Annotated in this window: 52 protein-coding genes and 2 tRNA genes (1 of these 54 cut by a window edge); 21 read left to right on the top strand and 33 right to left on the bottom strand. The window is 47.1% G+C overall.

Translation table 11 applies throughout. From position 1 onward, the window contains the following. Window positions 1-119: 119 nt before the first annotated feature. Together Q1A23_RS09350 and murF are read right to left on the bottom strand one after the other, a co-directional pair. Window positions 120-800, bottom strand: a complete 681-nt coding sequence (locus Q1A23_RS09350) for a hypothetical protein (protein WP_299822317.1) — start codon at window positions 798-800, stop codon at window positions 120-122. Between the two features lie 176 nt (window positions 801-976). After that, window positions 977-2263, bottom strand: a complete 1287-nt coding sequence (gene murF / locus Q1A23_RS09355; protein ID WP_299822319.1) for a UDP-N-acetylmuramoyl-tripeptide--D-alanyl-D-alanine ligase — start codon at window positions 2261-2263, stop codon at window positions 977-979. A gap of 177 nt (window positions 2264-2440) precedes the next feature. Between murF and Q1A23_RS09360 the strand changes: the two genes are divergently transcribed. Beyond that, window positions 2441-4666 (top strand): T9SS type A sorting domain-containing protein, encoded by a 2226-nt coding sequence (locus Q1A23_RS09360; protein ID WP_299822321.1) that lies wholly within the window; start codon window positions 2441-2443, stop codon window positions 4664-4666. Further along, window positions 4666-5061 carry a hypothetical protein gene (locus tag Q1A23_RS09365; RefSeq protein ID WP_299822323.1) on the top strand — a complete coding sequence of 132 codons (396 nt, stop codon included), beginning with the start codon at window positions 4666-4668 and terminating at the stop codon, window positions 5059-5061. Before Q1A23_RS09360 ends, Q1A23_RS09365 begins: the two co-directional genes overlap by 1 nt. Before the next feature lie 36 nt (window positions 5062-5097). Here Q1A23_RS09365 and Q1A23_RS09370 read toward each other — a convergent pair whose 3' ends face one another. From Q1A23_RS09370 to Q1A23_RS09385, 4 genes are all read right to left on the bottom strand, one after another. Beyond that, window positions 5098-5868, bottom strand: coding sequence for an amidohydrolase (locus tag Q1A23_RS09370; RefSeq protein WP_299822325.1), 771 nt, complete (start codon window positions 5866-5868; stop codon window positions 5098-5100). 107 nt (window positions 5869-5975) lie between these two features. Continuing rightward, window positions 5976-7124, bottom strand: a complete 1149-nt coding sequence (locus Q1A23_RS09375) for a pyridoxal phosphate-dependent aminotransferase (protein WP_299822327.1) — start codon at window positions 7122-7124, stop codon at window positions 5976-5978. Between the two features lie 41 nt (window positions 7125-7165). Then, window positions 7166-7756 (bottom strand): uracil-DNA glycosylase family protein, encoded by a 591-nt coding sequence (locus Q1A23_RS09380; RefSeq protein WP_299822330.1) that lies wholly within the window; start codon window positions 7754-7756, stop codon window positions 7166-7168. A gap of 120 nt (window positions 7757-7876) precedes the next feature. After that, window positions 7877-8314, bottom strand: a complete 438-nt coding sequence (locus Q1A23_RS09385; RefSeq protein WP_299822333.1) for a hypothetical protein — start codon at window positions 8312-8314, stop codon at window positions 7877-7879. A gap of 243 nt (window positions 8315-8557) precedes the next feature. Between Q1A23_RS09385 and Q1A23_RS09390 the strand changes: the two genes are divergently transcribed. Then, window positions 8558-9379, top strand: a complete 822-nt coding sequence (locus Q1A23_RS09390; RefSeq protein WP_299822336.1) for a hypothetical protein — start codon at window positions 8558-8560, stop codon at window positions 9377-9379. 190 nt (window positions 9380-9569) lie between these two features. Here Q1A23_RS09390 and Q1A23_RS09395 read toward each other — a convergent pair whose 3' ends face one another. From Q1A23_RS09395 to mfd, 3 genes are all read right to left on the bottom strand, one after another. Beyond that, the gene (locus tag Q1A23_RS09395; RefSeq protein ID WP_299822339.1) at window positions 9570-9980 is read right to left on the bottom strand and encodes a response regulator; all 411 of its coding nucleotides are present in this window, start codon (window positions 9978-9980) and stop codon (window positions 9570-9572) included. Between the two features lie 338 nt (window positions 9981-10318). Beyond that, window positions 10319-11950: a PAS domain-containing protein gene (locus tag Q1A23_RS09400; RefSeq protein ID WP_299822342.1), complete on the bottom strand. Its 1632-nt coding sequence runs from the start codon at window positions 11948-11950 to the stop codon at window positions 10319-10321. 236 nt (window positions 11951-12186) lie between these two features. Then, window positions 12187-15558, bottom strand: coding sequence for a transcription-repair coupling factor (gene mfd, locus Q1A23_RS09405; protein WP_299822345.1), 3372 nt, complete (start codon window positions 15556-15558; stop codon window positions 12187-12189). A gap of 301 nt (window positions 15559-15859) precedes the next feature. Here mfd and Q1A23_RS09410 point away from each other — a divergent pair, with 301 nt between their 5' ends. Then, complete coding sequence (locus Q1A23_RS09410; protein ID WP_299822945.1) at window positions 15860-17302, top strand: DUF6056 family protein; 1443 nt, start codon at window positions 15860-15862, stop codon at window positions 17300-17302. Window positions 17303-17582: 280 nt separating this feature from the next. Here Q1A23_RS09410 and Q1A23_RS09415 read toward each other — a convergent pair whose 3' ends face one another. From Q1A23_RS09415 to Q1A23_RS09440, 6 genes are all read right to left on the bottom strand, one after another. Beyond that, window positions 17583-18635: a J domain-containing protein gene (locus Q1A23_RS09415; RefSeq protein ID WP_299822348.1), complete on the bottom strand. Its 1053-nt coding sequence runs from the start codon at window positions 18633-18635 to the stop codon at window positions 17583-17585. Between the two features lie 51 nt (window positions 18636-18686). Further along, a complete protein-coding gene (locus Q1A23_RS09420) occupies window positions 18687-20444 on the bottom strand; it encodes an ABC transporter ATP-binding protein (RefSeq protein WP_299822351.1) in 1758 nt (585 codons plus the stop codon). 27 nt (window positions 20445-20471) lie between these two features. Further along, on the bottom strand, window positions 20472-21443 hold the full coding sequence (locus Q1A23_RS09425; protein ID WP_299822354.1) for a glutamate--tRNA ligase family protein: 972 nt from the start codon (window positions 21441-21443) through the stop codon (window positions 20472-20474). A 127-nt stretch (window positions 21444-21570) separates the two neighbouring features. Then, on the bottom strand, window positions 21571-22227 hold the full coding sequence (locus Q1A23_RS09430) for an SHOCT domain-containing protein (protein WP_299822357.1): 657 nt from the start codon (window positions 22225-22227) through the stop codon (window positions 21571-21573). Between the two features lie 235 nt (window positions 22228-22462). Then, window positions 22463-22912, bottom strand: coding sequence for a PepSY-like domain-containing protein (locus tag Q1A23_RS09435; RefSeq protein WP_299822360.1), 450 nt, complete (start codon window positions 22910-22912; stop codon window positions 22463-22465). 115 nt (window positions 22913-23027) lie between these two features. After that, window positions 23028-24380: a mechanosensitive ion channel domain-containing protein gene (locus Q1A23_RS09440; RefSeq protein ID WP_299822363.1), complete on the bottom strand. Its 1353-nt coding sequence runs from the start codon at window positions 24378-24380 to the stop codon at window positions 23028-23030. 243 nt (window positions 24381-24623) lie between these two features. Between Q1A23_RS09440 and Q1A23_RS09445 the strand changes: the two genes are divergently transcribed. The 6 genes from Q1A23_RS09445 (at window position 24624) to Q1A23_RS09470 (ending at window position 29860) form a co-directional block, all read left to right on the top strand. Next, window positions 24624-25151 carry a DUF2911 domain-containing protein gene (locus tag Q1A23_RS09445; protein WP_299822366.1) on the top strand — a complete coding sequence of 176 codons (528 nt, stop codon included), beginning with the start codon at window positions 24624-24626 and terminating at the stop codon, window positions 25149-25151. A 145-nt stretch (window positions 25152-25296) separates the two neighbouring features. Beyond that, complete coding sequence (locus Q1A23_RS09450) at window positions 25297-26688, top strand: CPBP family intramembrane glutamic endopeptidase (RefSeq protein ID WP_299822368.1); 1392 nt, start codon at window positions 25297-25299, stop codon at window positions 26686-26688. A 137-nt stretch (window positions 26689-26825) separates the two neighbouring features. After that, entirely contained in the window at window positions 26826-27794 is a 969-nt protein-coding gene (locus Q1A23_RS09455; protein WP_299822371.1) for a DUF2157 domain-containing protein, read from the top strand. Further along, a complete protein-coding gene (locus tag Q1A23_RS09460; protein WP_299822373.1) occupies window positions 27781-28860 on the top strand; it encodes a DUF4401 domain-containing protein in 1080 nt (359 codons plus the stop codon). The genes Q1A23_RS09455 and Q1A23_RS09460 overlap by 14 nt, the downstream gene beginning before the upstream one ends. Continuing rightward, a complete protein-coding gene (locus tag Q1A23_RS09465) occupies window positions 28850-29350 on the top strand; it encodes a GDYXXLXY domain-containing protein (protein WP_299822376.1) in 501 nt (166 codons plus the stop codon). The genes Q1A23_RS09460 and Q1A23_RS09465 overlap by 11 nt, the downstream gene beginning before the upstream one ends. A gap of 24 nt (window positions 29351-29374) precedes the next feature. Then, window positions 29375-29860 carry a hypothetical protein gene (locus tag Q1A23_RS09470; protein WP_299822379.1) on the top strand — a complete coding sequence of 162 codons (486 nt, stop codon included), beginning with the start codon at window positions 29375-29377 and terminating at the stop codon, window positions 29858-29860. Window positions 29861-29887: 27 nt separating this feature from the next. Here the strand turns inward: Q1A23_RS09470 and Q1A23_RS09475 are convergent, their stop codons facing one another. Both Q1A23_RS09475 and Q1A23_RS09480 read right to left on the bottom strand, forming a co-directional pair. Further along, window positions 29888-30472: a YfiT family bacillithiol transferase gene (locus Q1A23_RS09475; RefSeq protein WP_299822382.1), complete on the bottom strand. Its 585-nt coding sequence runs from the start codon at window positions 30470-30472 to the stop codon at window positions 29888-29890. A gap of 111 nt (window positions 30473-30583) precedes the next feature. Continuing rightward, window positions 30584-31258, bottom strand: coding sequence for a hypothetical protein (locus Q1A23_RS09480; protein ID WP_299822384.1), 675 nt, complete (start codon window positions 31256-31258; stop codon window positions 30584-30586). Between the two features lie 214 nt (window positions 31259-31472). On the opposite strand from Q1A23_RS09480, the gene Q1A23_RS09485 reads away from it, so the two are divergent. Continuing rightward, window positions 31473-32276 carry an SDR family oxidoreductase gene (locus Q1A23_RS09485; RefSeq protein ID WP_299822387.1) on the top strand — a complete coding sequence of 268 codons (804 nt, stop codon included), beginning with the start codon at window positions 31473-31475 and terminating at the stop codon, window positions 32274-32276. A 23-nt stretch (window positions 32277-32299) separates the two neighbouring features. Here Q1A23_RS09485 and Q1A23_RS09490 read toward each other — a convergent pair whose 3' ends face one another. After that, entirely contained in the window at window positions 32300-32830 is a 531-nt protein-coding gene (locus Q1A23_RS09490; protein ID WP_299822389.1) for a hypothetical protein, read from the bottom strand. 92 nt (window positions 32831-32922) lie between these two features. Between Q1A23_RS09490 and Q1A23_RS09495 the strand changes: the two genes are divergently transcribed. Then, on the top strand, window positions 32923-34116 hold the full coding sequence (locus Q1A23_RS09495) for a carboxypeptidase-like regulatory domain-containing protein (protein WP_299822392.1): 1194 nt from the start codon (window positions 32923-32925) through the stop codon (window positions 34114-34116). A gap of 82 nt (window positions 34117-34198) precedes the next feature. Here the strand turns inward: Q1A23_RS09495 and Q1A23_RS09500 are convergent, their stop codons facing one another. The 9 genes from Q1A23_RS09500 to Q1A23_RS09540 form a co-directional block, all read right to left on the bottom strand. Next, window positions 34199-34591, bottom strand: a complete 393-nt coding sequence (locus Q1A23_RS09500) for a hypothetical protein (RefSeq protein ID WP_299822395.1) — start codon at window positions 34589-34591, stop codon at window positions 34199-34201. Between the two features lie 138 nt (window positions 34592-34729). Then, window positions 34730-34942, bottom strand: a complete 213-nt coding sequence (locus tag Q1A23_RS09505; protein ID WP_299822398.1) for a hypothetical protein — start codon at window positions 34940-34942, stop codon at window positions 34730-34732. Window positions 34943-35029: 87 nt separating this feature from the next. Beyond that, window positions 35030-35392 (bottom strand): DUF1801 domain-containing protein, encoded by a 363-nt coding sequence (locus tag Q1A23_RS09510; protein ID WP_299822401.1) that lies wholly within the window; start codon window positions 35390-35392, stop codon window positions 35030-35032. A 15-nt stretch (window positions 35393-35407) separates the two neighbouring features. Then, window positions 35408-36295 (bottom strand): dienelactone hydrolase family protein, encoded by an 888-nt coding sequence (locus tag Q1A23_RS09515; RefSeq protein WP_299822404.1) that lies wholly within the window; start codon window positions 36293-36295, stop codon window positions 35408-35410. A 105-nt stretch (window positions 36296-36400) separates the two neighbouring features. Continuing rightward, the gene (locus tag Q1A23_RS09520; protein WP_299822406.1) at window positions 36401-36802 is read right to left on the bottom strand and encodes a hypothetical protein; all 402 of its coding nucleotides are present in this window, start codon (window positions 36800-36802) and stop codon (window positions 36401-36403) included. 76 nt (window positions 36803-36878) lie between these two features. After that, entirely contained in the window at window positions 36879-37265 is a 387-nt protein-coding gene (locus Q1A23_RS09525; RefSeq protein WP_299822408.1) for a hypothetical protein, read from the bottom strand. Between the two features lie 92 nt (window positions 37266-37357). Next, window positions 37358-37783 carry a hypothetical protein gene (locus Q1A23_RS09530; RefSeq protein WP_299822411.1) on the bottom strand — a complete coding sequence of 142 codons (426 nt, stop codon included), beginning with the start codon at window positions 37781-37783 and terminating at the stop codon, window positions 37358-37360. Window positions 37784-38148: 365 nt separating this feature from the next. Then, a complete protein-coding gene (locus tag Q1A23_RS09535) occupies window positions 38149-38697 on the bottom strand; it encodes a lipocalin family protein (RefSeq protein ID WP_299822414.1) in 549 nt (182 codons plus the stop codon). A gap of 14 nt (window positions 38698-38711) precedes the next feature. Beyond that, complete coding sequence (locus Q1A23_RS09540) at window positions 38712-39143, bottom strand: GNAT family N-acetyltransferase (RefSeq protein ID WP_299822417.1); 432 nt, start codon at window positions 39141-39143, stop codon at window positions 38712-38714. Window positions 39144-39401: 258 nt separating this feature from the next. Here Q1A23_RS09540 and Q1A23_RS09545 point away from each other — a divergent pair, with 258 nt between their 5' ends. From Q1A23_RS09545 to Q1A23_RS09560, 4 genes are all read left to right on the top strand, one after another. Beyond that, complete coding sequence (locus tag Q1A23_RS09545) at window positions 39402-39899, top strand: YajQ family cyclic di-GMP-binding protein (protein WP_299822423.1); 498 nt, start codon at window positions 39402-39404, stop codon at window positions 39897-39899. Window positions 39900-40047: 148 nt separating this feature from the next. Further along, window positions 40048-40830, top strand: coding sequence for a TerC family protein (locus Q1A23_RS09550; RefSeq protein ID WP_299822426.1), 783 nt, complete (start codon window positions 40048-40050; stop codon window positions 40828-40830). 280 nt (window positions 40831-41110) lie between these two features. Next, window positions 41111-43417, top strand: coding sequence for a M20/M25/M40 family metallo-hydrolase (locus Q1A23_RS09555; protein ID WP_299822429.1), 2307 nt, complete (start codon window positions 41111-41113; stop codon window positions 43415-43417). A gap of 115 nt (window positions 43418-43532) precedes the next feature. Next, window positions 43533-44099, top strand: a complete 567-nt coding sequence (locus tag Q1A23_RS09560; protein WP_299822432.1) for a DUF4142 domain-containing protein — start codon at window positions 43533-43535, stop codon at window positions 44097-44099. Between the two features lie 16 nt (window positions 44100-44115). On the opposite strand, the gene Q1A23_RS09565 is transcribed toward Q1A23_RS09560, so the two are convergent. The 4 genes from Q1A23_RS09565 to Q1A23_RS09580 all read right to left on the bottom strand — a co-directional run bounded on the left by Q1A23_RS09565 (window position 44116) and on the right by Q1A23_RS09580 (window position 49773). Next, window positions 44116-44781 carry a hypothetical protein gene (locus Q1A23_RS09565; protein ID WP_299822434.1) on the bottom strand — a complete coding sequence of 222 codons (666 nt, stop codon included), beginning with the start codon at window positions 44779-44781 and terminating at the stop codon, window positions 44116-44118. Between the two features lie 406 nt (window positions 44782-45187). Beyond that, window positions 45188-46210, bottom strand: coding sequence for a membrane dipeptidase (locus Q1A23_RS09570; RefSeq protein WP_299822436.1), 1023 nt, complete (start codon window positions 46208-46210; stop codon window positions 45188-45190). A 244-nt stretch (window positions 46211-46454) separates the two neighbouring features. After that, window positions 46455-48929 (bottom strand): TonB-dependent receptor, encoded by a 2475-nt coding sequence (locus tag Q1A23_RS09575; protein WP_299822437.1) that lies wholly within the window; start codon window positions 48927-48929, stop codon window positions 46455-46457. Window positions 48930-49230: 301 nt separating this feature from the next. Then, a complete protein-coding gene (locus tag Q1A23_RS09580; protein WP_299822948.1) occupies window positions 49231-49773 on the bottom strand; it encodes an RNA methyltransferase in 543 nt (180 codons plus the stop codon). Between the two features lie 312 nt (window positions 49774-50085). On the opposite strand from Q1A23_RS09580, the gene mutS reads away from it, so the two are divergent. From mutS to Q1A23_RS09605, 5 genes are all read left to right on the top strand, one after another. Then, window positions 50086-52713 (top strand): DNA mismatch repair protein MutS, encoded by a 2628-nt coding sequence (gene mutS, locus Q1A23_RS09585; RefSeq protein WP_299822438.1) that lies wholly within the window; start codon window positions 50086-50088, stop codon window positions 52711-52713. Window positions 52714-52928: 215 nt separating this feature from the next. After that, window positions 52929-53001 (top strand) — tRNA-Gly (locus Q1A23_RS09590). 86 nt (window positions 53002-53087) lie between these two features. Then, window positions 53088-53171, top strand: a tRNA-Leu gene (locus Q1A23_RS09595). 275 nt (window positions 53172-53446) lie between these two features. Continuing rightward, complete coding sequence (locus Q1A23_RS09600; RefSeq protein WP_299822439.1) at window positions 53447-53881, top strand: hypothetical protein; 435 nt, start codon at window positions 53447-53449, stop codon at window positions 53879-53881. A gap of 374 nt (window positions 53882-54255) precedes the next feature. Further along, a complete protein-coding gene (locus Q1A23_RS09605) occupies window positions 54256-55323 on the top strand; it encodes an acyltransferase (protein ID WP_299822441.1) in 1068 nt (355 codons plus the stop codon). A gap of 3 nt (window positions 55324-55326) precedes the next feature. On the opposite strand, the gene rodA is transcribed toward Q1A23_RS09605, so the two are convergent. Together rodA and mrdA are read right to left on the bottom strand one after the other, a co-directional pair. Then, the gene (gene rodA, locus Q1A23_RS09610) at window positions 55327-56655 is read right to left on the bottom strand and encodes a rod shape-determining protein RodA (RefSeq protein ID WP_299822443.1); all 1329 of its coding nucleotides are present in this window, start codon (window positions 56653-56655) and stop codon (window positions 55327-55329) included. A 3-nt stretch (window positions 56656-56658) separates the two neighbouring features. After that, window positions 56659-57454, bottom strand: partial view of a penicillin-binding protein 2 gene (mrdA, locus tag Q1A23_RS09615; RefSeq protein WP_299822445.1) — the 3' portion only. Its footprint extends 1034 nt past the window's final position; the window shows 796 of its 1830 coding nt (coding positions 1035-1830); its start codon lies beyond the right edge, outside the window; it ends in the stop codon at window positions 56659-56661.

Here is a 57454-nt window from a genome sequence, read left to right on the forward strand (position 1 = left end):
CAACACAAACGTATTGGAGGTCTCAAATTAAAAAGTAATTTCGTCTCAAACCCGTCAACTTATATCAGGACGAGACACTTAAAACTAACCCATCTTTATTTAATTAATACTCTGAAACACTAGAACCTGACCTGAAGCGATATATTAGATAATGGCTTATATGTAATGTATGTTACGTCAGCATTAGTTGTTTGCCGATTGTTATCATCGAACACCAACTGTTTAGAGGTATTTTCTGAGTGTGAATAAACGCCAATAATTGCTGTTTCTGTGGCGATTACCAATTTCTTGCTTAATTGGAATGTAACACCAGCAAAAGGTCTGAGCAATACACCATAATTTGTGTAACTATACTCAGACGAATATTTAGAACTGTTATAGTAGTCAACTTGGTCGCTTTTAAATTCGTACGTTGACTTTCCGTATGATGGTCCGGCCTCTGCGCCATAGTACAGCTGCCAGCGGTTTCCTAAAGGCATTTGCCATTCATATCCTCCTGTTAGTTGTAGGTAACTGCCCCTATTCTCCGAGGCTTCTTTTCTTTTTAATGGTTGTTCGGTATCGTGAGCGCTTTGATCAAATCTTCCAGATAAGGTGGCTCTGATAGCAGTATTTGCTTTGTGCTGACGCTTGTATATCAAACCAATCGGTAAACTACTGTTATTTTCAAATAGCTTGTTCAACGTGGGGCTGGCAATAATACCAAGGCTGTGTTTGTAGGTTGAGGAATCGGCTGTTTGTGCGTGGGCAAACCGGCACAGGCATAAGGTTAAAACTAAAAGTGTAAGTTTTGTCTTCATACAATTATTGTTTAAAGTGAATTAATATATAGCAATAATTGCATGCAAATATGGTGCCTAGTTTTGGGTATCTGGTATTATATATTTGTTTTTTTAGATAAAAGTAAACTGCTGCGTGGGCTAAAAAAGTACCGACCTTTTGTGGGGTCAGTACAAAAGGCCGGTAATATTTGTTTTTACAGCACCTCTACCAACGTTTCCAGCCCCATACCTCTCGAGCCTTTAACCAGCACATAGCTCTCTGAAACGGGGTTCTCCTGTAGCCATTTTTGTAGCTCCGGCTTAGTCTCAAAGTATAAAAAGCTATTGTTTGATTCGGCTGCATATCTCATGTCTTTGCCGCAAAGCAACACCGTAGTAAATGGCTGCTGCGCAACTGCTTCGCCTAATATTTTGTGTTCTGCTGCGCTTTCTTCGCCCATCTCGAACATATCGCCAAGTATAACTACCTTCTTTGCAGCCTTCATAGCACCAAAGTTGCGCACAGCAGCGGCCATAGACGTGGGGTTGGCATTGTAAGCATCCAGTATGATGGTGTTGCTGCCTTTCTGAAGCACCTGCGAACGATTATTTACCGGGCTGTAGTTGGCGATGGCGTTGTTTGCCTGGGTTAGCGGCACGCCAAAATACTTGCCAATGCAGGCTGCGGCTGCCATGTTTTCGTAGTTGTAGCTGCCTACCAGCTGGGTATTTACCACGTTGCCCTCTTCATCTTTGTACACCACGTATGGCGATGCCTCCAGCAACTCAGATTGGTAAAAATCATTGGGGCCAGGGTAGGTAATCTTGGTCTGGATGCGGCGGCTCATGCGCATCAGGTGTTCGTTGCCGGTGTTAACGAACACGGTTCCAGCATGTGCATCCAGGTGTAGGTATAGTTCGCTCTTGCCTCGTGCCACGCCTTCCAGGCTTCCGAAACCCTCCAGGTGCGCCTTACCTATATTGGTAATCATGCCGTGTGTAGGCATAGCAATGCTACTAAGCAAAGCAATCTCCCCGATGTGGTTGGCACCCATTTCAATAATGGCCATTTCGTGTGCAGGTGTAATGCGCAGCAGCGTAAGCGGCACTCCGATATGGTTATTCAGGTTGCCCTGTGTATACAACGTATTGAATTTCTGGCTAAGCACCGCGTGTATCAGTTCTTTGGTAGTGGTTTTGCCATTGCTGCCGGTTATGCCTATCACAGGTATACTTAGCTGCTTGCGGTGGTGCCGGGCCAAATCCTGTAAGGCAACCAAGGTGTCTTCTACTACAAACACGTTATCTGCAGCCATACTTGGGTCGTCTACTACAGCATACTTTGCACCTTTTCCGAGGGCCATGGCTGCAAATTTGGCACCTTTAAAGTTGGGGCCGTTTAAGGCAAAAAACATACTCTCGTTCTGCTCTGCGCGCGAGTCGGTGCTTACTTGGCGGCACTCCAGGTACCTTTGGTACAGTAATTCGATGCTGTTCTGCATGAAATGCGTATTTTTAATCGTAAATAGATGCTGTAACAGGGGCTAATGCGTTATTGTAATGCCCGCTTGCTGGCAATATACACCCAAAACATCAAACACTAAAAAGAGTAAACAAAGACAGTTGCACCCCGGTTGAGGTTATACTTGTTAAAAGCCGGAAACTGTTTTTTATATAAGATGAAAAACTTTTACACCCTTCTGCTATTTCTGTTTATTGGTATCCAAAGTATAGCCCAGGAAAACGAAAAACTGCAGTTCCGGCTAAGGCAGGATGTGCCCGTAACAGTTGCCGGTGCGCAACTGCCCGACCCCTGGAGCGGAGGCATGAATACCCCGCAGTTTTCTACCATAGACCTGAATAAAGACGGGCAAGAGGATTTGTTTGTTTTTGACAGGCAGCTAAAAAAAGTATATACCTGGCTGGCTGTGCAGCAGAACGGCCAATGGAAGTATAAGTATGCACCGGAGTATGAGGTTTTCTTTCCGGCGGACCTGGAGAATTGGGTGCTGCTGCGCGATTACAACTGCGATGGCCTGAAAGATATCTTTACAAGCACTCCCTTAGGAATCAGGGTGTTTAAACAAGAGACTGCAGCAAACGGCACCCTTACATTTACGCTGGCCGAAAGCGCTTTATACTACAACAGCAACCGCGTGAACATGCAAATGATGGGTGCTGACATACCTGCCATTGCAGATATAGACGGCGACGGCGACCTGGATGTGCTGATTACGGAGTTCTCGGTAGGTAAAACGCTGGAGCTTTACCGTAACGTGCAGGTAGAGCTGGGCCTTGCCTGCGGCACGATGCAGTTTGTGCAGCAAACAGACTGGTGGGGCCGCATTACAGAGTGTGAAGGCTGCAACAGTTTTTTGTTTAGTGCCTACTGCCGCGTAGCTGCCCCCATGCACTCAGGCCACAACGGCTCATCTATGCTTTTAATTGATATGGATGCCGATGGCGACAAAGATTTGATAATGGGTGCGGTGCAATGCGATAACCTGGTGCTGATGGAAAATGAAGGCAATACGGGCAATGCAGTAATGAAAGGCTTTACACCAGCTTTCCCGGCAGCCAAGCCAGCTTCTTTTTCTGTTTTTCCGGCGGCCTTTTACGAAGATGTAACTTTTGATGGTATTCCTGACTTGCTGGTAACGCCACAGGTAACAGACGATATCTGGAACATGAATTTCCAGAGCTCCTCTTGGGTGTATACAAACAGCGGTGCCGCCAACAAACCTATATTCGACTATAAGCAAAACAATTTCCTGCAAAACCAGATGATAGACAGGAGCGAGGGCGCTTTCCCGGCATTTGCTGATTTGGATGGCGACGGAGACCTGGATATGCTGGTAGGGAATTATGCCTCTTTTAGCAACAGCTTCTACAGCGCTTCCATCAGCTTTTACCGCAACACCGGCACGGCTACAGCACCCGCCTTCGAGTTGGTTACAGACGATTACCTGAACCTGAAAAATCAGCAGTTGTTTTCTTTAAAACCTGCTTTTGCGGATGTAAACGGAGACAACCAGCCAGACCTCATACTTACTTACAAAGGCTTAAACGGAGGCACCAATCGCATTCACTACATCCTGAACAAAGCCGCTGCAGGACAGGCCGCTGTTTATAATTATGCTGATGCCAAAGTGCTGCAAAGTATACCCGATGGCTCAAGCCCAGCCTTGGCCGATGTAGACAACGACGGTGACCTTGATCTGCTATTAGGTATGAACGATGGCAGCCTCGCTTTTTACAGAAACACAGGTAGCGCAGCAAGCCCGGTTTATACTTTGGAAAACCGCAGTTTAGGCAATATTGAGTTTAACACAGGCAGAAGAATGCTGTACCCAACTGTAGCAGACATAGACGGCAACGGAACGCAAGATTTAATTACAGCAGACGACAGCGGAGTGTTAAGAATCTATCGTGACTTTACAAAAAACCTTACCGGGCCCTTAACTGCAGAAACGCAGGTGTTGGAAAACGAACTGACACAGGAGCTGCACGCTACAAAACTTGGCAAAGGCTTAAGTATGGCTATAGCTCCTTTAGGCGGTGAAAACAAATTATACATAGCTGTTGGCACACAGGGCGGCGGCTTATACTTACTCGAGCAAACAGCCGGCAACATAGCCACTACCCCTGACCCAGAGGCAGGCTTAACCTTAGAAGTATACCCCAACCCAAGCGACAAAACGCAGCGCGATGCCGTCACAGTTAAGGCATCAGAGGCAGTTGTACTGCAGGTGCATGATGTTATTGGCCGCAAAGTATATCAAGGCAATGCCACACATGCCCGTAACCATACTTTGCCGCTGCGCAACCTAAAAGCCGGCATGTACATTATCAGGGCAACGACTGTAGGCGGGGCTCATACTTCGGTTAAACTTGTGGTGCAGTAATGCAAGCGTTTTTATACTTTGATTTAACAGCCCCGGGCAATTACAGGTACAAGCAGCCGCTGTTGGAGCAGGTAAAAACTGCAATGCCCCAAGCTGCCATACTTGACATGGATGCGCAGTCGGGGGAGTTGGTGCAGCACTACGCCCTAAAGCTGCTGCACGAAGCAGCGCAGGCGGTAGTATGCATAAAGGCTGATGAAAGTATTACCGATATCAGCAGCTTAATGCCTATACTGGAGGAGCTTTTCCTGGAGAGGCCTGGCAGGCTTGTTTTGTTGCAGGGCCAGCATGCAAGGCTGCAGCGCATGTTTGATGCCCGTATAAGTATAAAGTATAAAGTTGCAGCAGCAGAGGAAGTGGTGCAGCAGGTGCAGTCGTTTTTCCAGGATGGTTGAGAGCATCCCTGCCAGGTTTATACTTTACGTAAGTTTCTATAAGCTAAAGTTATCAGCATCCAGGTGTGCCGGAAAAGCCTCTCTGAAATCCTCTAATTCTTTCTTGCTCAATGTCAGGGTATGGATGCCCTCTGTTTCGCTTGTCTCTAGCAGGTGATAACCTTTAGGGTGGATTATGGCTGAGTCGCCGGAGTAGGGGTGCTGGTTGCCATCGGTGCCTATTCTGTTCACGCCAATTACGTAGGCAATGTTTTCGATGGCGCGGGCCTGCAGTAAAATGCGCCAGGGCTGGCTGCGTACTTTAGGCCAGTTGGCTACATACAGCAGCAGATCGTAAGCATTATTGGTGTTGCGGCTCCATACCGGGAATCGCAGGTCGTAGCAAACAAGGGGGCAAATGTTCCAGCCGTTCAGTTCTACGAGCAAACGCTCCTGGCCAGGCGTATAGGTTTGGTGCTCTTTTGCCATCCGGAACAGGTGCTTTTTATCATACGTGGCGTAAGTGCCATCAGGGCGTACCCAGTACAGGCGGTTAAAGTATGCGCCTCCTTCTCTTACAATTATACTACCTGTAACTACTGCATGGTGTGTTCGGGCCTCCTTTCTCATCCAATCTAACGTGGGGCCATCTGCTTCTTCGGCCAGGGCTTCTGCGCTCATACTAAAACCTGTGGTAAACATTTCGGGCAGCACAATTAAGTCTGTGGCAGGAGCAGCGGCAGCCAGCTTTTCCGAAAACATACTTCTGTTATCCTCAGCGTTTTGCCAATGCAGCTCGGTTTGAACAATTGTTACGCGCAGGTCCATAAATTAAAATTATGATTGTGAAAGCATTAATTGCGAATAAAGGCTGATGATTAACAGGATCAAGTGTAGTAGCCTATTACCATCCACCGAATCTCTTTTATCAGCGCTTATAGTTTGACAAGTTTTTCTGCGGCAGCCTGTAAAGTTTCCTCGCTTTTGGCGAAGCAGAAACGCAGGTATTTGTTATCCGTTTTATCGTGGTAGAAAGCTGATACCGGTATGGCTGCTACTCCCGTTTCGATGGTCAGTTTTTTGGCAAAATCCAGGTCATACGCATCAGATATGCCGCTATACTTTGCCAGTTGAAAATATGTGCCTGCCGCAGGTATAAGCTCGAAACGGCTGTTCTTTAACTGTTCGCAAAAGAAATCGCGCTTGGCCTGGTAAAAGCCCGGCAGTTGCTGGTAATGTGCTTCATTATCCATAAAATCGGCGATGGCCAGCTGTAGCGGCGTAACAGTACAGAAAGTGATAAACTGGTGCATTTTGCGCAGCTCTGCTGTAAGCGGGGCAGGGGCGATTACGTAACCAATTTTCCAGCCGGTGGTATGGTATGTTTTGCCAAACGAGGAAATAACGAAGCTACGCTCACGCAGGCCCGGGTGCTGCAAAGCGCTGTAATGTTGTTGCCCGTCAAAAACCATGTGCTCGTATACTTCATCGCTTATCACCAGTATGTCGGTGCCACTGGTTATACTTGCCAGTACATTCATATCGGCCTTGCTCATTACAGCGCCCGTTGGGTTGTGTGGCGTGTTAATAATGATCAGGCGGGTACGCGCTGAAATACGCTTCTTTACCAGGTCCCAGTCTACGCTAAAATCGGGAAGGCTAAGGGGCACAAAAATAGGAGATCCGCCACACAAGCGTATAACAGGCACATACGAATCGTAGCAAGGCTCCAGCACAATTACCTCATCGCCGGGTTTTACTACTGCTGTAATGGCAGCGTTTAGTGCCTCTGTGGCGCCAGATGTAACCGTTACCTCTGTGTCAGGGTTTGGGCGGTAGCCGTATACTTTCTCTGTCTTTATACTGATTTTATCGCGCAGCTGCGGCATGCCCGGCATGGGCGCATATTGGTTAAAGCCTTCGTGCATGTATTTTGTAACCAGCTGCATAAGCGGCTCAGGGCAATTAAAATCCGGAAACCCCTGCGAAAGGTTTATCGCTTTATGCTCGTTTGCCAGCCCAGACATTACAGAAAAAATACTGGTGCCGATGTCGGGTAATTTGCTGTTCGGATAGTTGATCATGTAAAAAGTATAAGCTGTTTGCGGTAGCTAAAATAGAGGATTTACTTCTTTTTAAATAAATCTTTTACAAGTGTTTGCAAGGCAGGCACGGCATCAGTCTCAAACCAGGGGTTGCGCCTTAGCCAGAAGTGGTTTAAAGGCGATGGGTGTGGCATAGGCATATATTGTGGCAGGTACTCGTGCCATTGCGCAACTGTTTCGGTTAAGTTCGGCTTAGCTGATTTTCCTAAAAAATAATCCTGCGCATACTTGCCGATGAGTAGCGTGAGCTGTATGCCGGGCAACTGTGCAAGCAGGTTCTGGTGCCAATGCAGGGCACACTCGGGCCGGGGTGGCAAGTCGCCGCTTTTGCCTTTGCCTGGGTAGCAAAAGCCCATCGGTACAATAGCTACTTCCGAGCTGTCGTAGAAGAGTTCGGCATCCATATCCAACCATTGGCGTAGACGCTTTCCGCTTTGGTCGTTCCAGGGTATGCCACTGGCATGTACCTTAGTGCCTGGCGCCTGCCCCACTATCAGCAGTTTGGCAGTAGTACTGGCAGCAAGCACAGGGCGCGGGCCAAGGGGCAGTTGCTCTTCGCAAATGCGGCAGCTCCTTATTTGTTGCAGTAAGTTATCCAAAGCGTCATCCATCACATACATGGTAAGTATAAAGCATTAAGCAGCAGGCGCTGCTTGTGTTGCATCTGCAAAATTACGGCAATAAAAAAGGCCGCGAATACGAAACGGCCTTTTTTATACTTTATACTTTTTCTAATACTCGTTCTCGTCCCAATACGCATCGCGTGGGTGTGGGCGTCCTCTTTCCGGGTTATGGTAACGGGGGTGGTGGGGGTGCGGCATCATCTGGGCATCGCCTTCGTTCCAGCGGTCTTCTACGCGTTGGTTGCTTCTGTCAAAGTGCACGTCCTGCTGGCGCCACACAGGGTCTTGGTGTTGCTCAAAGCGGTTATGCCGTGGGTCGTGCCAGTCTTCGCTGTGCTGTTGACGGGGGGCATGGTCGTTAGGGTGGCCCTCGTCGTGGCGGTGGCGGTTTGCCTGGTGGTTTAAGTGGATCAGGGGCTCTGGCTCTTCCCAGCGGCTCCTGAAATCATTGAAATGCTCCTGGTGCGGATGGCGTCTTTCCTGATCGCGGCGGTGGGGCATTTCTCTGTAATGCGGATGTCTTGGGTCGTTTTCGTCGTAATGCATGGGTATATCTTTTAGTTTTCAATCTGATACATAAAGCTATATCCTGAATTTACGCGCTCACAGTAAGTTGGTTTGGCGCAAGCCTTGATGAGGTTTCCTTATACCTTTTCAGCTTTATACTTTGGCCGCTTGTTTTTACTGCGCTGCGGTAGCCAATTAACAATAGTTACTGCAACATCGTACAAAGTATACCCGCACATGGCGGGTTTTAATCAGAAACATCCAAGAAACAAAAATAAAGCTATGACAAACGCAGGAAACTATAGTGGCCAGGAAGAAGAGAACTGGCGTATGGGACGTAAGCTCTATGAGCAAGATAAGCAACAGCAGCAACGCTACGGCTACCGTGGCAGCGGCAGCACGCACGATGATGACAGGCAATGGGGTGAAGGAAATTATTTCCATACGGGGCCAAGCAAGCGCGGCGCACAGGATACACCTAAAGAGCGCTACGGCGACAACTACCAGCATGATCGGAACAGCACCTACGCGCAAGGCAGAAATGCACATTTAACGGACCATTACGGCAGCCGCTCTAACAGCGCATACCGCAACGAGACTTCTCACATTGACCATGGGCAGGGCTACCAGAACAGCGATATGCACAGCATGCGCAGGCCTCATTCAGCAGGAGGGTCTTTGCAGGGCAATACCTCAGACGTAAACGATTACCCAAATGATATGTGGCGCGACAGCCCGGATAGCCGCAGCCGTTACAAGCAAACTGATTTTCGCTATGGCAGCGGCTCCCATAACTGGTACCGCGAAGGCCGCTATACCTCAGATGATGATCGGAGCCAGGATAACCGGGGTTTTATGGACAGGGTGAAAGATACCTGGAATGATATCTGGCATTCTGACGACCCAGATTACAGCCCGCGCCACCAACACCAGCAGAGCGCAGCAGACCGCGTTGACTCGCACAAGCGCTACGGATCTGAGCCTTACCGAGACAGGCGCTTTGACAATGGTTATGAAGGGGGCCCCCGTTGGGCAGATGAAACAGATTCCGGCGATGACAGTTATTACAACGACATCGATCATACAAAACGATATCGCCGATAGTACCGTATAAAAACCAGATTAGGTAGATTTGGTAGTAGATTAGTTTTAGTTAGTGAATAGCAAAGCCGGCATTACGTGCCGGCTTTGTTTTTTATGGCAGTTGGTTTATACTTGAGGTGATAAAAAAAGACGCCGGCACTTTTGCTTAAAAGTGCCGGCGTCTTTTTTGAAGATTTTACTCCAGTTAATTTTAAAAGTACTCGTTCATGATGTCGCGTACATCGCCTTCTGTCAGCGGTTTAGAGTAATGCTGGCGTACATCAGGGAATTGCTTTAGTTTTTCGAGGTCGTAAAAACTGGCCGATGAGGTCAGCATCAGCATCACTATCTGGCTCTTATCTGCTTCGTCGAGCTTCTGATATTCCTCCAAAAACTCGAACCCATCCATCACAGACATTTTAATATCTACCAGCACAAGTTCAGGCCTTGGGTATTCCGCATCGCCGGCAAAGGCTTTATTTAAATAATGCAGCGCTTCCTCTCCGTTCGTTACCACTCTAATATCATCTGCTACTTGCATACGTGATAGTAACCTATGGTTCAGGTAATTGGTTGTCTCATCGTCGTCGATCAGCAGTATCGTGTTAACAGATTTAGTCATGCTATTGCGTGTAGTTTAAGCTTTATTTGCCAAAGATATAAGTTAAAACCAATGCCTTTGTTTTAACTGCTCAATTTAATCTAATAATTGCCAGTTGGTATACGTGATTTCTATGTACCGTACATGGCCTTTTACGGTTACAGGCTTACCGGAGGGATATACTTATCATGTTTCTTTCTTTCCCATCGCCAAGCAAATGTAAGCTGTAGCTTAGTGTTGGATTGAGGTTAGGTTTGCATTGTTAGCCAGCCCTCCGGCGTTTAAAGTGCATGCCATTCTTTATAGCGAAAATAGTTCTTGCAGAATGAGTTTCTAAAAGATAGGTTGTGGGTATTAAGTTAACCTTCCTTCTTCTGTAGCTCTAAAGCAAGGGCCTCTGCTTTACGTTTTGCCCTTACAAGTTCCGTAACTTCTGTGGCCGTTATCAGCACGCCCTCAACCTGCCCAAAATTAGTAAAGGTGGCCTGGTACCTGAAGTTGAAGAAAGCCTCTTTTGGGTTGCCGTTTTGGTAGCGGTCGTACATCACCTGCAATTCGCTTATTTGCGCGGTACTGCCCTGCATGTATACTTGGTCGAGCAGGTCCATAAAGCCCATAGGCGTAAACTCAGGCCATATTTCGCGGGCCGGCCGGCCTATGTAAGAGCGGTTGCCATACAAGCGGTATACACCCGGCGATACATAGCGGCAAATATGATTGGGGCCCTCCAGAAGGCACAGGTGCGATGGCGAATGCTGCAGTATACTTTCCAGTTGCTGGTCTTTCAGGCGGATTTGCTCTAGTGTTCGCTTCTGGTCTTCTATATCGGTGTAAGTGCCTACCCATAAGATTACATTTCCCTCCTGGTTATACATAGGTACACCGCGTTCCATAAAATACCGGTAAGATCCATCAATGCAATCGCGGATGCGGTACTCTATCTCGTACAGGGTTTGAGAAGAGACGGCATTGTGCCAGGCTGTAAGTGCGTCAGCAGTATCTTCGGGATGTATATAGCTTGTCCAGCCATGCGTCTGCCCTTTGGGCATACCAGTATAATTGTACCAGTTTTCGTTAAAAAATAAAACCTTGCCATTCGGGTCAGCTGTCCAGGCCATATGTGGCAGGTTTTCGAGCAACTGCCTGAAGCGGGTATCGCTTTCTTTTAATTCTGCTTCTGATCGTTTGCTGTGAGACAAGTCGATGATGGTGCCAAAAGTGCGCAGCGGCTTTCCGTTGGCGTCATAAACATGGTACCCCTGGTCTAGTACATGTGCGTACGTGCCGTCGGCTCTTCTTAGCCTATACTCATTAGTCCATAATTTTTTACCCTCCAGCATAGCATCTTCTATACTTTTTTGCACAGCGGTAAAGTCTTCTGGGTGCACAAGGTCGTCCCATGATTTGCCACCAGGATCCATCATGTCGGGGGCATGTCCAAATACTTCAAGCAGGCTTTCGCTCCAGGATAATCTGTCGTTTACGATATCGTATTCCCAGGCAACTGTATGCAGCGCGCTATCCAGCATTGCCAGCCGTTCCTGGTTTTGCTGGTTAATTTTGTCCTGTCGTACGCTGGCTGTAATGTTTTGGGTTGCGTGCAGTATATAAACTATTTCGCCCTTGCTGTCCAGAATAGGGGTGTTCGTTGTCTTCCAAAAGTGTTCTTCAAAGCCTCTGCTGCCCGAATCGGTTGTAGGCACGTCAAACTGGATAAGGGGTAGAGTATGAGGTGCTTTACTTCTGGTTACCTCCTCCAGCGATATGCGCAGGTTACGCTTGGCAACAGCATTAGAATCTGTTGGGTTATCCGGGAAGGTATCAAAAATACTTTTACCGATAACCTCATCTATTTTGAAGTTTGTAGTACGAGAATACAGCTCCGTAGCATCCAGAATGATAAAATCTGGCGAGAGCAACAAGTATAACCCGGGCAGCGCACGAAATACAAGTGTCAGGTCAGCTGAAAGTATGTTTTCTTTTAGGTGCATGGCGCGGTTATACTTTAAACAATAGCTAGATGGTAAATTACTAAAAAAAGATGTTATGATGCAATGCTACAAAAATACTTAAATAAGATTTATCATGCTAGAAATCAGTAAATAATGATAGGGGATAAATCTGAATCGGCAGTTAAGTTTACCTCTTTGCCTTAGTCTAAAAACACAGCTGCCCTGCAATTGAAACAATTGCAGGGCAGCTGGTGCAGGCAGTTTTTAACTGTGGGTTAAGCAGTAGTTGTCTCCTTCACGCCAAAGCCTTCAAATACTTCTTTAGCATCTTTTATATTTTGGATATCCTCCACAATCACGATGAGTTTGTTTTTAGCCTCCTTTAACCGTGAGCGGCGCGAATGCTGCTGCACATACTTAAGTATGTTACCAAACATCTCAGACTGGAAGTACTTGTCGTTGTTCTCACTAGGCAGATAACCCTTCATCACCTCTTTCTTGATGGTAAGTTTCTCAAAGCCCAGTTGCTGTGCCAGCCATCTTAACTTAACGATCTCCACAAGTTGCTGCACTTGCTCTGGCAAAGGTCCAAACCTATCCACTATGCTAGCACGCAGTTTTTCAAGGTCATCCAGGTCTTTGGTGCTGTCTAGTTTGCTGTACAGGTTCAGGCGCTCCGAAATATTGCTAACATAACTCTCCGGAATCAGCACTTCCATATCTGTCTCGATGTTGCAATCGCGTACGGGCTCTATGAACTCGGCCAGGTTATCGCCCAGAAACAATTCCCTGAACTCAGTTTCTTTTAGTTCCTTTACAGCGTCATCGAGTATCTGGTGGTACATCTCAAAGCCCAGGTCGGTTATAAAGCCGCTTTGCTCACCGCCAAGCAGGTTACCCGCTCCGCGTATATCCATATCACGCATGGCAATTTTAAAGCCTTCGCCTAAATCTGAGAACTCCTCTAACGTGCTCAGGCGTTTGCGGGCATCGCTTGGCAAACCAGCCACAGGCGGCGTAAGCAAATAACAATAAGCTTTTTTGTTTGATCTACCTACGCGGCCGCGCATCTGGTGCAGGTCCGATAAACCAAACATATGCGCCCTGTTGATGATGATCGTATTGGCGTTTTCAATATCCAGGCCCGACTCGATGATGTTGGTGCTTACCAGCACGTCATACTCGCCGTTCACAAACTTCATCATGCGTTTTTCCAGCTTTTCAGGCTCCATCTGCCCGTGGGCATACGTTACGCGCGCATCTGGCACATGGCGCAGAATCATGTCTGCAATTTCTTCAATATCCTTGATGCGGTTGTGCACAAAAAACACCTGCCCGCCACGCTTCATTTCGTTTACAACAGCATCGCGTATCAGTACCTCATCGAACACGTGTAGCTCCGTTTTTACCGGCTGGCGGTTTGGCGGCGGCGTAGCGATAACCGAAAGGTCGCGGGCCCCCATCAGCGAGAAGTGCAGCGTGCGCGGAATCGGTGTGGCAGTAAGCGTCAGGGTATCCACGTTTACGCGCATTTCCTTTAGCTTGTCTTTGGTTTTTACGCCAAACTTTTGCTCCTCATCTATCACCAGCAGGCCTAGGTCCTTAAATTTTACATCTTTGCTCACAATGCGGTGCGTGCCGATCAAAATATCCACTTTGCCTTCTGCCACGCGTTTTAAAGTCTCTTTGGTGTCTTTGGCGGTTTTAAAGCGGTTTACATAATCTACCGTTACCGGAAACTGCTCCAGTCTGTCGCGGAAAGTGCGGAAGTGCTGCATGGCAAGTATGGTGGTAGGCACTAGTATGGCAACCTGTTTGCCATCGCAGGCAGCTTTAAAGGCGGCACGAATGGCTACCTCCGTTTTGCCGAAGCCCACGTCGCCGCACACCAGGCGGTCCATCGGGTGTGGCTGCTCCATGTCTACTTTCACATCTTCTGTTGCCTTTCCCTGGTCCGGGGTATCCTCGTAAATAAACGAAGATTCCAGCTCGGCCTGCAAAAAGCCATCTTTAGAATAAGCATAACCCGGCGCGGCTTTGCGCTTGGCGTAAAGGCTGATAAGCTCGGCTGCGATATCCTTCACCTTGCTCTTCACCTTCTTCTTTTTATTTTCCCACTCTGGAGAGCCCAGTTTGCTCATACTTGGCGGACCACCCTCTTTGCCGCTATACTTTGATATTTTGTGCAGCGCGTGTATACTTACATAAAGTAAATCGTCATCGCGGTATACCAATCGGATAGCTTCCTGCAAACGTCCGCCAACTTCCACTTTCTCAAGTCCGGCAAAGCGGCCGATGCCGTAATCTACGTGTGTAATGTAGTCGCCGGGCTGCAACGAGCGCAGCTCCTTCAGCGTCATGGCCTTCTGCTTAGAATGCCCTTCTTTAGCCTTGTGCTGGTAGAACCTGTCGAATAGTTGGTGGTCAGTATAACAGGTTAATTTCAGCGTTTGGTCGATGAAGCCCTCGCGTAACGAAACCGGCAGATGCTGGAAACGCACATCATGGTCCAGTTCATCAAATATAAGTGTAAGCCGGTTTATCTGCCGTGGCGAGTCTGTAGCAATCACGTTTACAAAACCATCGCCCTGGTGCTCATGCAGGTCTTTTACCAGCCTCGTAAAGTCTTTGTTAAATGATGGCTGCGGCTTTGCCTGCAGTTGTATTGCTTCCGCACTTTTGAAGTGAAAACGCTTTCCGATCTCCACCACGTTAAAGTTGTCGAGCAGCTTTTTAAACTGCTTCTGTGTCTGGAAAAGCTGCTCCGGGTCCGATACGATCTGTGTGCCGCCGCTACCTGCCATTAGCTTTTCAAAAGCCTGAGAGGCCTTGTCAAAGTACTCCTCAATCACATCCAGCGTCTGGCGCACATCCTTAAACCAGAGGTTGGTGTTTTTAGGCAGGAAGTCCAGGAAAGCCTCGCGTGTTTCCTGTAGCAGTTTGGTCTGCACGTTCGGTATAATCGATATTGCCTTCTTTGTCTCTACAGACAGCTGCGTATCGGGGTCAAAGGTTCTTATACTTTCAATCTCATCTCCGAAAAGCTCGATGCGGTAAGGCTGGTCGTTGGCATAGGAATACACATCCACGATACCGCCACGCACAGCATACTGGCCCGCCTCATACACAAACTCGGTACGCTCAAAGCCATACTCAGCCAGCATTTCGCTCAGGAAAGTAGTATCCAGTTTTTCGCCTACCTTGGCACCCAGCGTATTCTCTACCAGTGATTTTTTATTTATAACTTTCTCTGTGAGTGCCTCCGGGTAAGTAACGATTACTTCGCCCTTGCCGGTTTTCTGGTTCAGGCGGTTTAGCACCTCGGCCCGCATCAGTATATTGGCGTTCTCGGTGTCATCGAAGCTGTAGGGCCGCTTGTAGGATGTCGGGAACAGCAATACCTCCTGGGTGTCGCCGAGCAGGTTTTTAAGGTCGGTGTAAAAATAAGCAGCCTCCTCTTTATCGTGTAGCACGAAGAGTTGGTGCTGCGGGTCTAAGGTATAAACCGCAGATGCCATTACGGCATCTAAGCTACCGGCCATGCCTTTAAGCTGCAGGCGGTAAGGTTCTTTGGCTTTTAAACGCTCGGCTATGGTTTGCACCACGCTGTCGAGGCGGTACAGTTCTAAAAAATCAGTTACTTTCATTCAGCTCTATTACAAAACAGCAAAGGCAGAACACAGGACTTTTGCCAAGTCGTGTTCTGCTATGTCATCTTTACAAAGATACCACAAGTTAATGTTTTATCTGAACAGGAAGCAGGAGCAGAAGGTTGCGGGGGAAAGATACTTTTGATTGACTGCAATCAGAAATTAACACATGATGATTTAAACTTAATTTTCTGACCTTAGCTTACGAATAGTATATTGCTGTTTCATTTATCATCAAAACTACATCATGTCTGTTGGGTTAGGGGCTACAAAACCGTATTACACACTTACGCTATTGATGATAGGAGCTTTTGTTGTGCTTCCCTTCTTCCTCCTTGCATTTTACAATCATCCTTCGTTCGACGATTATCAATTTGCGCTGCGAGATCTAAAGTATAGCTTTTGGGAAACACAGGTAGCAGTATACAACAACTGGTCTGGCCGTTTTTTTGCTACAGCTGTTTCACGCATAAACCCACTTATTTACCACTCCTTAGCAGCATATAAAGCTTTGTCGGCTGCTTTGTTGGCTATTATGCTGGCAACGCTATTTTTTACAGTTAAAACTGTTTACAAAGATTATTGCAGCAAATCAGAATTAGGGGCCATGTGTTTGCTTTTTATAAGCATGTATCTTGTTCAAATGCCGGACATCGCACAAGGTTTATATTGGTTTTCAAGTTATGCAGCCTATCAGTTTGCAAATATTCTTACTTTGCTGCTGTGCATTTGCCTCTACTATCTCCTGCATGATAATAGGAAGCAGCTTAAGTTAATTTATGGTGCACTAGCTGCTATTTTGGGTGTAGCAGTAATAGGTCTCAATGAGATGTCGATGGTAGGTACGGTTATGCTGCTTGCATTTATACTTTACACAACCTGGAGGAAGGGATCTCCCACTAGATTTTACTTGCTTATACTCTTACTTATCTATGTAGTGGCTGGCCTTACAGTAGCCTTGGCTCCAGGAAACTATGCTCGTATGCATACGCAGGCCAATCCATCTAATCTAGTTATATCTTTAGCTGGGGCGCTAGGCTTTACATTGATGGCATTTTATAAGTGGGGAAGTATTTTGGCGGTTGCAAGTATTGTTTACACGTTAATGTGGGGAATTCCGATTGCTAAGGACAAGGGGAAAAACGGTGTTTTTGATGCAGATTATCGTGCCGCTTTATGCTGCTATATTGTTTCTGTTGCAGGTATGTACTTTGTGTTTTCCTGGGCAACTGGGGCTAGGGCCGGAACAAGGGTTGAGAATGTAATATACTTCTATTTTATACTTGGGTGGTTTTATGTTCTCCAGCTGATTCTAAACAAGTATTTCTCGGATAAATCTGTCAAAATAGATGCCTTAGGCCAGTTTATTATGATTCCTTCAGTTTTTGCACTTGTATTAAGTGTAATACATATCAACAGCAACGTTACTACTGCTTACCTTGATTTGATAGCGGGTAATGCAAGAACCTTTGATGAAGAACTTACTAAACGTTACAGCTACATTAGTGGCTCATCTTCAGATACGTGCGTTGTTCCGGCTCTGACAGTACTACCTAAGTCGCTTTATATCTGGCATATGCTTCCAAAATCAGAAGTGGAAGAGATGGGTGTAAATGGCAGTTTTGCAACTTATTGGGGCAAAGAAAATATTCGTATTAATGGTCTGCTACCTGCCCCAAAAGATAATGTTGAACTGCTGAAAGAGATAGGGAAAAGAGTGCAAATCAAGATAACTAAGTAAATTTGGTGCCCTCTTTGGGTGCTCCGCTCTTTCGGATTTGCAATCCGAAAGCACTTACAGCGAGGATTTGTAATCCGACCTTTACATCGCCTTTAGCAAAGCAGGTTGTTATTTCAAAAGTATAAAAGCGGATTATAAATCCTGATAGGAGAAAACTTTCGGATTATAAATCCGGAAGAGCTAAGTTTTCTATATCTATACTTTCGCCTTTACAAACTGGCTGCTATACTTCACCACCTTTACCGCTGCGCTTAAACTGGCGGTATGAAAATGCGTTTTCCTACTTCAACAATACCTTTATCATCTGCGGGTCATTTTGCAACGTGCGGAGGTTTTGCTTTAACTGCTCCAGTTCACGGTGAAGGTCTTCTTTGGCAGATTTAAATTTCTGGTCCATTTGCTTGGCTGTGCCGCAAAAGCGGGTGTAAAAGCCTGAGTCGGGTTCGGTTGCTAACGTATGGAGCGTTGCTTTTAGCTCATCTACCTGGTCGGTCAGTATTTTGATGTAGTGCTGCAGTTGCTCATCAGGTAGTGCTTCCAGGGGTTGGCCTTGTTCCTGCATAAACTCCATCTGCAGGCGCAGCAGCTCAAAGAAATCGTCGTGGTGGTAGGCGTGGGTTACGCGTTTCATGGCTTCATCTTTCCAGGCGCGTTTAGTCTCGTCCTGCTCTTTGTCGGGGTGCAGTTGTTTGGCCAGTTCGGTGTACACGCGGCGGCTGGCTTTGCTGATGTTGCTGAGCTCGGCCTTTGCCTGGGCCTCCTTGGCTAATTGCGCTTTTGTTTTGCGGCTTTTCTGTCGGTTCTGTTTTTCCTGTTCCCGGCGCTCCATCTCCCGGTCCAGTTCGGCCTGTATCCGCTCATAATCATCCAGCTCATCTTCTATACTTGGCTCCTCGTCAAGTATGGTTTTTCCCTCATCTTCAGCAGCAAAAGCGGTGCGCTCAGCATAAGTTAGTTCGGCATACTTGTCGTGTAGCTCAAGCATATCCTTGCGTTCATAATTCGAGATCAGGTCAAAGGTGATGTTCTCGATAAGTATGGCCAGCTTCTCTTTTTCCCGAAAACTGAAGAGTGGGAGTGCGTATGCCTCATCCAGCAATCGGGCCAGCTCCACGCGTTTCTCCAGCTGCTGTTGTATAATGGGGCGTAACTCCTTCTCAATGCGCCTTTGGGCCAGGTTTATACTTTGGCGCCTGGTGTCAAGTTCCTGCTTCAGTTGCTCTATCTGCTCCGTTTTATGGTTAAACTCCTGCTGTAGCGTGCTTAGTTTTTGGTTGTCTGGAGTGGTGATCTGTGGCGTGATATTAGGGACAAGTTTGTTAGAGCCGTGCATGTAATGTCAGAAGTATAAAACGTTACCAGTATAAGAATGCAAAGGTACAGATTACCTGATCAACTCCGTCTTTCGTTCCCCGATCTGCTGGCGCCACATGGCATAGTATAAACCTTTTTGCGCTACTAACGCTGCATGGTTGCCTTGTTCCACAATTTTGCCGCGCTCCAGCACGTAAATGGTGTCGGCGTGCATAATGGTGCTAAGGCGGTGGGCAATAAGTATGGTTATTTGTTCGCGTAGAGTAGAAATCTGCCGAACGGTTGCGGTAATGTCTTCTTCTGTCAGAGAGTCCAGGGCAGAGGTGGCCTCATCGAAAATGAGCAGGCGCGGGTTGCGAATAAGGGCACGAGCAATAGAGAGGCGCTGCTTTTCGCCACCCGACATTTTAAGGCCGCCTTCACCAATCTGGGTATGAATGCCTTTTTCGGAACGGGCAAGTATATTTGTGCACGATGCTTTCTGCATGGCAGCGTATACTTCTTCATCGGTAGCGTCGGGCTTTACGTACTGCAGGTTCTCTTTTATAGTGCCTGAGAAAAGGTTGGTTTCCTGCGTTACAAAACCTAGCTGCCGCCTTGCCTCATTCAGCCATATCTCTTTTACAGGCGTGTTGTTAAAGTATATTTCGCCGCTTGCTGGCACGTATAGGCCCACCAGCAATTTTACCAGCGTAGATTTACCTGAACCCGAAGGTCCCACAAAGGCAATGGTGTTGCCGGTGTTGGCTTCAAAAGAGATCCCGTCTACGGAGTTCTGAGGGGCACCCTTGTGGCGGAAAACAACGTTTTGGAATCGGAGCTGCTGCAGCGGGCCAACATCTATCGCCGACTCGGGCCGGGTTTCTACAGGCTTGTTCATCAACTCATCAAAGTTATGCAACGATGCCTCTGCTTCGCGGTATGTAAGTATGATGGTGCCCATATCCTGCAGCGGCCCGAAGATGCTGACAGAGATAAATTGCATCGAAATAAGCTCGCCGGTTGTAAGCACATCCCTGAATATAAGCCAAAGCAGCGTGAAAAGTATGGATTGCTTGAGCAGGTTTAGTGCCGTGCTCTGCAGAAAAGACAAAGTGCGCACACGCTTTACTTTTTCCATTTCCAGCTCAAAAATACGTTCGGTGTGCTCGCGCAGACGGCGTATTTCAGGGTAGGTAAGGCCAAGGCTTTTTACCAGCTCAATGTTGCGCAACGATTCTGTTATCACCCCAGACATTTTATTTGTAGCCCTGTTGATGGAGCGCTGCATGGTCTTTATTTTGGCGCTAAGCAAGCTGGTGAGGCCGCCCAGCACTACCATGCCAATAACAAATATCGGAACCAGGGCCCAATGCTTGGTAATGGCATACCACACCAAAAAGCCAACGCCAACCAGCGAAGAAAACATGATGTTGATGAACGCATTGATAAAGCGTTCGGTGTCGCGGCGCACCCGCTGAAGTATAGAAAGTGTTTCGCCGCTGTTCTGGTCAGCATATTCCTGGTACGAAAGCTTTAAGGTTTGTTTCAGGCCATCGTTAAAAATCTGTACTCCAAATTTTTGCACCACCAGGTTCGTAAAATACTCTTGAAATGCCTTTGCCAGCCGCGAAAGCAGCGCTACCACCACCGCCAGCAGCATAAGCCATAGTGCGCCTTTTACACGTTCCTCGCTAGACATAGTAAAGGGAGGCGTGGCATACTTATCAATAATATTTCCGAAGATGATGGGGTCTACGAGGGCCAGCACCTGGCTTACGCCAGCCAGTAGCAACGATAGTATAACCAAGCCGCGGTGGGGCTGCAGGTAGTTCCAGAGTACGCGCATGCGTGTTTTAATTTGTAAGGCTTATACTTACGGGTGCACAGGGTGAGGGTATACGTTATCCCTCTTTATTGCTGGCGGCAGCTGTAGTGGCAGGTCTTGTAGCGTAAACCTATCCAGGAATTCTTGCGCAGTAGTGATGCCGGCATCTTTCCAGCCTAGAATGCGCGCTAGTTTAATCCACAGCGCCTCCTGTGTAAGCCCGGCCTTTCGCATTTCAGATACTGAGAGGGCATCATCAGACTTGGATAGCTTACTGCCGCTTGTGGTGCACAAAACAGGGTGGTGCACAAACTGAGTTTTCGCAAAGGATGCAGCCCCGGTTTGTGTCGCTAAAAACAGCTGGGCAGCTGTTGATTGTAAAAGATCCTGGCCACGCACAATTAAGTTGATGCCCATGCTTATGTCATCGGAGAGGGAAGCAATCTGGTAAGCAAGTATACCATCTTTTCTGCGCACAATAAAATCAGGCATTACCTGGTCGAGCTTTATGGTGCAGTTGCCAAGTATACTGTCTTTAAGTGTGACGGAAGTATTAAACGGGACACGGGCTCTCCAGGCCGCACCAGCAGTATGTAGTGCTAACTGTTTTTCCCGGCAGGTAAAGGGATATAAACTTTGGGGAGAAGCAGCTGCAATCTGGCTGCGGGAGCAGGGGCAGGCATACACCATATTCTGTTGCACCAGTTTATCAAGCAAAGCCCGGTAAGCAGGCAGGCGCAGGTGCTGCGAATAGTGTTGCTCAAAGTCTTTTGCGTTGCGTGGCCCCTCATCATAGTCAATCCCCATAAAATCGAGGGTATCAAAAATATCCTGCAGGTACTCCGGCCGGAAACGTACATTGTCCAGGTCGTCGATGCGGAGGGCAAGTATGCCCTGGCGTTTGCGTACCAGCGCCCAGGTGATGGCAAACGACAGCACATTGCCCAAATGCAGGTAGCCGCTGGGGGTAGGGGCAAGCCGGGTTTTTAGCTTCGTTTCCGTTTGAGGTATTAGTTGCACGACCGGAGTTTTGTTTCTGGTTGGCTTTAGCCGGCAAAGTTTGGCTTAAGCTTAAGTGTATACTAATATACCGTTTTTGTGGTTCTTTGTATAAGTGATATGCAAGCGGGAAACGTTTATCTTTAGGTTATAGTGCGGCCAGTATTTTGTCTTTTTGTACTTTGTAATCCTCTTCTGTAATAAGCCCGTTATCTTTTAGCTTACCTATTTTTTCGAGTTTAGCTATATAGTCGTCTGCATCGTATGTTATCCTGCTCGAAATCGATAGATCAGAAAGCTCCTCCTGCCGGCCAGCTAATTTTCGGAGCTTAAATGCCATAAAAGCTGTAGTACTTAATAGTGCAAGGATAATTATGAAAGATATATTGTTGTAGCTGCTCTGGCTGGCAGTTTCTGAGAGGCTGTCATTGTACAACTCTGTTGTAGTAGCCAACTGGGTCTCCAGGTTGCCGACTTTAGTTTTGTAAGATGCAATCTGGTCCTGAGATGCTTCCAGTTCTGCCCTTAAACCTTTTTGCGTGTTCACATTTAAGGTTCTAACCTCCTCCATTATTTCATTGTCTTTATCGATAATGCTTTTCTGTACCTGAATGATGTTGGAGAGGTCTTTATTGGATTTGCCACCGAAGAATGCGTTATTCTGGCCGTTATAGTATTCCCAATCCTCATAAAGTTTAGCGCGTTCCTGCATAAGCCGTGATAAACGCTGTGCTGAAGCAGATAATGGCGCCAATAAAATAATGGCAAGTAGGGAAGTATAAAATGGTGTAAAAAGTTTTTTCATAAATTAAAAGGATAGAACCAGCTGCAATATTAGTATATTTTAATGTATTAAAAATGCATATCTGTAGATGCTGAGAGGGAAGATTTCTACCTTTATTTTATTAGCTGAATTATAGTGTTTTTGCCTCATTATACTAGTAACCTTAAGCTTTCATCTGTGGCAACCCCAGGTAAAATAAAATGCCTGCAACTGTAGTGGTTGCAGGCATTTTGTACATACAGGTTTAGGCTGGCGCTTAGTCCCAGTATGTTGGTTCGGTTACTTCATTGCCATCCGAAGAGAAAACAAGATGGCGGTCGTTGCCTTTCTCGTCAAGCTCTACCTGGTAATAGCTTTTGCCGTCGCGCTCTACTACTTCTATGTCATCCAGGCGCATGCCTTTGTACTTTTGTGCTATGGCATTATTTATCGTCTGCGGAAGGTCTTTTTTGTCAATGTCGCGTTTGGCCATTACAATTTTACCGGATGGATCAAGTATAACGGTGTGGTCTACTTTGTTTACATCAAAGTCAGCTTCGTAGTTGGATCCGCTTTTTTCCCAGTCCAGGTCTGTGGCGTTGGCATATTTCTGAGCCAAGGCAGTTTTTACAGCCTGCGGTACATCCTTCTCTGCTAAATCCTGAGCATTTACTGCCCAAAAAGCTCCACTACCCATCAATGCAAATGCAATTATTGCTGCTTTCATACTTATCTGATTTAGAATTTAATAAATTAATTACAATACAAATCTAAAACGCTAATCTGAAGGAAATCTGTGATTTTAAATGCTTTAGTGAAAATCAGGAATGTACTATTAGGTTTTATTTTCCATTTTCAGGGGTGAATCTTGCCGCTACAGGCACGCCATCAGGGTCTATAAACTGCACCTGTTGCCTTGGGTAAACTGGGATGATCTTGTGAAGATATACGGGTTTGTTTAGTTCTTGGGTAATACGCAGCGTTAATTCACTTTTCCACTTGCGCCGTTCCCGTGCCCCAACCAGGTACCGTATCGTAACATTGGTCCAGGAATCTTCCAACGATATAAAGACCTGCGGCTTATCAGCTATATTATCTCCCAGGCCGGCGCGCTTTAGCAGTTTGGAGTACTGCCTGGCAGGTGTTACCATGTAATTGCCTAATAATGCTTCGGCCACGTTACCCAGCACCTGCATGGCCAGGGCAATATCTGACTCGTTTGCGACGGCCACGGCCAGCTCGTCCCAAACATAGGCGAAGTCGCGTGTTAAATTGATAACAGTACCAGTAAGAATCTCATTGTTAGGGAAGGTTACCAGCCGGCCCGTTGGCTGCTCTGCATACACAAAACCTGGCTGGTAAGGTGCGCCAATCTCCCAAACTGTTGTTGTCAGGAAATCAATGCGGTACACATCTCCAAACACATCGCCTACCCGTATGCGGTCTCCTACACGATAATACCCTTGAAAAGAATTCAGCAGCCAGCCGGTAAAACTCTCTATCGGCGTTTGCAGCGACCACGACAAGGCCAAGCCAATTAACCCCAGCGAGCCAACCAAAGCACGAATGTCGCCGGCCACCACGCTAATAGCCACGCCTATAGCAAGCAGCCATACGGCAATAGATGTTAAGGAAATAATAGCATTGGAACTGTGCCAGCGGCCAAGCACCCTTTGCAGCACAACCTTAAGTATTTTAATTAAAAGCCAGGCCAGCAACAGCGTGCCCAAAGCGATCAGCATTTTGGGCAGGTTGTACAGAAAGCTACTCCAGAGGCTTTGCAGCGAACCTATTGCCTCGCCTGCGGCCTCTTTGCTTGCGGCAACAGCAGAGGCAGTATCGGCAGTAACGGTATCCGGTAGGGTTGTGCCGGCTGTTGCTGTGTCCTGTGCTTCGGTTTGCTGCAGCGTATCGTCTTGCGCCAGAATAGCATCGTTGGGGGCAAAAAGCAGCATAATAAAACTTGTTATGGCTACAGCCAGAACGGTTGCCTGCCTGAAGTTTTTAAGCCTTCCCTGCGCGTTTTTTACTGTGGCTGCTCCTGTAGCCTTTCGGCCTTTTACCCTGCGTAACTTTGTTGTATGCCTGAGCCCGCTTTTACGCACCGGTGTGCGGCTATATACTTTATCGCTCCTGCTACGTAACGGTTTTGGCCTGTTGCTTTGGTTTTTATTTTTTCTGTTAGTTGATGGCATAATCTATAACACGGATAAAATGGCAACTGGGGTTTGTGAACCGGTTAAGATTCTTTCTCAATAGTTTCCTCTATACGTAACTAGCTGGCAAGGCAAGTGCAACGCCATTTTGCCAGCCTGTGCAGCACATACTTAACAAGTGGCAGCAAGAGTTTTATACTATACGCTACCTTCGCTGCGTTATTCCGTAGTTATACTATTTGTATGTCAGATATTAAAAAATTATTAATCGAAACGAATACTATGAAGAGCACAAGAAACCTTACAACGCTGGCCATGTTACTGGTGGCCTTATTCTTTACGGCAACCGCTTGGGCCCAGGATGCAAAACCAAAAGCAAGCCCTGCCGCTAACGCCACAGGTAAAATAGGAAACACGACAGTAACCGTAAACTACAGCAGCCCATCTGTAAAAGGACGTACGGTGTGGGGCGAACTGGTGCCTTACGGAAAAGTATGGCGGTCCGGTGCCAACGAGGCCACTACGGTAACTTTTGATAAAGATGTGATGGTAGAAGGCAAGCCGCTAGCAGCCGGAACGTACAGCTTTTATACAATACCCGGCGAAGACAAATGGACTGTTATTTTGAACAAAACAACCAAACAATGGGGTACGCAGTACGACGAGAAGCAGGATGCACTACGCGCAGAGGTAACGCCCCGCAAAGCAAAAAGTATGAACGAGCGCCTGAAATATGATGTAACCAAAGAAGGCCTGGTGCTTAGCTGGGAGAACATGGAAGTTCCCGTGAAAATTACAGCAAGCAAATAAAACAAAGTATAAATTACCATGAAAACGGCAGTTGCTACAAAGCGGCTGCCGTTTTTTTTGTAGGCTAAAGGCTGGATTGTATATAAACTTTCCTATATTAGAAAATCCAACTTATAGAAGTGCACATCTCCTACTCTTGAAAAACATGCTTACAACATTTTCGCGCGCCCTTACCCAAACTGCCGCTGCCCTTTGGGATTTTCTTAAAAACCCAGCCGACGAGCCAGAAACTGATATAGGCCATGCAGGCAAACTGCGCGTGCTGCTACAGGTGCTGCTGATCGATATTTTGGTTTGTACTGTACTTGCCGGGCTTATTACCGGTTTAGAAAAGCTTAACTTGTATAGCAGCGACAATCACGCCGTTACGGAATTTATGAGAGAGCTGCCTGTTTGGGGCGTACTACTGGTAGGGGTGGCTTTTGTGCCGCTGGTAGAGGAGTTTATTTTCAGGTATGGCTTGCGGTTCAGGCGCGGTTTTATAGCTGGCCTGTTTGTGGTACTGGTGCTAATTGCAGGAATCGTGTTGTTCCAGTTTTTGCCGGTTCTTTGGGCGCTTGGTGCTTCGCTGGTGCTTGCCGCGCTGGTAATCTTATACTTTATTAATGCATATGCCTTGGGCAATTACCTGGAGCAAGTATGGCCAAAAGCTTACAGGGTGGTGTTTTATGGCGTAGCCATTGTATTTGGGCTAATTCATATTACCAACTTCGAGTACTCTACTGCCATACTTTTACTGGCTCCTTTGCTGGTGGCACCGCAGGTAATAGGAGGTTTGTTCATGGGCTATATGCGTGTAAAGTATGGCTTCTTTTGGGGATATTTTCTGCATGCGGCCCACAACTTGTTTTTTATAGGCCTAGGGCTTCTTTTTATGGGTAACCTGGAAGAAAAGCTAAACATCAGCAACGAACATTATACGCTAAAAGTAGAAGAACACCTGCGGATGGCCCCCAATACCTCCACGGTGCTATACGCCTCCACCGACTCCATCGCCTTTGTAAATAAGAAGCTGGATGAAGTGATCAGCAGCTTGCTGCAGCAGGAACAGGTAGCTGTAACGTTTGGCAAAAGCGGGCACCTGAACAAAGTAATCAACCTGAGTTACAAAGGCCATCAAAAAGAGGGTGCAAATAACCCGGGGCAGAGCAGCAAAGTGATACTGCATGAACTAAAGAAACTTTACAACTTCGAGATCAGCACCTCTGAGTTTGAAAAGGAAGTATGGGACCTGGAGGTGAAAAACAAAAGTATACTTGCCAGCCATGCAGCACCCAAGCCAGGGCAACTTAAAATAGAAGTGTCGGAGAAAAGTATAGAGATGGAAAACGTGACGCTGGCGGATATGCTTAAATCTGTTGGCGAGACGTTTGCCGTAAGCCTCCACGACAAAACCGCAGATACAACCACGTACAACTTTACGCTTAGGAGGCATAATTTCCATGAGTTAAAAAAGGAGTTGAACGATATTTACGGTTTAACTGTGGCGCCAAGAACAATTCTGGCAGAGCAGGCCGTAGTAAGTTTCGGGAAGTAAAACCCGCCAAAGTTTTAGAAAGCTATCCGACCAAATGACCTTGCCTGGAGGAGCAAAATCTTTTAGGTTGTTCGGCTTTGAGTATTGCTTATACGGCTCAGTTGTAGTAACTTAAATAACCATACTGCCCCAAAACTATGAAAGGCAACATTACCCGCGAGCTGATTTATACTATTGCCCGGCACAGCAACTGGCAGGCAGCAGGTATAGCGGCAAAGCTTCGGAGCGAGAAAATACACGCTACTCCTCACGCTTGGACCAGTTTTATACGTTTGTTCTTGCTGGGGGCAGGAGCGAGTTTTACGCTGGCGGGCATTATCTTCTTTTTTGCCTACAACTGGGCTGATATGCACAAGTTTGTAAAGCTTGGCCTGATTGAGTTATTGCTGGTAGCCACTACTGCTGCGGCGCTTTTCTGGAAGGGCAGCAAAACAACCAAAAACATGCTTTTAACAGCGAGTACCGTGCTGGTGGGGGTACTGTTTGCCGTGTTTGGGCAAATTTACCAGACAGGCGCCAACGCCTTCGACTTTTTCTCGGGGTGGGTATACTTTGTGGTGCTGTGGGTGCTGGTAGCTAACTTTCAGCCGCTGTGGTTTATTTTTTTGGCGTTGGTAAACACTACCGTTATACTTTACACGCAGCAGGTAGCCACCCATTGGTCTTTTGCCGCCATGCTCGATGTGCTGTTTATACTTAATGCTGCTGCGGTAGTGGTGTGGGAGTTTTTAGCTGCCAAAGGCCGTGTTCGTGTGCAACACCGGTGGTTTCCGAGAGTGGTAGGCCTGGCTGCTATAAGTGCTATCACGTTAAGTATGATTTCGCTGCTTTTTTCAGAATTTAAAGCAGATTTTGGACTGGCTTATTTGCTGGGTGTTGGCATGTATGGAGTCGCCATATGGCATGGCCTTCGCACAAAAGACCTTTTCTACCTTTCTGCCATTCCCTTTAGTGCCATCATTGTGGTTACAGGCATCATACTTAGAATGGGAGAGCATTTAATGGAAGTTGTGCTGATGGTAGCCACGCTGTTTGTGATCGGCAGTATTACGTTACTTATACAATACCTGGGCAAGCTAAACCGCAAGTGGCATGGCAAATACTGAAACACAAAACCTGGACGCGCTGCTGCACGAGATAGCCCAGGAGCAAGGCGAAAGCTTTACTTATAATAGGGCAAAAATTGAGGAGGAGGCACAGCAAAGCAATTTTCAGCTATCACGCCTGGCGATGAAGGTGCTTACCATACTCGGTGGCCTTCTTGCATCGTCTACTTTTCTTGGTTTTCTGGCTGCTGCAGGTTTGTATGATTCTCCGGTAGCCATTGCAGTAGTTGGCGCAGCCCTTTTGGTTGGGGCAGAAAGTCTTATCCGTAGCAAAACAGAAGCTGCGGCAGATTCTATTGGCGTGTCGCTGAACATTATAGGCTATATACTGCTGGGTATGGGTGTGGGGCAACTTACAGATAATGCCACAGCTGTGGCCTGTGTGCTGGGTGGTGCCGCGGCCCTGGTTGTGGTGTTGTCCAGGAGTGCTATTTGCGTCTTTTTTGGCGTGCTGGTGCTTAATGGCAGTTTGCTGGGGCTGTTGGTTATCCATAAAATCGATAATGCGGCACACCTGCACATTGCCTTGCTGGCGGCTATACTTACCTACATCAGCCTGAACGAGGCCAGGCTTATTTCTTTACACGCAAAGTTAAATGCCAAGTATAGCCCCGTACTCATGGGAGTGGTTTTCTCGCTGTTGCTCATGCTGGCGCTGCTGGTGCATCAGAAGTTTTTATCTACCGCTATAGGGCATTTCTGGATATCTGGTGCCGTATTATCACTTTGTTTGCTGCTGTTGGTTTATAGTGTGATGCAGCATGCGGGCATAAAAAACACTAAAACGCGGGTTGCCATTTATACTTGTACGGTACTTATCCTGGGTCCAACCATAGTTGCACCTTCGGTTCCGGGAGCGCTGCTAGTGCTGCTGTCCAGCTTTTACATTGGGCACAGGCCCGGCTTCTGGGTTGGTTTGCTGGCGTTGGTATACTTTGTAGTGATGTATTATTACGACCTCAACATGACGCTGCTTGCTAAATCCGGGGTGCTGGTGGCGAGTGGTTTGCTGTTTCTGGGTGGGTTTGTGCTACTGAATAAATTCCTGAAAAACGATGCTGACTAAAAAAGGATGGATCATACTTGCCAACCTGGTGCTGGTGCTGGCGCTGTTTAACCTGTCGGTGGTGGAGAAGGAGGAGACACTCCAAAAAGGTGAACTGGTGCTGCTGGAACTGGCCCCCGTAGATCCGCGCTCTCTAATGCAGGGCGATTACATGCGCCTGAGCTATGCCATCAGCAGGCCCGAACTCTTCGACAGCCTCAGCCAGAAAGGGTACGTAGTGCTAAGGCTTAAGCAAAACAAGGTGGCAGAGTTGGTGCGTTTCCAGGAAAATGAAACACCGCTGCACCCGCATGAGCAGCTGCTAAAGTATAGCAAAACAAACTGGACCATTAACCTGGGAGCCGAATCATACTTTTTTGAGGAGGGGCAGGCTCCGGCTTTCGAGCAGGCCAAGTATGGCGGCTTAAAGGTAGATGCGCAGGGCAACAGCATACTAATTGGCCTGTACAACGAAAAGCGGCAACGCATACAGCCGAAGAAGCAAAACTAAAGTATACTTTAGCAAACCCCGCGCATGGAAACTATCCTACACCGCTACAAAACCATCCACTACTTTAGCTCTACTGCCAGGTTGTTTGGTTGGATGGCTACAGCCTTTGCCGTTCTTAGTGTGTACAATGGTTCGGTGGCTGCCTGGGTTTTGTTACCCGCCGGCTTTATAACACAGTTTACCTATCGCCGCACCGAAATAGATTTAACCAACAGGACTTACAGAACAGGTGTGTTGCTGGCAGGCATAACTTTCGGGAAGATGCAGCATTTGGCCGGAGTTGATTTTCTGTACCTGAACAAAAACAAGTATAACCACACGGCAGAGTCCAGGGCCTCTACGGCACAGTTCAGAAGTATAAAATACGATGGATTTTTAAAGCTGGCAGACGGCACTAAACTGCACCTGGTGCAGGAGCATACCAAAGAAAAGGCGCTGCAGCTAATGGAGAAAATCTCCGACGACCTCGGCATAGAACTGCGCGACCAGACAAACATCAAATATTTTTAAGTACCAGCCAGTTTTGCTGAGCAGCCGTTAAACCAACGCAGCCGTTCCGGTGGCAGCCGGAGCATTTTTAGCCCAGCCTTTGCGCTTTATTAAGCTTGTGATCTGAGCCAGGTGGTGCTCGCCATGCCATGCGTATACACCAATGTGCTGCCGTATAGTTGTTTCCCCTGATTCCGGGTGTGTAAATTTACGCTCTAGCTGCTCTGGCGTAAGGCACTTAAGCATAACTACCCAACGTTGGTGCAGCGCCTCTACTAGTGCAAGCGAAATGTCGGTGCTGGCAAGTAAACTATCCGGCAATTTAGCCCATTCATCTTCATGGTAAGTGCGTATGGTTGGCACATCCTCAGTAAGCGCCAGTTTCTGCCTGATATAGCCGTTCATGTGGCTATCCGGGATGTGGTGTATTACTTGGCGCAACGTCCAGCCTTCGGGGCGATAGCACGTATCTAGCTGTTCTGGAGTTAAGTTGGCTATTGCCTCACGCAATTTGCCTGGCAGTTGGGCAATGGCTAAAATATGCTGCTCCACCTGGAGTTCATCAGATGCATTAGCTGAAGGGTTATACTTGCCGATAGGGTAGCGTAGCAATTCCAGTTCTTCTTCTGACATAGGGCTAAGTTTTTAAAGTGAGGGAGCTACTAGTTTTACGAGTTTCATACTTTAATGGAGCAGGCGCTATTCCAAATCTTTTTAGAGTCAGGCAGGTTACAGATAAAGAAGTTACTCTACTTTCTCCACCACAAAGTTTAAGGCATTGTCCAGGATATAGGTAATGCGGTGCTTGCCGCCGGTGGGGCAGCAGTTGGGGTCGGTTTCGAGGTAAACAGGAAAAGTGCGTACCAGCCTGTTGTCTCCTATTTCAAATTCATCGTGGCCCATGTAGTCTTTCTCCAGTTCGGCGGGTAATGCCGGTATTGTAAGTTCTCCCCAATATTCACGCTCAAACTCATAGCCATACACTTTGCCGTAACTGCCGCTACCGCTGCCACTCACAAACACCAGCAACTCGGGTTTAGTGTTGTTGTTCAGGTCGGTAACTACGCTATTAGTTACGCTGCCTTCAATGGCTTCGTCTATCTGGGTAGGTTGCCCATCAGGCCGCTCTACTACTATTGTAAGGCTGCGTTGCGAGCCCTGCCCGGTGGTGCGCACTTTAAAAGACAGGCCCCCGGCTACCAGTTGCTCTGTGTAGCTTACGGTATTATCCTGGGGTTGGGCAGGTTGTTGTTCGGGTGCTGCTTCCTGCTGCTCTGCCTCCTGCTGTGCGGGCTCACTACTGCACCCCATCAAAAAAAGAGCACCAAGCAAAGCCATAAGTATAAAGCGGTACATCATATTACTGCAAAGCGATTTAAAGTATAAAAGTGAAGATGCATTTTTTAGGTGTAAAAGCAAAGCTTACAAGCCGTTGCCCTGTGCTGCGGAGCAAGTATAAGTACAGCCTTAGCGTTGCATAAAGGCAACATGCGGAAAGCTATATTAACCTGTCTGCATTAATTTGCCGTAAGCTTTAGCTATGGCAATAGTAAGGTACGACTGGCAAGAGCGGCAGTATGCTTTGTTGCCTCCACATTATCAACTTAAAGTATAAACCAATTTGAACCTAGCTATGGCAGACGCAGCAAACACAAAGTATACGGTTTTGATTACAGGCGCATCGGGTGGCATCGGAAAAGAGCTTGCCGATATTTTTGCAGCTAACGGACACCGGCTGGTGCTCGTAGCGCGGTCAGAAGAAAAGTTGGATAGTATGGCAGTACAGTACGCTATAAAGTATGGCACCCAAACCAAAGTTATTTCCCTGGACCTTACCGTACCAGAAGCTCCCGATAATTTGTTTGAGCAACTGCACAACGAAGGCATACAAGTAAATGCGTTGGTAAACAATGCCGGTTTTGGCAACTATGGCTACTTTAAAGAAACTGCCCTGCAAAAAGAACTGGATATGGTGCAGCTAAACATTGTTGCTCTTACGCACCTGTGCAAGCTGTTTCTGCACCAACTTAACCCGGGCAAGCCTGCTAAAATACTCAATGTGTCGTCTACGGCTGCTTTTCCGCCGGCAGGGCCGCTAATGGCAGTATACTATGCCACCAAAGCCTATGTGCAGTCTTTTACAGAGGCGCTGGCCACCGAGCTGCAGCAGGATAATGTAACCGTTACCGCCTTGTGCCCCGGCCCTACAGAAACTAACTTTCAGGATGAGGCTAACCTGCGTGGTTCCGGCTTGTTTAGCAAGCAATTTATAGCTGATGCGCAAGGGGTAGCACAGGCAGGCTACGAAGGCATGATGGCCGGCGAAGTGGTAGTCATTCCGGGAATTCAAAACAAGCTGACGGCTTTAACCGCACAACTGATGCCCCGGAGCTTTGTGCGCAACATGGTAAAGCGGGTACAGGAAAAGCGGCAGTAGAGAAGATAGTTCGAAGTATAAGCCTACACAAATCCCATAACCCAAAGCAGCAGGTAAAGCACAATGGCATTAAAAACGGCTGCATTCAGCAGCTGCTCTTTGTTCTGCCACATCATTAACCCAAACACCGCTACCAGCACAAAGCAGATGGGGATAAACATGAACTCTGTGAAGATGCCCGGCCCTCTTTTTAACTCATGCTCCTTGTTATCGATAACCATGTAGCCTTTTACAACTGTATGGAAAATGGGCGTGGCTATAAAACGGGCAGAATCGGCCCTCCAGTATTCAAAGCTTTGGTGTTTGTAAAAAGGAAGTATAAAGTTGCCAGCGTATAAAAACTCATTGTCCAGCTTTGTGGTGGATGGCTTATTGGAAAATTTACCTCTGGAGGTGTGGTATACCGCTCTGCGGCGCTCTATTTTCTCAACGCTATCTATGCGGGGCAGCAGAAACAGGTCAAAGCAAAAAGCAATAACCAATGCCAGGCACAGCATATGAAAACGTCTGCAGAGCCAGATAGCCCATTTAGGCAGCGAGTCGGCATAACTCATGTAAGTTTGTTTGCGGGTAAATGTTAAAGATGGTTAAAGTTAGAGAGTAACTCAGAAATTTTATACATTTTTAAGAAAACACTTGCAGCTAAATGAAACAACTTATACTACTGCTACTCTGCTGTCTGATTACGTTACCGCTATTAGCGCAGCATAAAGTGCAAGGCCGTGTGGTTGATGAGCATACAAACGAGCCTATTGAGTTTGTATCTGTATATGTAAACACCACCACTATTGGCGCTACCACCAATGCAAAAGGAGAGTTTGCGCTGCAGGTGCCCCATGGCCGCTACGAAATTATTGTGTCTTACCTGGGTTATGAGCCCATAATCTACGCCTTTAATACAGAAGAATTGCCCAAGGCCATACTTTTTAAGCTGCGGCAGAGCGAGCACAAGCTGGCAGAGGTGGTAGTGGAAGGTAAGCGTGATCCGGAGTGGTACCAGCACCTCGAAACATTTAAGCAGAATTTCCTGGGTAAAAGTGAGTTTGGGAGGCAATGCAAGTTGCTAAACCCGGAAGTACTCACCATCACCTTCGACCCGCAAACGGCTTTGCTGGAGGTGAAATCTGAAAAACCGCTCCTGATTGAAAACCCTGCACTAGGCTACAAAATAGAATACCTGCTCACCGAGTTTAAGTTTTACATGCGGGATGGTTATGTGATGTATCTGGGCTATCCGAAGTATACTTTAATGAAAGGCGGACAAAGCAAGCAGCGCCGCTGGGAGCGAAACCGTACCCGCGCCTACCAGGGTTCTGCCATGCACTTTGTGCGGGCCCTTAGGCAAAAGCAGCTGGAGGAGCAAGGTTTTAACCTGCGCCGCCTGTACCGGCTACCCAACCCCGACAGGCCAACCGACGAAGAGATTGCCGCAGCAAAGGCAGGCATAAGAGAGGCCGGCGGCGCCATAAAACCAGATGATGCGCGTGCGGATATACTTGCACGAGCAAGGTTGCCAAAGCTAATTGAGCAGCTCGATAAAAATCCTGTGCCTTATGCAGCGTATCTGTATGCTGCTGGTGATGAGGTAAAACTGCAGTTCGAGCATTTTATGCAGGTAGTGTACACCGGCGAAAAAGAAGAGATAGACTATGTGCAGCAGCTAAAGCCTTTTAACCCACCTAAGCCCAGCTACCAAACCTCGGTGCTGTCGTTGCAAACGGAGTATGTGCTGCTGGATAAAAATGGAAGTATACACGAGCCGCTGGGGGTACTCTTTGAAGGCTACTGGGGTTTTGAAAAGCTAGGCGACATGGTGCCGCTGGATTACATGCTGCAATAGCCTGCACACGCTGATAAAGTAAACGGCCCGCTATACTTAGGCATAAGTACAGCGGGCCGTTTACTTTAAATATGGCTTAGTGCTACTTGTTTAGCGGTGCACCCACAGGAATAGCGCAATCGTGGCCTGGCTGGCCGTGAGGCGGGTTAGTGCCTGCTGTTACTGCCCCTTGCTGTACCTGTACTGGCTGCTGCAAAGGCGTTGTGGTGGTGGTTGGCGGTACGTTTAAGTTCGGCTGCACCGGTGTGCTTAGTGGTGCACCAACCGGGATGTCGCAACGGTGGTTTGGTTGCCCGTGCTCAGGGTTTAAGCCAGCAGTTGCGCCTTGCGCTGCCGTACCGGTAGCCGGAGTTGTTGTATTTACTGGTGCTGTTGTAGCAGCTGGAGCTGTGTTTGTCGTTTGTTTCTCGCCCTCAGAGCAGGCAACAAATCCTAACACGGCAACAGGCAACAAAATGCGGGAGATTAGTCTCATGTGATATGGTTTTAATAAGGTAGCTTCAGTAACAGAACTACTTGTGTTTTTGTTTCTACTAAAGTATAGAATTATTTTTAAACACCATACTTGCCCGCTGCAGTTAAAGAATATTACTGCGTAATAGCTAACAGCAGGCTATGCGTTTTTTTGAGGAGATAGCTTTTTAAAGAGGAAATATACTACTCCGTATATGAATACCCATGAAGCAATATCAAGCACAAATTTTAAGGTAAACACACCCTCCGTAAAAATATCATACTCAAAGCCTGCCAGCTTGTGCACGATTTTTACAAGTATATAAGTTATCAAAAGCGGAATAAAGGCAAATACCCTGGAGTTCGTGTTCATATAATTTTTCTTTTAGAGTAGCATCGGCTACGTTTGGATGTTTTGTTTTTGTGGTGCACCTGGCAAAGTATAAACTATACAGTAGCGCTATGCATTGCCTTTGTTGTTTTCTTCAACCCTGTAAGCTACCATTTCTGCTATTAAATTTAGAGGGATGGGTTGGTTTAACGGAAACTGTACAGAGCCTTTGCCTTGCTTATACTTTGCTAACTCCGCCGCAAACGCCGTATGCCCGCTAGGTGTGGCGTAAAAGCCAATGTGCTTTTTAAAAGCGGCAAAGTATACTAATGGCTTACCATTGGTTTTGTAAGCCGGCATGCCATAACTTATACCCTCGGTTGCACCAGGGGCTTTCTCTTTTACGATGGCCCGTAATTGGCATAGTACCTGCTGCGTGTCCTCGGCAAAACATGCGATGTACTGGTCTACGGTCTGGTACTTCTCCTTCATCGTGCAGGCAGCGGATTACTTCAGATTTTTACCGAAAAATTCGACGGTGCGTTTCCAGGCTAGTTCTGCTGCTGCTTTGTCGTAGCGGGGGGTGGTGTCGTTGTGGAAGCCGTGGTTTGTGCCCTCGTACACATAGGCGGTGTATGCTTTGCCATGTTCTTTTAGGGCTTGTTCGTAAGCAGGCCAGCCTTCGTTTACGCGCGCATCCAGTTCTGCGTAGTGCAGCAGCAGCGGGGCTTTTATTTGGGGTACATCCTCGGTTGGCGCCTGTCCGCCGTAAAAGGGCACGGCAGCCGCCAGGCCAGGAATGCGCACAGCCATCATATTAGAGACCCAGCCGCCAAAGCAAAAGCCAACCACGCCCACTTTGCCGTTGCAGCGCTTGTGGTCTTTCAGGTAATCGTAGGCGGCTATAAAATCTTCCAGCATCTCGTTTCTGTCGCGTTTGCTTTGCAGGGTGCGGCCTTCGTCGTCGTTGCCGGGGTAGCCGCCTAGTGGAGTCAGCGCGTCTGGGGCAAGCGATACAAAGCCTGCCAATGCGGCCCTTCTGGCAACGTCTTCTATGTGCGGGTTCAGGCCACGGTTTTCATGTACCACCACAACACCTCCCAATCTTTTCTTCGCATTGGCTGGCATCGAGAGCAGAGCTTTTATTTTGCCGCCGCCCCTCGGAGACTGGTAGTAGATGTACGCTGACTTTATGCCCGGATCATCGGCCTTCACCTGAACCCCTCTCTTGTAATCGGGCATCAGGAAACTTGTGAGCGAGGCAAGTGTAAGGCCACCTATAGCATACACCGACAGCTTTTGTATAAACTCGCGCCTGTTTACGCGGTTGTGTGCATAGTCGTCGTACAGGTCGAATACCTCTTGTCTGATGTCCTCTTTCTTGATCTCGTTCATGGGCTTGTAGGTGAGGCGGTTAGTGTTAGTTCTGTAATTGGGTTAACGTACTTGGCTAAACTGTGGCGTAGCTACGGTAAAGGTGTGGTTAGCTAATGATATTCTTTAAATAATAAAAGCACCTGCTATCATAGCCATCATCAACCACAGCATAGCAATTCCGCCTAATATGAATGATGATACTAAATAGATTTTGCTTTTCTTCATTCCGTACTGGTGGTGCATTCCAGATGCAAGTGCTACAAACCCTATCAGGATTACAGAGTTTCTTACCTTAACGCTATACAGATTGAAGTCAATCAAGTAGTTGAAGGCACTTATACTTGTTATTTCTCCAGGGTCGGTGATATTACTGTATGCTATGTGTAGTAGCACAAAGAGAATCACATTTACTACTAATAACAATGCAGCTATCAGTACTCCACTCTGCTCTTTGAATTTAAGAACAATAAAAGCTTCTACAACGAAGGCTACAAACAGAATGGCAATAGTACTTATATCTAACATTCTTAACTTTATTTTTAGCTAACGCATTGGGCTATGCGGCTGCATAGCTGCCGTATAGGTTTTGTTAGGTGTAGATTTATTCTTGGTATTGCTCCAAACTTGTTAATTTGTTCTCTAAATTTTCAGCTAAGACAAGTTCATTAAAGCAAAATTTACAAATCCAGTCATCACCATTAAAATATCCTTCCGTCTCTGTGTAGTCGTTGGGACTTTCACCTATTGAGACAAAGCATATTTCACAATGGTCGTGAGTCCAGCCTTTTTCTTCTAACTTGAAATATTGCTCGTCGAATTTTTGCCCCATGTACAGATGTGTCGCTGTATTAGACTTTTTGTTGATTAATGCAGGTCTTGAAAACCATTTCATAAACTTCCATTCTGAGTTTTTCAATTCAGAAACCATTTCTCGGATATGCTCGATTTCAACATTTCCTGATGGAAGCTTAACGAAAGTATGTTTCATTCATATTTTAATTTACACCTAACGTACTGGTATAGCAGATTGCAAGGTGTCAACCGAAGCACTACTGCTATACTTTGTTGTATGGTGATTTTTTACATTCTCTTATAGGCTGGATTGGCTCTCAAAGTCATCATTTTAGGATTTTCTATTTCATTCTGTATGATTACCCAATCCGTCTTGAAGTTAACAGGAATCTTAGCCTTCTGCCTTACAAATAAAATCAAAGAGTCTGTTCTGACCTGATATAGGAATGGCTCCAGTCCATGAAACATTATCTGGGATGTTGAGTCAACTTTGAACTCTTTTTCTTCATCCAATGAGATGATTGTGATTTGCCTGTCACCTGTTACTCCCCAATTCTTGGATGTGATATAGAGTTTGGAGCTATCTTCTTTAGAGACTAATTCCACCTGAGAAAAGGTAGGTTCCATTGAATCAGAAAGCTTATTTACTGCTACCAGAAAGAATAGCCCCGCAACCGTTACTAAGACCAGAATTACTATTCCTACTGTTTTCATCTATAACTTAATTACCATACAACTACTGTGTAAACGTCATCGTGACGTTTATCTGCACTATATAAGGCATTGTTTTCCTGAAGCCTTAGAGCTGCTTTTGCAGGTACGCATCATATATTATATATACAATACAAGATAATACTATATGTTGAACATGACAAACACTTTGCTGGGTTAAGTTGTAGGAGTTTTAATTTGCTGGTAGCAAGCGGTTTAATAATGAGTCTGGCATTGCTTTGCAGAAATAGATAAGCCTTCTCTGTTGCGCTTTCAGGTGCCTTTTAGCTAATTTTATTCTATGGGTTTAGTTGCTTTTATAAACGTTTATCAACGGCTGGTAACTATACTGCAAAAGTATAATGCCGCTACTTATAACAACTCTGATCTGTCTTCTCGAGCTGCTCCACCTGGAAGCCTTTGCTCTTGGCTTGCTGCACCATCAGGTTGTATACAGCGTCATCCAGGGTAGGGGTGCGGGATAGTATCCAGAGGCTTTCGCGGTCTGGGGTGCCCACAAGTACGTGCTGGTAGTCGGGGTCCAGTTCCAGCACCCAGTAATCGCCTTTAAAGGGCCAGAAAAACTGCACCTCTAGTTTGCTGTTGCTGCTGCCCTCTACAGGGTAAGCCTTGCCTTTAATATCCTTCACCTTGCCGTCAGGGCCATTTTTGCGGCAGTAATTGTATACCTCTACATAACCTTCGGGGTGTGGGGTGTACTCGGCATACACGCAATGGCAGCCTTTCTGGAAGCGCTGTGGCAGCGCAGCTATCTCGTACCAGCGGCCCTTGTACTTTCTTAGGTCAACGTAGGGTACAGTTTCAAGGGGAGCATGCTTTTTACTGCGGCTGTTTACAAGTATGGCCGCTACTGCCAGCGCGCCTGCACCAAGTATAATTTTGTCTTTTTTGTTCATAGCCGTAACAGTTTTTAAAGCTGCCTGGCCATTTTATAGTGTTGTATAGAGCCAAACAGCAGGTACGATTTTTCTTCTATCTCATACCCGTTGCGGCGGTAAAAGTTTACTGCATTTTCGCGGGCCTGCAGCATTATGCGGGTGGCGCCAAGTTGTCGTGCGCGCGCCTCCTGGTACTGTAGCAGCTGGTCGCCTAGCTTTTTGCCCTGCATGTCGTGGCGTATGCCCATAAACCGGATTTGTGCCTCTTGTGGCGTAGCCAGGTGCATGCGGCAAACGCCTAAAGCTTCGCCGGCGTCATCTACAAGCATGGCATGTATGGCGGTGGCGTCGTCGTCTGCGCGCTCGCTGCCTTCTGGCTGGCCCCAGGGCTGGCGCAGCGTTTGGTAGCGTAAGCGGTAATACTGCTCAAATTGCTCTGGTGTGGCAGGCTCTATTATCTGCATAATCTAGTTTTAAAGTGGTGCACCAGCTACAGGGCGGCGCTTAAATGATAACCGTCGGGTTTATGCCTGGTCAAATCGAACAGGTCGTGAGTAAAACGGATGGTGGTTAAATTAATAGGGTTAGAAGTATAAATTTAAAATGGCGAAAGCATAAACAATTTACGGTGTAACAATGCAGCAATTTAGCAGGCAAAAGATAACTTTGTCAGTCTAATATAGGTAAAATCAATTTTTAAAGTATAACCCGAAAAGATAACTATGGCATCTTTTGATATTGTAAGCAAAGTTGACCCGCAAACGATGGATAACGCTGTAAACGTTGCCCGCAAAGAGATCATGAACCGCTACGATTTCCGCGACACCAAAGGCACACTAGACTACGACAAGAAAGAGAACGTGGTGCGCATTACCATGGAAAACGACATGCGTGTGCAACACACAGAGGATGTGCTGATTGGCAAAATGGTGAAACAGGGCCTAGATGCCACCGCCCTCGATTTCTCTAAAGAGGCTTACCAGAGTGGTGCCATGGTAAAAAAGGACATCAAAGTAAAGGCTGGCATCGAAAAAGACACGTCTAAAAAGATCATGAAGATCATCAAAGACAGCAAACTGAAAGTATCGGCCGCCATTATGGACGAGACAATTCGCGTTACCGGCAAAAAAATAGACGACCTGCAGGATGTAATTGCCCTGATGCGCAGCAACAGCGAAGAAATAGGTATGCCGCTGCAGTTCGTGAACATGAAGAGCTAATACATACCTGTTACTTGCTGGTTGGCTACGCTTTTAGCAACAGCTTAAAGCGGGTGCAAAGGTATGGTTTGGCTACAACAGCAGGAGCAACATTAAAGTATAAGTATAGCCACTAACGGGCAACAATCCACACTAAAATAACTTAACTATGGAAATTTTCGCGAATCCGGATACCTGGATAAGCCTGCTGACGCTGACCTTTATGGAGGTGGTGTTAGGTATAGACAACATCGTGTTTATCTCGATTATCGTGAGCAGGTTGCCAAAAGAGCAACAGGCAAAAGGCCGCAATATTGGCCTTACGCTGGCGTTGGTTTTCCGTGTTATCCTGCTTTTGTTTATATCCTGGATCGTGAGTGCCAGCGACCCTATCTTCTCCATAAACATACCTTTAACAGAAGAGGACTTTGCCGTGTCGTGGCGCGATATCATACTTTTTGCCGGTGGTTTGTTCCTGCTGGCTAAGTCGGTTACCGAAATCCACAATAAACTGGAAGGCGAAGAAGAGGGCCACGGCGAAGTAAAGGCATCTGCTACCTTAAGCAAGGTGCTTATCCAGATTATCCTTATCGATATCGTATTCTCTTTCGACTCCATACTTACAGCCGTAGGATTGGCGCAGGAAGTGCTGATCATGATTATCGCCGTGATTGTGGCAATGGGTATTATGCTGATATTTGCCAAGTATGTAAGCGATTTTGTGAACAAGCACCCAACAGTAAAAATGCTGGCTTTATCGTTTCTGATTCTGATTGGCTTTATGCTGGTGGTAGAGGCGCTGCACCAGCACATACCAAAAGGCTACATATACTTTGCTATGTTCTTCTCGCTGATGGTGGAAATGCTGAACCTGCGCCTGCGCAAGAAAACCACCCCAGTAGTGCTGCGGCAGAACGAGGTAATTGATGCCGATAAAACAGAAATACTCTAAAAGATCATGTGGTTTTAAAAGATGAAGGGGGCAGCACTTGGCTAAAGTGCTGCCCCCTTCGGTTTTGATGCTGGCCCATACTTATGGTAATATCGTTGAAGTGTAACTACAGCGGTAAACAAGATTGGTCTGAAGCTGCGAAGGTTTGTTCTTATTTTCTGCAGCAAAGTATAAACCAACCCAAAAGCGGCGCGAATGCTGTTGCCACCGCTGATGCTGCACTTATCCAAAAAAATCTTTACATTAGAATAGCAATATATAACCTGAAAATTAACCGGCTATGCCATACCGCCACCGTACATTTGCTGTATTTATACTTTTGGCTATTGCCAGCTTTGTTTTGCTTAGTTTATGCTTGCTGATGCCCCCTGCTGCTAAACCAGCAGATGCACCGGCAACTGAGTTTTCGGCGGAGCGGGCCATGCAGCATGTGCAGCAAATTGCCAAAGAGCCGCATGCCATGGGCACCACAGCCCATGCCGAAGTAAGGGCTTACCTGTTGCAGCAAATGCAGGTGCTGGGCCTGAACCCCCAGGTGCAGGAAACTACGGCGGCAAACGAGGTGGCCGTAGGTTATGTGTATAACCTGGTGGGGAGGTTAAAAGGTAACGGCAATTCTGATAAGGCCCTACTCGTAATGGCCCACTACGACTCGCAACCCAATGCGCGCGGGGCCGGCGACGATGGTGCTGGCGTGGCGGCTATACTTGAAACGGTACGGGCGCTACAACATGGCAAGCCGCTGGCGCATGATGTCATTGTGCTCTTTACCGATGGCGAAGAGTATGGCTTATATGGGGCAAAGGCATTTCTGAAGCATCCTTGGGCTGCAGAAGTAGGGCTGGTGCTAAACCTGGAAGGGCGCGGCACCGAAGGCCCTAGTATGACCTTTGAGCTAAGCCCGGAAAATGGCTGGCTGGCAAAGCAGTATATCCAACATGCGCCTTATCCCTTTGTAAGCTCGCTAGCCTACGAAATTTATAGCCGCATGCCCAACGATACCGACTTCACGGTGTTTAAAAATGCAGGTTATAGTGGTTTGAATTCTGCTTTTATTGATGGTTTTGTACATTACCATAAAGCAACCGACTCCCCCGAGAACCTTAGCCTGAACACCGTGCAGCAACACGGCACCAACCTGCTTGCGTTAGTGCAGCATTTCGGGAACACCACCTTAGCACACACCAAGGCCCCGGATTCTGTCTTCTTTAACGCGGCAGGCGGCTGGGTGATAAATTATCCGCAGGAGTTAAACATACTTTGGGTCATCCTTACTACCGTGCTGCTGGTGCTAACGTTGGTAACAGGTATTAGAAAAGGAGCTTTTACTTTTGCACAGGCTCTTATCAGCTTTGTTGCTGCGTTGGTGCTGCTTGTGCTGGTGGTAGGTTTGTTTGTGCCCCTAAACAGCCTGGTGCTGGATATGTTGCCGCTTACGCACCGCACTAACGGCGTTTACAGCACCAATGCCTTTTTCATAGCGTACCTGCTGCTGGCTTTGGGCTTGTTTCTGTTGCTTTGCTGGCTTGCGCTGCGCTGGCTGCCATTGCTGGCCTTGGTCATGGGGGTGTTTATACTTCAGTTCATACTTGCAGCGCTAATTTTCTTTACTATCCCAAACGCTACCTACCTGCTCATGTTTCCGTTGCTGTTTAGTATGGCAGGTATGCTGGTTATACTTTTAAAAGAGCTGCACAAAGCTGAGACGTTGAGCGGCGGCTTTGTGGTGGTTTTGCTCTTGGCTGCTGTGCCTGCCGTGTTTATATTGATGCCCATTGTGCATGTTGTTTTTGTGGCCTTCAGCTTGCAAATGCCTGTCGGTGCTATTGCCCTATTTGTATTGTTGCTGGGCTTTTTGCTGCCTTTGCTCTACATCGTAGGGCAAAGTTTCAGGTGGGGGCAAATGCCGCTGTTGCCCTTGCTGTTTTTGCTGGCAGGGGCGGTGCAGCTTATACTTGCCCTGCAGCAGGAGCAGCCATCTGCGCAGCAGCCACTACACAGCCACGTAAGCTACTACACCAATGCGGACAGCGGCAAAGCGTACTGGGCATCATATTACCAAACCACCGACGGCTGGAATAGCCAGTTTTTCTCCAACGCCCGGCAGGAGCCACTAACCGAAATTTACCCACACGCCCGGCTGCAATACCTTAAAAGCGATGCCGAACCTATTGCCGTAGCTGTTCCTGTAGCAGAGGTTATAGCAGACTCAGTTGCCGGGGAACAGCGTTGGCTGCGTTTGCGCCTGAGCTCTAAACGCGGTGCAGCACACCTGGAGCTTGTTTTGCAGCCGCATGCGCCAGATGCAATCAAAAGTATAAACCTGGCGGGAGAGGACGTGCCTTTGAACCCTGTGGATGCCCAGGAAGGAAAGGTGTACTATGCTATCCTGCATGGGTTGCCGGCAAGCAAGCAAGTGCAACTGGAGGTTCGTTTAAAAGCGGGTGTTCCTCTAACCTTGCACTTGTACGACCAATTTATAGGCTTGCCGCAGGCCCTGGTAAAAAAGCCAAAGCCTGCACACGTTATTGCCGAATCCGGGAGGAGCAGTAACCTGACGGTGGTGCGCAAAAGTTATACTTTTTAATGGTGGCAGGTATATAGCAAAGTTGCAACTGCACTTTAAGGGGATATTGCACAAAGTATAATCCTTATGTCCAGATAGGTAGTATAGGTAGCTAAACGCATACTTGTATCTACCCATGTTTATAGATAAGCTACTCTCCCTGGCTATTGGATTATTGTTTTTACTTGTACTTTCCTGCGACGGCCCCACGAAAGAAACAGACACAAAGGCCCCAGCATTAACTTCGCAGCAGACCCTGGCAAACAATCCTGTTTTTTGGGATTATGCTGCCAGCAGCAACATGTTGCAAGCCGAAATCAGCCGCCTGGCCATTGAAAAAGGCAATAGCGAACAGGTGGTGGCATTAGCAGAAAAAGCAGCCAGTTTTCATAGCAATGCGCTGCAGCAGCTGGAGGCCATTGCCAGCCAACACGCAACCATACACTTACCCGATAGCTTAACAGGGGCCGACAGCGAACTTGTAAAAGAGTTTGAGCAACTCGATGTAGCGGAGTTTAATGTGCGGTACCGTTCGTTTATCAACAGTACACACCGGGCACAACTATCGCGCTATGATGAAGCGCTGCGAAAGGCAAAAGATAAAGAAACAAGAGAGTGGCTGATGGCGCTGCTGTCGCACCTCCACGAGGAGTTGGAGCAGCTAAATAACATGGATACTCTGGCTGAGGAACCAGTACGGTGATGGAAAGTATAACTTTCTAGAAGTCGTTTCTCCAGATCTCGGAGGCTTTGCGTGCCATCCTGAAGAACAGTTCACGCTCCAGGCCGGCTACCTGTCGGGCCTCGCACTCCTCATATCCGTTTTCCACGGCATTTAGGTAGTCATAGTATAACTGGGCCATTTCAAGCGAGTCGTCTTCAAAGCACTCTGCCAAATCTTGCTGGGTAGCTTTTTGCGGCTCAAACACCTTAGACGGGTACAGCTTGTCGAGCTGGTAGATCAGGTAGCGCTGCTGGGTTTTGTTTTGGCGCCCTCCGAAAAACTGCTCAATATCCATGTCTTCTTCGTCTTCCAGTTCATCCAGGTCATCTTCAACGGCCATGGGTTCATACACAATAATATCGTGGCCAGTAAGCTCCAGGTACTCGTCAAACTGCTCTTTTATCGGAATAATGGTAGGAGTGTCGTAAGGTTTGTTCAGTACGTCGGCCATGTGCAGGGCAATTTCTTTGCCTTTTTCGCCGGCGGCAATAAGCATTTGGTTAAACTGCGTAAAGTCGCAGCCCATGTAAATAAATTTGTACTCATCATCCAGCACAGTAAAGCACCACAGCGTGATAAACTCTGTGTCGTCTATCACAACGGTGTCGATGTACAGTTCATTAATCTGTACGTAGATCGGTGAATATTCCTGAGCGTCCATAGGCTGGCCTTAGTGAGTACAACGTCTGTTAAGCTACCTGCTAGTACAGGTGTAGTTTAAGCGTATACGGAGATTATCGCCATATGGCGAACCTTCTATATATAATTTTACATGGAAGATTATGGAAGAGGATCAGAGTACAAAAAATAGCACTTACTCGCTTAAGTTTTTGCCTTTAACCTTAGCCCTTGTAGTAATGTACTCAAATGGCATACTTTAGTTACCGGGTAAAGGGGTGTAAGTATGATTTTTGTTTGTTTTTAGTTAATTATTTTTAGTTTATAGATTGATTGTACTTTCCTCAGCCTGTTTTAATGGTGCAGCTAAGTATAAAATGACGGTAGTTACGCCAGCATTCGCAGGCAGCACGTTAATTGAACTGTTTTGCGTTTATAGTATAAACAAATCAACGTATCTGCCAGATGCGCTCTATAAATTGTTGTGCATTGCCATAGGCTATTTTCTCCAGTTGCTGCTGTGGCAAGGTATGTTTAAGCTTCTCAAGTATAAAGTTATAGCTGGTGCCGGCATGCTCGTGTTCGCTGTAGTAAAAAGGAAAGCGTGCCGGGTCCGGATGGTCAGCAAAATAAAAGTAATCGGCGCCAAAGCACAAGGCATTTTGAGCGCCCATGTTCAGGCCGTGCAGCATGTGGTGGATCAGGGCTTCGGGGTCCTGGGTGTTCAGGAAGGAGCGCAGAAAGTTCATGCCTATTAAGCCGTTGCGGCGTATTACCTCCTGTGCCAGCTCGTTGGGCAGGTTGCGGCGCTGGTCCCACATAGCCCTGAAGTTGGAGTGGCTGGCAATAACCGGGACATCGAGCCGCTCATTGTCTATGTGCGTCAGTATATCATAGGCCAGGGCATCGCTGGTATGGGACAGGTCTATGGCAATTTGCCGGCCATGTATGTAGTCAAGCAGCATTTGGCCGTCGCGTGTAATGCCTTTGTCGGAGAAGTTGCCGCCGCCAAAGCGGTTCGCGTCGTTGTGCGTCATGCTGATATAAAGGATCCTGCCGCAGGCATCTATGATCTTCTCCAGCTTCTTAAAACCATCTTCCAGGGGCTCGTCTTCTTCGCAAAAGCCAGAAGCGTTTTCCACGGCGGCCACCATACCAATGCCGTTAGGGTTATGCAATGCCTGCTGCAGCTGTGCCGGTGTGGTTACAGCATGCAAGCCGCAGTTGTTATCGTTGGCCAGTTGCGCAAACATATCGCGTTGCAGGGCTGCATAGTTTGTGCTGCCCGGTGCCGTTGCACAATAAATGGCCATTACCTGAAGCTTCACGTTTCCTGCTGTGAGGGCGGGCAGGGCGCAACCAATCTCAGCTATATTGTCCAGGGTGGCGTTGGGTACATCAGTTAAGTATACCAGCAGGTCGCAATGCAGGTCTATGATCGGGTAAGGCTGGGAAGTGGCTTGTGTGCTCATAAGCAAAGTATAAACTGTATTTTACAGCAAGTATAAGCGAAATACCTGCAATAGGGTTATACTTTTATACTCGGAGGTGGTTTTGGAGAGGGCCAGGAAATGATCCTGGCCCTCTCTGCAGGAAGGCTGCTGTTCCGTAAACTAGGTTAAGCGTTAGGTGCTTTTACTCTGAAACGTATAAAACAGGGCCTATACGCTTAAATAAATGGCTTTAGCGTTGTGAAGTATTTTGGTATGTTTTGCATTAAAAATCCTCGTCATCGTCTCCGCCATTGCCGTTGTTTTGGTCGCGGTTACGGCGGTTGCTATCATCGCTGTTTATGCGGTAAGTAAAGCCCAGGTAAAAAATGCGGCTCTGGCGGCGGTTTTCGGCCTCTGTTCTAAAACCGGGGCCGTAGCTCAGGAAGTTGAACTGGCGGGTGTTAAACAAATCGGAAACGCGCAACGATACAGTACCTTTTTTCTTAAGCACATCTTTTTTCATGGCCAGGTCTGCACTGTACATCTGCTCCATGCGGCCTTGTATATCTGGCATAGGAGCACGGTAAAAGCCAGATAGCTGAATGTTGAGGTCTTCCCAGACTGTGAAAGTAGAGTTGAGTTTGGAGTTCCAGCTAAGCTGCGCGTTACTTAACTCTGTATCGCCCTGGCCTGTGTTAAGCTGCGTTCTGAAGCCGGAGATGCTACCATTTAAACGCCACCATTTCGCAACCGGGTAATTAAAGCCAAGTTCGGCACCGTAAGCCTTGTTGTCAGAGATGTTCAGGAAAGTGGTTTCTGTGGCAGGTTTTCCATCTACTAAAAATGTGGTAGGAAGCCTGAACCGCTCTATCTCATCCAGGGTGTGGCGGTAAAAGACAGTCGCATTAATAGAGGCTTCTCCCCAGTATTTTAAGTACCCAAGCTCCAGGGAATTTACAAACTCTGGTTTCAGGTTCGGGTTACCGTATTGCACGCTAAACGGGTCCGACACATCTCTGAATGGGTTCAGGAAACGGCTGCGTGGCCTGTTGATGCGGCGGCTGTAGCTAAACTGTAGTTTGTTATCAGGATTAAAGTCTTTGGTGACAAAAACTGTCGGGAAAAGGCTGAAGTAGCTCTTGTCGTTTTTAAGTTCCTGTGTGCGCTGATCGGATTTTGTTACCGTCTGCTCGGCGCGTACGCCTACCTGGTAGCTGATGGATTTATACTTGTTGCTGTAGTTGGTATAAACAGAGTACACGTGCTGGTCGAACACGAAGTGGTTGCTCTGTGCGGTGTTGTACTCCATCTGGCCGGTTTCATTGTTCAGGTCAAAGAAACGCGAGTCCTCATCAAGACGCTCAAAAGAGCTCCGAAAGCCAACCTCAAAGCGACTGTCTTCTGAGATGGGATGCACATAATCGGCTTTGGCTACAATTTCGCGGTTGCCATCGTCCACCAGCGTCTGCTGCATTTCTGTAAGTGTACTCTGCGTGCCTTGTGTTTGCCTGAAGTTTGCTATTTCATCATCTATGTTGGTGTTATAGACTAGGTCAGCTGTTAATTCCTGGCCTTTTTTGTCAAAGGTCTGGCGGTAGCCCAGGGTAACATCTATTGCTTTTTCATCTTCTACCTCATCGGTGTTGCGGGTGGTGGTGCTAACTAACTGGCGGTTCTCATCTTCAAATCGATAAAAAATATTGTTGTAGCCTGTGTCTTTGCCAAAACGGTAAATACCAGATGCTGATAAGGTGTGCTTTGGCGTAAGGTAATAATCGGCGCCAAACCGGAAGCTGTGCGAAATATCTTTGCTGTCGCGGTTGCCGTTCTGCAAGCGGTAACTGGTGCTGTCCAGCTGCTCAAAATCGTTGTAATAGTAATCGGTGGTAAAGCTGTTGCTTTCGCCGGGCCGGGATCGCTGCCTGAAATCGTAGCCGGTATTTAAAGACCACTTGTTGTAGCGGTAGTTCAGGTTAAGCGAGGTATTGTAGTTATCGTAAGTGCCTGCGGTAACCGAGGCAGAGCCGTTAAAGCCAGGCTTCTTCTCCTTTTTAAGCACTAGGTTGATGATGCCGGAAGTGCCCTCGGGGTTATACTTCGAGGATGGGTTGGTGATTAGTTCTATACTTTCGATCAGGTTAGCCGGTATCTGGTCCAGCGTAAGGTTGGAGAGGGCAGAGCGTTTGCCATCTACAAGTATGGTAACATTAGAGCTGCCGCGCATACTTACATTGCCGTCTATATCAACCGTAACAGATGGCAGGTTCTGCATTACCTCTGCCACAGAGCCGCTTTGGGCATTTATATCCTGGCTTACGTTCACTACCCGTTTATCCAGTTCAAAGTCTACCAGCTGCCTTTCAGCTACTACCTCTACCTCTTCTAGTTTAGTGGAGGCAGCTTTAAGGGATATGGCGCCCAAGTTAACTTCAGGCTTTTGTGCTGTTATGTTGATGTTGGGTACATAGCGGGTAGGGTAGCCTACCATAGAAGCTCGAAGTATAAACCTGCCGGCAGGTATGCGCTCAAGTATAAACAAACCGTCTATATCGGTGGTAGCGCCGGTTACTAAGCTGGAGTCTCTGGCCGAAAGTAATACAACATTGGCAAAGCCTACTGGGGCTTTGGTATCTACCTCAATTAAAGTGCCTTTTACAATGCCACGCGTAGTGGTGGGTAGGGGTTGCTGTGCTAGTATGGATAAGGGGAGCGTAGTGGCAAAGGCAAATAATAGTATTCGTAAAAAGTAAATTTTCATAGTAAAGTTTAGTGCTTCATCCTGCGAAGCTTTCAACATTGGTTAAAGGAAGTTGTCCTGCACAAGGCGCTGCTTTTCCGGCTGTTTAAATTGCCGAAGTATGATTTTATGCAAAAGCCTTATAAACAAGACTATAAAAACACAGCAGGGTTTAAGACTGTGGAAAACTCGTAGGCTTTACCAGTACAGGTATGGAAGCAACAGCCTGAGGCCCCGCTTGTTTTACTAAGGCAAGTATAACAGCGTGCAACCTGTGGTTCTATGCTGTTATACTTGGTATACTTAAAGGCCTTGATTCGGGTTAGGCCTGTTGCTGGGCCAGCGTTTTGCTCAGGAAGTCCCATACTACCACGCCGGTGGCTACAGAAATATTTAATGAATGCTTCGTGCCGAACTGCGGAATCTCCAGCACCACATCCGACAGGCTTACCACCTCCTGCTCCACACCAAACACCTCATTGCCCAACACAAAAGCATACTGCTGCCCCGGCTCCGGCCTAAAATCGTTTAGCATGGTGCTGTTCTCGGCCTGCTCCACCGAGCATACTTTGTAGCCATCGGCCTGCAGTTTTTTTACCAGCTCCAGCGTATCCGGCACATGCTCCCACTCCACAGACTCCGTAGCGCCCAAGGCAGTTTTTTCGATGTCGCGGTGCGGCGGAGTGCCGGTAATGCCGCAGAGGTATACTTTGCCGGCCATAAAGGCATCAGCAGTACGAAAAACAGAACCTACATTATTCAGGCTACGAACATTGTCGAGCACCAAGACTAACGGTATTTTTTTCTTATTTTTGAATTCTTCAACCGAGTCGCGATTGAGGTCATCCATCGAAAGTTTGCGCATTGTTTTCTTATACAAAATATTTTTTCGACAAAAGACAAAGGACTTCTGTCAGCTAAGCTGCAAAGGTCAGGCAGACAGGGCAGAAATCAAACCTGATTGTTAATTGTTAAATTGGTGGGTGGCTAAATTGTTGATCTGACAAAGTATAAAGTTATTGCTCTTTCGCATTTGCTATCTGGAAGTATACTAGCTGCGGATTTGTTTGGAGGTGGCTTATATGCCAGGCAAAGTATAAATCCCTCTTCGGGAGGGCAGGGGTGGGTAAAACCATTCCAGATTTAAAATTCAGAATTCATCATTACCACATACAGTATGAAAGGAGAAGGCACAGTAACCCCTTTGATGAAGCAGTACAACGCCATCAAAGCAAAGCATCCGGGGGCACTACTGCTATTTAGGGTAGGCGATTTTTACGAAACCTTTGGCGAGGATGCTGTTAAGGCAAGTAAGATCCTGGATATCGTACTGACAAAACGCGGAGCCGGCTCTTCGTCTGAAACAGCTTTGGCCGGATTCCCGCACCACTCTTTAGATACCTACCTGCCCAAGCTGGTGCGTGCCGGTGAGCGGGTAGCCATCTGTGACCAACTAGAGGACCCGAAAACGGTAAAAGGCATTGTAAAGCGTGGCGTAACGGAGCTGGTAACGCCAGGCGTGTCGTTTAACGACCAGGTGCTGGAGCGCCGCAGCAACAACTATCTGGCTGCCGTGCACTTTGGCAAAACTGAAACAGGCGTATCTTTCCTGGATGTTTCTACCGGGGAGTTTATTACAGCGCAGGGTGATAAGAATTATATTGGTAAGTTACTGCAAAGCCTGGCACCATCCGAAGTACTCTTCTGCAAGCGCGAAAAAGAGACTTTTACCGAAAGCTACGGCCCTGACTTCCGGTATTATGCCCTGGATGAATGGGTATTTAAGTATGATTACGCCTATGATAACCTTACCCGCCAGTTTGGTACCGCCTCGCTGAAGGGTTTTGGTATAGAAGGCATGGTTGAGGGCATTATCTCGGCAGGTGCTATACTTCATTACCTCGCCGAAACACAGCACAACGAGATCAGCCACATTGCTACCATCTCTAGGTTGGAGGAGGATAAGTATGTGTGGCTGGATAGGTTTACCGTGCGCAACCTGGAGTTAGTTTTTCCGCAGCACCAGGAGGGAGTGCCGCTGATTCAGGTACTGGACCAGACCGTAACGCCCATGGGAGCCCGCCTACTGAAAAAATGGGTGGTGCTGCCGTTAAAGGATGTGGCCCAGATTCGCCGCCGTTTAGATACCGTAGAGGCGCTTACACAGCACCAGGAGTTGCTACAGGAGCTAACGCAGCACTTAAAGCAGATAAATGACCTGGAGCGCCTGATCTCAAAAGTAGCCGTACGCAGGGTTAATCCACGTGAGTTGGTGCAGCTATCCAAAGCCTTAGATGCCATTGTGCCGATTCAAAAAGCTTTGGCGTTAAGTGATATTCCTGCGCTGCAAAAGCTGGCTGCCCAGCTGGCGCCCTGCGATGGCCTGCGCGAAGAGATAAAAAATGTGCTGAAGCCGGAACCTCCGATGCTCACCAACCAGGGCAACATGATAAACGGTGGCGTGCATGCGGAGCTGGATGAGTTACGTGCTATCGCCTTCTCAGGCAAAGATTACCTGGCGCAGGTGCAGCAGCGCGAGATTAAAAACACCGGCATCAGTTCGCTTAAAATAGCTTATAATAAGGTATTCGGTTATTACCTGGAGGTAAGCAATGCGCATAAAGACAAAGTGCCGGCCTCCTGGATACGAAAGCAGACGCTGGTAAATGCAGAGCGCTACATCACCGAAGAGCTAAAAACCTACGAAGAGAAGATACTGAATGCGGAGGATCGCATCTATAGTATAGAATTTGGCTTATATAACGAGTTAGTGCTGCACGCGCTGGATTATGTGGCACAGGTACAGCAAAACGCCAAAGTTATCGGTGTGATAGACTGCCTGGGTGCCTTTGCAAGTATAGCCTTAACTAGTAACTACGTGAAGCCGGAGGTAAGCGATAGCCATGTGCTGGACATTAAGAAAGGTCGCCACCCGGTTATCGAGAAGCAGCTGCCGCTAGGCGAGGCTTACGTGCCAAACGACATTTTCCTGGACAACGAGGCCCAGCAGGTGATCATTATTACTGGTCCGAACATGGCGGGTAAGAGTGCGCTGCTGCGCCAGACGGCCCTGATCGTGCTGATGGCGCAGATCGGCTGCTTTGTTCCAGCCGAGGCAGCAAGTATAGGTATCATCGATAAGATCTTCACCCGCGTAGGTGCGTCGGATAACCTGTCTAAAGGCGAATCTACATTTATGGTGGAGATGACTGAAACGGCAAGTATACTGAACAACCTCTCGGACCGCAGCCTGGTGCTGATGGATGAGATTGGCCGTGGCACGAGTACCTACGACGGTATCTCGATTGCCTGGGCCATTGTAGAGCACCTGCACAACCACCCGAAGTATAAAGCCAAAACGCTTTTTGCCACGCACTACCACGAGCTTAACCAACTGGCAGAGGATTTCCCGAGAGTAAAGAATTATAACGTATCGGTGCGTGAGGCAGGAGGGAAGATCTTGTTTATGCGCAAACTGGTAGCCGGCGGCAGCGAGCACAGCTTTGGTATACACGTGGCCCAGATGGCTGGTATGCCCAACAGCGTGGTGCTGCGTGCCGATGAAATTATGCACCACCTGGAAAAAGAGAAGGTATCGGAGCACGCACCGAAGCAACGTATGAAAACGGCTCCAAAAAATAACTTTCAGCTAAGTATGTTTGAGCCAAGTAACCCGCAACTTGAAAAGGCCAGGGAACTGATGGAGCAGTTAGATATAAACACAATTACCCCGGTAGAAGCGCTGCTGAAGTTAAATGAACTCAAATTATTAATGCAGGATAAGGCGCAGGAGGCTATTCGCTAGCCTTTCCTGCCTTATTTTTTCTTAAATTAAAGTATAAAATTATATCTGAATCTAGTGCTTTGACAGTTGATGAAAATAAGTGTGAAAATTTTCTTCCTGAGAATCAGAGCACAACGAAAAACACTAGAATTTTTTTTGGCAGACTATTGACATGTGAGATTTTGTCTCTATCTTTGCATCACTAAATCACTACGGCGGTTTAGGAAAAACAAAAAGCGGGAGTAGCTCAGTTGGTAGAGCGCGACCTTGCCAAGGTCGAGGCCGCGGGTTCGAATCCCGTCTCCCGCTCAGCAAAAGAAGAACAGGAGACGTTGTAGAATAACAACGTCTTTGTTTTTTTGCAAAATCCTCTTCAGGTGTCGATCTGAAGTGTTGCCGGGATGGTGGAACTGGTAGACACGCAAGACTTAAAATCTTGTGAGCGCAAGCTCGTGCGGGTTCGATTCCCGCTCCTGGTACTTAACTTACTTTTAGTAAGATGCTTTTAAAAGGCCTGCTTAAACACAGTTTGAGCAGGCCTTTTTTGTTTTGGCATTCACTTAACCTACTAGTCTGCTGAGTTATTAATAAACAAACTGTAGCGTTTAAGGTCATCTTTATTATTTAAAGATTTTGGCCCATTATATTTTATACTATAGAAGTAATATCCAGGCTAATTATATACTGGTCAGATAACGAAGTATATTAGATAACTTTAAGAGAATACTGATTATAACAAAGCAGTTTTATTGCGATGCTGAAAGAGGTTAAGAATGTCTTTGGAAGGACGTTTTACAGAGTAGAGTTTAATAAGCCGCTTAATATTATTGTTGCCGAGTGGTACGGTACTGCATCGCAACAGGATTTAGGGAAAGCGCTTATTGCCGGACTTGAGATGCATGAGCATACACATTGTGCTTACAGGCTAAACGATAACACAAATTTTTCAGGGCCATGGGCTGAATCCGTAGCATGGCTCGAGCAAGTATGGCTCCCGCGTGCTTATGAAGCCGGCATAAGATATCTTGCTCATGTGGCACGCCCTAACTCTTTCGGGGAAACAGCAGGGGAAGTGATGATGATGGGGAAGATAGGCGCTACCATAGAGGTTCGCATATTCCAGGATAAGGCAGGTGCTTTAAACTGGCTCAAAGCTAAACAAGAGACGTCCCAGCGCCCTGCGAAGTAATACCTTAGGGCCAGTTCAATAAGACTTTTTAGTATTACCAGTTTTGCTCGCCTTACAGTTTTTGCAAAGTTTTATAAGCCAGGCCACAAAGCATACTCAAACCGCAGGTTATAATTAGATTGCTTTTTGTGCTTGAAGTATAAAAGGCAATTGCATCTTCAGCTAGTTTTCTCCCAAAACACCTTCTGCGTACACTTCCCGCTATCAGGGAGCAGCCTATACTTTACTAATTATAAGGTTGAAATAGTAACAATTTTATATGTATGAGGTATACTGTTGTAAATTGTAACCGTGACAAATTTATACCCTTTACTGTAGTGTTTTAGTCAGCCTCCTCGTTCACAGACTGCTCTCTATTAGCTACTATGTTCATTATGAGAATTAAAGAACTTGACGCCCTTCGCGGATTAGCCGCATTTGCTGTATTCCTTTTTCACTTCCAGTTGTTCGATTATGGTTATCTGGGAGTTCACCTGTTTTTCATTATTTCGGGTTTTGTTATTTTCCTTAGTGCCAAAAGCGTTAAGAAGCCATCTGATTTTGTAATAGCCCGTTTCTCGAGGTTATATCCCACTTATTGGATTTGCCTGTTTGTTACGTTTGCCGTTCTGTATATCAGCAGAGGCGATGTTACCTTTACGCAGCTACTTTTTAACCTGACTATGTTCCAATCTTTTCTGGGAGTAGAGAACGTAGATGGGGCTTACTGGAGCTTAACGGAAGAACTCGTATTTTACGTGATTGTATTTGGCGCTTTGATGTTTGGCATAATCAATCGGGTAAAGCTGTGGGTAGGGGTAATGCTTTTAATGGCTTTAGGAGGGTTGTTTCTGAACCCGGAACTTGGGGGGATGCAGAAGAACATACAAGCGGTGGTAAAATACTTTAACCTATTTGTGGCCGGTATCATTTTTTACCACATCTACCTGGATCAGAAAGTAAAGATAACACATGTTGCAGGGCTTATACTTTGCCTGGGCATCGCCTTAATGTATGGCTATGGCAGTTACCTGCCTTACTTTAACCATAGTATAGAGATAGCCGTGATTTGCGCTTTTTTCGGCTTGTTTACCTTGTTGGTTTTAGGCAAGCTGGCTTTCCTGCAGAAGTATAAATGGATGCTTTTCTTAGGAGAAATATCTTACCCGTTTTACCTGCTGCACCAGGAAATAGGCCTTGCCTTCAGGAGGCTGTTCACTACCGAGAATCATTTGGTACACATTGCACTTGTGGCGGTTATCTTTATAGGGATTACGCTGTTGGCAACATTTATCAGCCGTAACATAGAACACAGCACCTCGCGGGCTGTCAAGAAAAAGCTGCAGGGCTGGTATAATGGTAAACCAGTAGCAGATAAAGCGCCTGGCGTGGCCCCAGAATCAGCGGCAGTAGTTGTAGATGGCCTTTCTGTGCCTCAGGCCGAAAAAGCCTCAGCACCTTAAAGTTTATTGCCTTGCCAGGTCTTTAGAACGGTTGGCATCTATGGCTATAAGTATAAACAACAAGATTGTAAAGGACCACAATGAGGAGCCTCCATAACTAAAGAATGGCAACGGAATACCTACTACAGGGGCAAGGCCAATAGTCATGCCCACGTTTACCAGAAAGTGGAAGAAGATAATGGATGCCACGCAATAGCCGTAGGTGCGCCCAAAAACAGAGCGCTGCCGTTCTGCAATGCCTACTATCCGGATAAGCAGAAACACAAACAAGCCAATCAGAATGGTGCTCCCTATCCATCCATGCTCTTCGCCAATTGTGCAAAATATAAAGTCCGTGCTTTGCTCGGGCACGAAGTCAAACTTAGTTTGAGTGCCTTCCAGGAAGCCTTTGCCTAAAAAGCCCCCAGAGCCAATTGCAATCTTAGACTGTGTAACGTTCCAGCCATAGCCTAGCGGGTCTGCCTCAGGGTTGATAAGCGCCTTGATACGGTTTTGCTGGTGTGGCTGAAGTATGTTATTTACAAAGTAATCCACACTAAAGATCATACCTATTACCAGCAGCAGCATAGCTGCCATTGTTTTAATGCGGCGCAGCAGGCGATAATCCATCCACACAGCCAAACCCATCAATACTGTTATCCCTAGAATAAGGTATAGCTTAGGCACAAGCAGCGTAAGTATAAAAATAGCCGCCGCTGAGCCGCCAATAATAAGTATAAGCGGGGACATGCCTTCGCGGAAGAAAGCAAGTATAAATGCGCCAAACACCAGCGCTGAGCCTGTTTCGTTTTGTAGGATGATGATAGCTGGAGGTACAAAAGTGATGGCCGCCAAAATCATCTGGTCTTTAAACTTTTGCTGTCGCAGATTAACATTGCTGAGGTACTTGGAAACGGCAAGTGCTGTGGCAAATTTAGCCAGCTCGGCAGGCTGCAGGCGTATTCCAGCTCCTAAGTCAAGCCATGATCTGGATCCCGCAATCGGTTTTGCTACCACAAGCGTTACAAGAAGCAGAAGTATAATGCCCCCGTAAATAGGGTAAGCCAGGTGTTCGTATACTTTGTAGTCAACTACCAGCAACACAATAATCAGCAGAAAAGAAGCGCCAATCCATACAAGTTGCTTACCCGAGTTAATATCGAAGCTGAGGATGTTTACAATGTTGTCTGGGCTGTAAACGGCTGCGTAAATGTTCATCCAGCCCATAGCCACCAGCAGGAAGTACAGCAGGATCGTTACCCAATCCATGTGCTGGGTAAGCAGGCGCGACGTGCGGTGGCTGCTGCGTGTGGCTACTTTATACTTTGGTATTACTTGCTGCTCAACACCCATTGCTTACTTCGATTTAATGTTCAGGTACTCTCTGCTCAATACCCACTTCTCCTGCTCCTTTATCGTAACTGTATCAGTCAGGTACTGCTCAATCATCAGGCCGGCTATCGGCGCTGCAGACTGGCCTCCCCACTTCCCGTGCTCTACATAAACAGCAATCGCAATTTTAGGATTATCCTTTGGCGCAAAAGCCACAAATACTGCATGGTCAGGGCCTTGCGGGTTTTGCGCTGTACCTGTTTTGCCACATACCTCAATTCCTACTTTTGACAAGTTGGCCCTACGCGCTGTACCTGCGCGCACCACTTCAGCCATACCTTCCACTATCGGCTCGTAATGCTTCGCGTTTACAGAGGTATAATGGCGTTCCTGGTACTCTTTTAGCGGTTTACCGTCGTCGCCTACAGAGCGGATGATGTGCGGAGTTACGTAATAGCCCCTGTTAGCCACAATAGACATAAAGTTGGCCATTTGCAGCGGTGTTACCCCCAACTCACCCTGGCCTATACTTAGCGAGTAAATGGTAGAATACTTCCAGCGGTTTTTGCCATACACGCGATCATACATCTCAGGCGATGCAACGATACCTTTCTTCTCGCCTGGTATGTCAATTCCTAACTTCTGCCCAAAACCGAATGTAAGCACCTGCTCACGCCAATCTTTTAAGCCGATTGATGTATCAGTAAATGTGTTTTTAGACTTACCTTGGTTAAGCAGCATTTTGTAGGCCTGAAAGAACCATGGATTGCAGGAGTGCTGCACAGCGCCATACAAATCAAGCGGAGATGGATGCTGGTGG

Source organism: uncultured Pontibacter sp., assembly GCF_947492645.1.
GTDB lineage: Bacteria > Bacteroidota > Bacteroidia > Cytophagales > Hymenobacteraceae > Pontibacter.

Excerpts from the sequence above, each read along its gene's own strand:
- Q1A23_RS09600 (WP_299822439.1), top strand. The coding sequence starts at position 53,447 with ATGCTGAAAGAGGTTAAGAATGTCTTTGGAAGGACGTTTTACAGAGTA.
- Q1A23_RS09475 (WP_299822382.1), bottom strand. The coding sequence starts at position 30,472 with ATGTCAGAAGAAGAACTGGAATTGCTACGCTACCCTATCGGCAAGTAT.
- Q1A23_RS09530 (WP_299822411.1), bottom strand. The coding sequence starts at position 37,783 with ATGAAAACAGTAGGAATAGTAATTCTGGTCTTAGTAACGGTTGCGGGG.
- Q1A23_RS09415 (WP_299822348.1), bottom strand. The coding sequence starts at position 18,635 with ATGCACGGCTCTAACAAACTTGTCCCTAATATCACGCCACAGATCACC.
- Q1A23_RS09370 (WP_299822325.1), bottom strand. The coding sequence starts at position 5,868 with ATGGACCTGCGCGTAACAATTGTTCAAACCGAGCTGCATTGGCAAAAC.
- Q1A23_RS09515 (WP_299822404.1), bottom strand. The coding sequence starts at position 36,295 with ATGAACGAGATCAAGAAAGAGGACATCAGACAAGAGGTATTCGACCTG.
- Q1A23_RS09365 (WP_299822323.1), top strand. The coding sequence starts at position 4,666 with ATGCAAGCGTTTTTATACTTTGATTTAACAGCCCCGGGCAATTACAGG.
- Q1A23_RS09410 (WP_299822945.1), top strand. The coding sequence starts at position 15,860 with ATGATAGGAGCTTTTGTTGTGCTTCCCTTCTTCCTCCTTGCATTTTAC.
- Q1A23_RS09440 (WP_299822363.1), bottom strand. The coding sequence starts at position 24,380 with ATGCCATCAACTAACAGAAAAAATAAAAACCAAAGCAACAGGCCAAAA.
- Q1A23_RS09380 (WP_299822330.1), bottom strand. The coding sequence starts at position 7,756 with ATGGATGACGCTTTGGATAACTTACTGCAACAAATAAGGAGCTGCCGC.
- Q1A23_RS09505 (WP_299822398.1), bottom strand. The coding sequence starts at position 34,942 with ATGAACACGAACTCCAGGGTATTTGCCTTTATTCCGCTTTTGATAACT.
- Q1A23_RS09525 (WP_299822408.1), bottom strand. The coding sequence starts at position 37,265 with ATGAAACATACTTTCGTTAAGCTTCCATCAGGAAATGTTGAAATCGAG.
- Q1A23_RS09460 (WP_299822373.1), top strand. The coding sequence starts at position 27,781 with ATGGCAAATACTGAAACACAAAACCTGGACGCGCTGCTGCACGAGATA.
- Q1A23_RS09580 (WP_299822948.1), bottom strand. The coding sequence starts at position 49,773 with ATGCGCAAACTTTCGATGGATGACCTCAATCGCGACTCGGTTGAAGAA.
- Q1A23_RS09550 (WP_299822426.1), top strand. The coding sequence starts at position 40,048 with ATGGAAATTTTCGCGAATCCGGATACCTGGATAAGCCTGCTGACGCTG.
- Q1A23_RS09565 (WP_299822434.1), bottom strand. The coding sequence starts at position 44,781 with ATGGACGCTCAGGAATATTCACCGATCTACGTACAGATTAATGAACTG.
- Q1A23_RS09490 (WP_299822389.1), bottom strand. The coding sequence starts at position 32,830 with ATGAGTTATGCCGACTCGCTGCCTAAATGGGCTATCTGGCTCTGCAGA.
- Q1A23_RS09555 (WP_299822429.1), top strand. The coding sequence starts at position 41,111 with ATGCCATACCGCCACCGTACATTTGCTGTATTTATACTTTTGGCTATT.
- murF (WP_299822319.1), bottom strand. The coding sequence starts at position 2,263 with ATGCAGAACAGCATCGAATTACTGTACCAAAGGTACCTGGAGTGCCGC.
- Q1A23_RS09455 (WP_299822371.1), top strand. The coding sequence starts at position 26,826 with ATGAAAGGCAACATTACCCGCGAGCTGATTTATACTATTGCCCGGCAC.
- mutS (WP_299822438.1), top strand. The coding sequence starts at position 50,086 with ATGAAAGGAGAAGGCACAGTAACCCCTTTGATGAAGCAGTACAACGCC.
- Q1A23_RS09400 (WP_299822342.1), bottom strand. The coding sequence starts at position 11,950 with ATGCACCTAAAAGAAAACATACTTTCAGCTGACCTGACACTTGTATTT.
- Q1A23_RS09395 (WP_299822339.1), bottom strand. The coding sequence starts at position 9,980 with ATGACTAAATCTGTTAACACGATACTGCTGATCGACGACGATGAGACA.
- Q1A23_RS09375 (WP_299822327.1), bottom strand. The coding sequence starts at position 7,124 with ATGATCAACTATCCGAACAGCAAATTACCCGACATCGGCACCAGTATT.
- Q1A23_RS09545 (WP_299822423.1), top strand. The coding sequence starts at position 39,402 with ATGGCATCTTTTGATATTGTAAGCAAAGTTGACCCGCAAACGATGGAT.
- Q1A23_RS09495 (WP_299822392.1), top strand. The coding sequence starts at position 32,923 with ATGAAACAACTTATACTACTGCTACTCTGCTGTCTGATTACGTTACCG.
- Q1A23_RS09450 (WP_299822368.1), top strand. The coding sequence starts at position 25,297 with ATGCTTACAACATTTTCGCGCGCCCTTACCCAAACTGCCGCTGCCCTT.
- Q1A23_RS09465 (WP_299822376.1), top strand. The coding sequence starts at position 28,850 with ATGCTGACTAAAAAAGGATGGATCATACTTGCCAACCTGGTGCTGGTG.
- Q1A23_RS09575 (WP_299822437.1), bottom strand. The coding sequence starts at position 48,929 with ATGAAAATTTACTTTTTACGAATACTATTATTTGCCTTTGCCACTACG.
- Q1A23_RS09520 (WP_299822406.1), bottom strand. The coding sequence starts at position 36,802 with ATGTTAGATATAAGTACTATTGCCATTCTGTTTGTAGCCTTCGTTGTA.
- Q1A23_RS09420 (WP_299822351.1), bottom strand. The coding sequence starts at position 20,444 with ATGCGCGTACTCTGGAACTACCTGCAGCCCCACCGCGGCTTGGTTATA.
- Q1A23_RS09605 (WP_299822441.1), top strand. The coding sequence starts at position 54,256 with ATGAGAATTAAAGAACTTGACGCCCTTCGCGGATTAGCCGCATTTGCT.
- Q1A23_RS09435 (WP_299822360.1), bottom strand. The coding sequence starts at position 22,912 with ATGAAAGCAGCAATAATTGCATTTGCATTGATGGGTAGTGGAGCTTTT.
- Q1A23_RS09570 (WP_299822436.1), bottom strand. The coding sequence starts at position 46,210 with ATGAGCACACAAGCCACTTCCCAGCCTTACCCGATCATAGACCTGCAT.
- Q1A23_RS09535 (WP_299822414.1), bottom strand. The coding sequence starts at position 38,697 with ATGAACAAAAAAGACAAAATTATACTTGGTGCAGGCGCGCTGGCAGTA.
- Q1A23_RS09390 (WP_299822336.1), top strand. The coding sequence starts at position 8,558 with ATGACAAACGCAGGAAACTATAGTGGCCAGGAAGAAGAGAACTGGCGT.
- rodA (WP_299822443.1), bottom strand. The coding sequence starts at position 56,655 with ATGGGTGTTGAGCAGCAAGTAATACCAAAGTATAAAGTAGCCACACGC.
- Q1A23_RS09510 (WP_299822401.1), bottom strand. The coding sequence starts at position 35,392 with ATGAAGGAGAAGTACCAGACCGTAGACCAGTACATCGCATGTTTTGCC.
- Q1A23_RS09445 (WP_299822366.1), top strand. The coding sequence starts at position 24,624 with ATGAAGAGCACAAGAAACCTTACAACGCTGGCCATGTTACTGGTGGCC.
- Q1A23_RS09470 (WP_299822379.1), top strand. The coding sequence starts at position 29,375 with ATGGAAACTATCCTACACCGCTACAAAACCATCCACTACTTTAGCTCT.
- Q1A23_RS09485 (WP_299822387.1), top strand. The coding sequence starts at position 31,473 with ATGGCAGACGCAGCAAACACAAAGTATACGGTTTTGATTACAGGCGCA.
- Q1A23_RS09350 (WP_299822317.1), bottom strand. The coding sequence starts at position 800 with ATGAAGACAAAACTTACACTTTTAGTTTTAACCTTATGCCTGTGCCGG.
- Q1A23_RS09540 (WP_299822417.1), bottom strand. The coding sequence starts at position 39,143 with ATGCAGATAATAGAGCCTGCCACACCAGAGCAATTTGAGCAGTATTAC.
- Q1A23_RS09560 (WP_299822432.1), top strand. The coding sequence starts at position 43,533 with ATGTTTATAGATAAGCTACTCTCCCTGGCTATTGGATTATTGTTTTTA.
- mfd (WP_299822345.1), bottom strand. The coding sequence starts at position 15,558 with ATGAAAGTAACTGATTTTTTAGAACTGTACCGCCTCGACAGCGTGGTG.
- Q1A23_RS09430 (WP_299822357.1), bottom strand. The coding sequence starts at position 22,227 with ATGAAAAAACTTTTTACACCATTTTATACTTCCCTACTTGCCATTATT.
- Q1A23_RS09500 (WP_299822395.1), bottom strand. The coding sequence starts at position 34,591 with ATGAGACTAATCTCCCGCATTTTGTTGCCTGTTGCCGTGTTAGGATTT.
- Q1A23_RS09360 (WP_299822321.1), top strand. The coding sequence starts at position 2,441 with ATGAAAAACTTTTACACCCTTCTGCTATTTCTGTTTATTGGTATCCAA.
- Q1A23_RS09385 (WP_299822333.1), bottom strand. The coding sequence starts at position 8,314 with ATGCATTACGACGAAAACGACCCAAGACATCCGCATTACAGAGAAATG.